The organism is Nocardioides islandensis (assembly GCF_015352455.1).
GTDB classification, from domain to species: domain Bacteria; phylum Actinomycetota; class Actinomycetes; order Propionibacteriales; family Nocardioidaceae; genus Nocardioides; species Nocardioides islandensis.
The window spans coordinates 225,060-281,341 of sequence record NZ_JADKPN010000003.1 but is presented as its reverse complement, the minus strand read 5'-3'; the positions used below and the strand labels follow the sequence as shown (position 1 = coordinate 281,341).

At 72.1% G+C, this 56,282-nt stretch carries 54 protein-coding genes and 1 pseudogene (2 of these 55 cut by a window edge); 11 read left to right on the top strand and 44 right to left on the bottom strand.

The window, feature by feature from the left end:
• Together ISU07_RS08770 and ISU07_RS08765 are read left to right on the top strand one after the other, a co-directional pair.
• Window positions 1–967, top strand: the 3' portion of a protein-coding gene (locus ISU07_RS08770; protein WP_194706384.1) for an LOG family protein. Its footprint begins 128 nt before the window's first position; only the last 967 of its 1,095 coding nucleotides appear in the window; its start codon lies off the left edge, out of view; the stop codon is at window positions 965–967.
• Window positions 968–987: 20 nt separating this feature from the next.
• Window positions 988–2,694 carry a hypothetical protein gene (locus ISU07_RS08765; protein WP_194706383.1) on the top strand — a complete coding sequence of 569 codons (1,707 nt, stop codon included), beginning with the start codon at window positions 988–990 and terminating at the stop codon, window positions 2,692–2,694.
• A 4-nt stretch (window positions 2,695–2,698) separates the two neighbouring features.
• Here the strand turns inward: ISU07_RS08765 and ISU07_RS08760 are convergent, their stop codons facing one another.
• The 13 genes from ISU07_RS08760 to rpsB form a co-directional block, all read right to left on the bottom strand.
• Entirely contained in the window at window positions 2,699–3,475 is a 777-nt protein-coding gene (locus ISU07_RS08760; RefSeq protein ID WP_194706382.1) for a GNAT family N-acetyltransferase, read from the bottom strand.
• Window positions 3,472–4,596, bottom strand: a complete 1,125-nt coding sequence (gene rlmN, locus ISU07_RS08755) for a 23S rRNA (adenine(2503)-C(2))-methyltransferase RlmN (RefSeq protein WP_194706381.1) — start codon at window positions 4,594–4,596, stop codon at window positions 3,472–3,474. Before rlmN ends, ISU07_RS08760 begins: the two co-directional genes overlap by 4 nt.
• Window positions 4,597–4,655: 59 nt before the next feature.
• Window positions 4,656–5,009, bottom strand: coding sequence for a hypothetical protein (locus tag ISU07_RS08750; protein ID WP_194706380.1), 354 nt, complete (start codon window positions 5,007–5,009; stop codon window positions 4,656–4,658).
• 16 nt (window positions 5,010–5,025) lie between these two features.
• The gene (locus ISU07_RS08745; RefSeq protein WP_194706379.1) at window positions 5,026–5,526 is read right to left on the bottom strand and encodes a hypothetical protein; all 501 of its coding nucleotides are present in this window, start codon (window positions 5,524–5,526) and stop codon (window positions 5,026–5,028) included.
• Between the two features lie 69 nt (window positions 5,527–5,595).
• Complete coding sequence (locus ISU07_RS08740; RefSeq protein ID WP_194706378.1) at window positions 5,596–5,910, bottom strand: hypothetical protein; 315 nt, start codon at window positions 5,908–5,910, stop codon at window positions 5,596–5,598.
• A gap of 70 nt (window positions 5,911–5,980) precedes the next feature.
• Entirely contained in the window at window positions 5,981–7,552 is a 1,572-nt protein-coding gene (locus ISU07_RS08735) for a radical SAM protein (RefSeq protein WP_228521510.1), read from the bottom strand.
• Window positions 7,549–8,373, bottom strand: coding sequence for a prolipoprotein diacylglyceryl transferase (locus ISU07_RS08730; protein ID WP_194706377.1), 825 nt, complete (start codon window positions 8,371–8,373; stop codon window positions 7,549–7,551). Before ISU07_RS08730 ends, ISU07_RS08735 begins: the two co-directional genes overlap by 4 nt.
• The gene (locus tag ISU07_RS08725; protein WP_194706376.1) at window positions 8,373–8,705 is read right to left on the bottom strand and encodes a hypothetical protein; all 333 of its coding nucleotides are present in this window, start codon (window positions 8,703–8,705) and stop codon (window positions 8,373–8,375) included. Before ISU07_RS08725 ends, ISU07_RS08730 begins: the two co-directional genes overlap by 1 nt.
• 23 nt (window positions 8,706–8,728) lie before the next feature.
• Window positions 8,729–9,595: a phosphatidate cytidylyltransferase gene (locus tag ISU07_RS08720; RefSeq protein WP_194706375.1), complete on the bottom strand. Its 867-nt coding sequence runs from the start codon at window positions 9,593–9,595 to the stop codon at window positions 8,729–8,731.
• 28 nt (window positions 9,596–9,623) lie between these two features.
• Window positions 9,624–10,178: a ribosome recycling factor gene (frr, locus tag ISU07_RS08715; RefSeq protein WP_323742509.1), complete on the bottom strand. Its 555-nt coding sequence runs from the start codon at window positions 10,176–10,178 to the stop codon at window positions 9,624–9,626.
• Window positions 10,179–10,226: 48 nt separating this feature from the next.
• The gene (pyrH, locus tag ISU07_RS08710; protein ID WP_194706373.1) at window positions 10,227–10,940 is read right to left on the bottom strand and encodes a UMP kinase; all 714 of its coding nucleotides are present in this window, start codon (window positions 10,938–10,940) and stop codon (window positions 10,227–10,229) included.
• A gap of 117 nt (window positions 10,941–11,057) precedes the next feature.
• Window positions 11,058–11,870, bottom strand: coding sequence for a translation elongation factor Ts (gene tsf / locus ISU07_RS08705; protein WP_194706372.1), 813 nt, complete (start codon window positions 11,868–11,870; stop codon window positions 11,058–11,060).
• Window positions 11,871–11,912: 42 nt separating this feature from the next.
• Complete coding sequence (gene rpsB, locus ISU07_RS08700) at window positions 11,913–13,028, bottom strand: 30S ribosomal protein S2 (RefSeq protein WP_194706371.1); 1,116 nt, start codon at window positions 13,026–13,028, stop codon at window positions 11,913–11,915.
• 410 nt (window positions 13,029–13,438) lie between these two features.
• On the opposite strand from rpsB, the gene ISU07_RS08695 reads away from it, so the two are divergent.
• Complete coding sequence (locus ISU07_RS08695) at window positions 13,439–14,068, top strand: M23 family metallopeptidase (RefSeq protein ID WP_194706370.1); 630 nt, start codon at window positions 13,439–13,441, stop codon at window positions 14,066–14,068.
• On the opposite strand, the gene ISU07_RS08690 is transcribed toward ISU07_RS08695, so the two are convergent.
• The 19 genes and pseudogenes from ISU07_RS08690 to rpsP form a co-directional block, all read right to left on the bottom strand.
• The gene (locus tag ISU07_RS08690; RefSeq protein ID WP_194706432.1) at window positions 14,065–14,964 is read right to left on the bottom strand and encodes a tyrosine recombinase XerC; all 900 of its coding nucleotides are present in this window, start codon (window positions 14,962–14,964) and stop codon (window positions 14,065–14,067) included. The genes ISU07_RS08695 and ISU07_RS08690 overlap by 4 nt on opposite strands.
• Window positions 14,965–15,008: 44 nt before the next feature.
• Complete coding sequence (locus ISU07_RS08685) at window positions 15,009–15,251, bottom strand: hypothetical protein (protein WP_194706369.1); 243 nt, start codon at window positions 15,249–15,251, stop codon at window positions 15,009–15,011.
• A gap of 161 nt (window positions 15,252–15,412) precedes the next feature.
• On the bottom strand, window positions 15,413–16,621 hold the full coding sequence (gene dprA, locus ISU07_RS08680) for a DNA-processing protein DprA (protein WP_194706368.1): 1,209 nt from the start codon (window positions 16,619–16,621) through the stop codon (window positions 15,413–15,415).
• Window positions 16,618–18,204, bottom strand: coding sequence for a YifB family Mg chelatase-like AAA ATPase (locus tag ISU07_RS08675; protein WP_194706367.1), 1,587 nt, complete (start codon window positions 18,202–18,204; stop codon window positions 16,618–16,620). Before ISU07_RS08675 ends, dprA begins: the two co-directional genes overlap by 4 nt.
• Entirely contained in the window at window positions 18,204–18,575 is a 372-nt protein-coding gene (locus ISU07_RS08670; RefSeq protein WP_194706366.1) for a YraN family protein, read from the bottom strand. The genes ISU07_RS08675 and ISU07_RS08670 overlap by 1 nt, the downstream gene beginning before the upstream one ends.
• Window positions 18,576–18,749: 174 nt before the next feature.
• Window positions 18,750–20,570 (bottom strand): TadE/TadG family type IV pilus assembly protein, encoded by a 1,821-nt coding sequence (locus ISU07_RS08665; RefSeq protein ID WP_194706365.1) that lies wholly within the window; start codon window positions 20,568–20,570, stop codon window positions 18,750–18,752.
• Entirely contained in the window at window positions 20,567–20,995 is a 429-nt protein-coding gene (locus ISU07_RS08660; RefSeq protein ID WP_194706364.1) for a TadE/TadG family type IV pilus assembly protein, read from the bottom strand. The genes ISU07_RS08665 and ISU07_RS08660 overlap by 4 nt, the downstream gene beginning before the upstream one ends.
• A gap of 198 nt (window positions 20,996–21,193) precedes the next feature.
• Window positions 21,194–23,260 carry a TadE/TadG family type IV pilus assembly protein gene (locus tag ISU07_RS08655; protein WP_194706363.1) on the bottom strand — a complete coding sequence of 689 codons (2,067 nt, stop codon included), beginning with the start codon at window positions 23,258–23,260 and terminating at the stop codon, window positions 21,194–21,196.
• Complete coding sequence (locus ISU07_RS08650; RefSeq protein WP_194706362.1) at window positions 23,245–23,775, bottom strand: TadE/TadG family type IV pilus assembly protein; 531 nt, start codon at window positions 23,773–23,775, stop codon at window positions 23,245–23,247. Before ISU07_RS08650 ends, ISU07_RS08655 begins: the two co-directional genes overlap by 16 nt.
• Window positions 23,776–23,943: 168 nt before the next feature.
• On the bottom strand, window positions 23,944–24,252 hold the full coding sequence (locus ISU07_RS08645) for a DUF2469 domain-containing protein (RefSeq protein WP_194706361.1): 309 nt from the start codon (window positions 24,250–24,252) through the stop codon (window positions 23,944–23,946).
• Window positions 24,249–24,971 carry a ribonuclease HII gene (locus tag ISU07_RS08640; RefSeq protein WP_194706360.1) on the bottom strand — a complete coding sequence of 241 codons (723 nt, stop codon included), beginning with the start codon at window positions 24,969–24,971 and terminating at the stop codon, window positions 24,249–24,251. The genes ISU07_RS08645 and ISU07_RS08640 overlap by 4 nt, the downstream gene beginning before the upstream one ends.
• A 6-nt stretch (window positions 24,972–24,977) precedes the next feature.
• Window positions 24,978–25,739 carry a signal peptidase I gene (gene lepB, locus ISU07_RS08635; RefSeq protein ID WP_194706359.1) on the bottom strand — a complete coding sequence of 254 codons (762 nt, stop codon included), beginning with the start codon at window positions 25,737–25,739 and terminating at the stop codon, window positions 24,978–24,980.
• Between the two features lie 34 nt (window positions 25,740–25,773).
• Window positions 25,774–26,550 carry a signal peptidase I gene (gene lepB, locus ISU07_RS08630; protein ID WP_323742504.1) on the bottom strand — a complete coding sequence of 259 codons (777 nt, stop codon included), beginning with the start codon at window positions 26,548–26,550 and terminating at the stop codon, window positions 25,774–25,776.
• 47 nt (window positions 26,551–26,597) lie between these two features.
• Window positions 26,598–26,960, bottom strand: a complete 363-nt coding sequence (gene rplS, locus ISU07_RS08625; protein ID WP_194706358.1) for a 50S ribosomal protein L19 — start codon at window positions 26,958–26,960, stop codon at window positions 26,598–26,600.
• A gap of 215 nt (window positions 26,961–27,175) precedes the next feature.
• Window positions 27,176–27,544 carry a GNAT family N-acetyltransferase gene (locus tag ISU07_RS24445; RefSeq protein ID WP_323742508.1) on the bottom strand — a complete coding sequence of 123 codons (369 nt, stop codon included), beginning with the start codon at window positions 27,542–27,544 and terminating at the stop codon, window positions 27,176–27,178.
• A gap of 102 nt (window positions 27,545–27,646) precedes the next feature.
• Window positions 27,647–28,333: pseudogene (trmD, locus tag ISU07_RS24440) on the bottom strand (tRNA (guanosine(37)-N1)-methyltransferase TrmD); the annotation flags it as partial.
• Window positions 28,334–28,336: 3 nt separating this feature from the next.
• Window positions 28,337–28,897, bottom strand: coding sequence for a ribosome maturation factor RimM (rimM, locus tag ISU07_RS08615; RefSeq protein ID WP_194706356.1), 561 nt, complete (start codon window positions 28,895–28,897; stop codon window positions 28,337–28,339).
• Between the two features lie 73 nt (window positions 28,898–28,970).
• Window positions 28,971–29,213 (bottom strand): RNA-binding protein, encoded by a 243-nt coding sequence (locus tag ISU07_RS08610; protein ID WP_194706430.1) that lies wholly within the window; start codon window positions 29,211–29,213, stop codon window positions 28,971–28,973.
• 5 nt (window positions 29,214–29,218) lie between these two features.
• Window positions 29,219–29,824, bottom strand: a complete 606-nt coding sequence (gene rpsP, locus ISU07_RS08605) for a 30S ribosomal protein S16 (protein ID WP_194706355.1) — start codon at window positions 29,822–29,824, stop codon at window positions 29,219–29,221.
• Window positions 29,825–30,097: 273 nt separating this feature from the next.
• Between rpsP and ISU07_RS08600 the strand changes: the two genes are divergently transcribed.
• Window positions 30,098–31,603: a hypothetical protein gene (locus ISU07_RS08600; protein ID WP_194706354.1), complete on the top strand. Its 1,506-nt coding sequence runs from the start codon at window positions 30,098–30,100 to the stop codon at window positions 31,601–31,603.
• Window positions 31,604–31,629: 26 nt separating this feature from the next.
• Window positions 31,630–32,253, top strand: a complete 624-nt coding sequence (locus tag ISU07_RS08595; protein WP_194706353.1) for a hypothetical protein — start codon at window positions 31,630–31,632, stop codon at window positions 32,251–32,253.
• A gap of 4 nt (window positions 32,254–32,257) precedes the next feature.
• Here the strand turns inward: ISU07_RS08595 and ISU07_RS08590 are convergent, their stop codons facing one another.
• Window positions 32,258–36,448, bottom strand: a complete 4,191-nt coding sequence (locus ISU07_RS08590) for an nSTAND1 domain-containing NTPase (protein ID WP_194706352.1) — start codon at window positions 36,446–36,448, stop codon at window positions 32,258–32,260.
• Between the two features lie 146 nt (window positions 36,449–36,594).
• On the opposite strand from ISU07_RS08590, the gene ISU07_RS08585 reads away from it, so the two are divergent.
• Complete coding sequence (locus ISU07_RS08585; RefSeq protein WP_194706351.1) at window positions 36,595–36,843, top strand: hypothetical protein; 249 nt, start codon at window positions 36,595–36,597, stop codon at window positions 36,841–36,843.
• A 4-nt stretch (window positions 36,844–36,847) separates the two neighbouring features.
• On the opposite strand, the gene ISU07_RS08580 is transcribed toward ISU07_RS08585, so the two are convergent.
• Window positions 36,848–37,924 carry an amidohydrolase family protein gene (locus tag ISU07_RS08580; protein WP_194706350.1) on the bottom strand — a complete coding sequence of 359 codons (1,077 nt, stop codon included), beginning with the start codon at window positions 37,922–37,924 and terminating at the stop codon, window positions 36,848–36,850.
• Between the two features lie 61 nt (window positions 37,925–37,985).
• On the opposite strand from ISU07_RS08580, the gene ISU07_RS08575 reads away from it, so the two are divergent.
• Window positions 37,986–38,558, top strand: coding sequence for a GtrA family protein (locus tag ISU07_RS08575; RefSeq protein ID WP_194706429.1), 573 nt, complete (start codon window positions 37,986–37,988; stop codon window positions 38,556–38,558).
• On the opposite strand, the gene ISU07_RS08570 is transcribed toward ISU07_RS08575, so the two are convergent.
• The 3 genes from ISU07_RS08570 to ffh all read right to left on the bottom strand — a co-directional run bounded on the left by ISU07_RS08570 (window position 38,545) and on the right by ffh (window position 41,464).
• On the bottom strand, window positions 38,545–39,126 hold the full coding sequence (locus ISU07_RS08570) for a DNA-3-methyladenine glycosylase family protein (RefSeq protein ID WP_194706349.1): 582 nt from the start codon (window positions 39,124–39,126) through the stop codon (window positions 38,545–38,547). The two genes, ISU07_RS08575 and ISU07_RS08570, sit on opposite strands and share 14 nt — an antisense overlap.
• 392 nt (window positions 39,127–39,518) lie before the next feature.
• On the bottom strand, window positions 39,519–39,896 hold the full coding sequence (locus tag ISU07_RS08565; protein ID WP_194706348.1) for a hypothetical protein: 378 nt from the start codon (window positions 39,894–39,896) through the stop codon (window positions 39,519–39,521).
• Window positions 39,893–41,464 carry a signal recognition particle protein gene (ffh, locus tag ISU07_RS08560; RefSeq protein WP_194706347.1) on the bottom strand — a complete coding sequence of 524 codons (1,572 nt, stop codon included), beginning with the start codon at window positions 41,462–41,464 and terminating at the stop codon, window positions 39,893–39,895. The genes ISU07_RS08565 and ffh overlap by 4 nt, the downstream gene beginning before the upstream one ends.
• A 108-nt stretch (window positions 41,465–41,572) precedes the next feature.
• Between ffh and ISU07_RS08555 the strand changes: the two genes are divergently transcribed.
• The gene (locus ISU07_RS08555; RefSeq protein WP_194706346.1) at window positions 41,573–41,887 is read left to right on the top strand and encodes a hypothetical protein; all 315 of its coding nucleotides are present in this window, start codon (window positions 41,573–41,575) and stop codon (window positions 41,885–41,887) included.
• Window positions 41,888–41,966: 79 nt separating this feature from the next.
• On the opposite strand, the gene ISU07_RS08550 is transcribed toward ISU07_RS08555, so the two are convergent.
• The 3 genes from ISU07_RS08550 to ISU07_RS08540 are packed head-to-tail and all read right to left on the bottom strand — an operon-like array spanning window position 41,967 to window position 45,867.
• Window positions 41,967–44,225, bottom strand: a complete 2,259-nt coding sequence (locus tag ISU07_RS08550) for a [protein-PII] uridylyltransferase (protein ID WP_194706345.1) — start codon at window positions 44,223–44,225, stop codon at window positions 41,967–41,969.
• A gap of 20 nt (window positions 44,226–44,245) precedes the next feature.
• Window positions 44,246–44,584 carry a P-II family nitrogen regulator gene (locus ISU07_RS08545; protein ID WP_194706344.1) on the bottom strand — a complete coding sequence of 113 codons (339 nt, stop codon included), beginning with the start codon at window positions 44,582–44,584 and terminating at the stop codon, window positions 44,246–44,248.
• Entirely contained in the window at window positions 44,581–45,867 is a 1,287-nt protein-coding gene (locus ISU07_RS08540) for an ammonium transporter (RefSeq protein ID WP_194706343.1), read from the bottom strand. The genes ISU07_RS08545 and ISU07_RS08540 overlap by 4 nt, the downstream gene beginning before the upstream one ends.
• Before the next feature lie 247 nt (window positions 45,868–46,114).
• Between ISU07_RS08540 and ISU07_RS08535 the strand changes: the two genes are divergently transcribed.
• On the top strand, window positions 46,115–47,059 hold the full coding sequence (locus ISU07_RS08535) for a rhamnan synthesis F family protein (protein ID WP_194706342.1): 945 nt from the start codon (window positions 46,115–46,117) through the stop codon (window positions 47,057–47,059).
• Window positions 47,049–50,081, top strand: coding sequence for a glycosyltransferase (locus tag ISU07_RS08530; protein WP_194706341.1), 3,033 nt, complete (start codon window positions 47,049–47,051; stop codon window positions 50,079–50,081). Before ISU07_RS08535 ends, ISU07_RS08530 begins: the two co-directional genes overlap by 11 nt.
• A gap of 77 nt (window positions 50,082–50,158) precedes the next feature.
• Here ISU07_RS08530 and ftsY read toward each other — a convergent pair whose 3' ends face one another.
• From ftsY to smc, 3 genes are read right to left on the bottom strand one after another with little or no spacing between them, the layout of a single operon-like run.
• Window positions 50,159–51,292 (bottom strand): signal recognition particle-docking protein FtsY, encoded by a 1,134-nt coding sequence (ftsY, locus tag ISU07_RS08525; RefSeq protein WP_194706340.1) that lies wholly within the window; start codon window positions 51,290–51,292, stop codon window positions 50,159–50,161.
• A 34-nt stretch (window positions 51,293–51,326) separates the two neighbouring features.
• On the bottom strand, window positions 51,327–51,623 hold the full coding sequence (locus ISU07_RS08520) for a hypothetical protein (protein ID WP_194706339.1): 297 nt from the start codon (window positions 51,621–51,623) through the stop codon (window positions 51,327–51,329).
• Window positions 51,624–51,651: 28 nt separating this feature from the next.
• Complete coding sequence (smc, locus tag ISU07_RS08515) at window positions 51,652–55,200, bottom strand: chromosome segregation protein SMC (RefSeq protein ID WP_194706338.1); 3,549 nt, start codon at window positions 55,198–55,200, stop codon at window positions 51,652–51,654.
• A 153-nt stretch (window positions 55,201–55,353) separates the two neighbouring features.
• On the opposite strand from smc, the gene ISU07_RS08510 reads away from it, so the two are divergent.
• The gene (locus tag ISU07_RS08510) at window positions 55,354–55,710 is read left to right on the top strand and encodes a VOC family protein (RefSeq protein ID WP_194706337.1); all 357 of its coding nucleotides are present in this window, start codon (window positions 55,354–55,356) and stop codon (window positions 55,708–55,710) included.
• A gap of 72 nt (window positions 55,711–55,782) precedes the next feature.
• On the opposite strand, the gene ISU07_RS08505 is transcribed toward ISU07_RS08510, so the two are convergent.
• On the bottom strand, window positions 55,783–56,282 hold the 3' end of the coding sequence (locus tag ISU07_RS08505) for an MFS transporter (protein WP_194706336.1). Its footprint extends 742 nt past the window's final position; 500 of the gene's 1,242 nt are visible here — the last part of the coding sequence; its start codon lies off the right edge, out of view — the gene reads right to left on this strand; it ends in the stop codon at window positions 55,783–55,785.

The following is a 56,282-nucleotide window of genomic DNA, read 5'->3' as shown; positions in this document are numbered from 1 at the left end:
GGCGCTGCGGGAGGTGCGGCTGGGCGGGGCGCTGTTCCTCGGCTGCCGGTTCGCGCCGGGCGAGGCCGAGCTGGCCGAGGAGCGCGGCGCGATCGTCGTGCCCGACCTGCCGAGCACGCCGTTGGAGGTGGACCGGACGCTCCTCTACCGCCCACGGGACCTCTACGACACGCCGACGTACGCCGACAGCACCGACGCCCGCACGTACGCCTGGTCCCAGACCGACCACGGTCGCGACGCCTCGCTCGCGAAGGCACTCCACGACCACGCGATCGACGAGGCGTTGACCGCCTGGGTGTCGGGTCGGCGGCTGGTCGGCGTGATGGGCGGGCACGCCCTCGAGCGCGGGTCGGCCGGCTACCACGACGCGGCCCGGCTCGGCCTGAGCCTCGGTGCCCGGCACGTGGTCGCCACCGGCGGCGGGCCGGGTGCGATGGAGGCGGCCAACCTGGGTGGGTACCTCTCGGCGCTCGGTGACCCCCATGCCCTCGACGGCGCCCTCGAGCTGCTCGCCCAGGTGCCGTCGTTCCGGCCGTCGGTGGACGCATGGGTCCGTCAGGCCTTCGCGGTCACCGATCGGTTCCCGGGCGGCGCCGACTCCCTGGGCATCCCGACCTGGTTCTACGGGCACGAGCCGCCCAACGTGGTGGCGACGACGATCGCCAAGTACGTGCGGAACGCCCAGCGCGAGGCGATCCTGCTCGAGGTCTGCCACGCCGGGATCGTGTTCCTGCCCGGTGTGGGCGGCACGGTCCAGGAGGTCTTCCAGGACGGTTGCGAGAACTACTACGCCGACGAGTCCTCGGTCGCGCCGATGGTGCTGGTCGGCCGCCGGTACTGGACCGAGGACCTGCCCGCCTGGCCCCTGTTGCAGGCGCTGGCGAGGGGCCGGCCGATGGAGGACCACGTCCACCTGGTCGAGGACGTGGACGAGGCGGCCGACCTCTTCGCCCGAACCAACGGGTGACGGTCGGCATCACACCCGGCATGAGGACCCCGCGCCGCATCGCCACCGCCGCGCTGGGGCTGCTGTGCCTCGGTGGAGGCCCCCTCCTCCCGATGACGACGGCTGGAGCCGTGCCGCCGGTCCCGGCCGACCGTGCGCAGCCGTGGCCGGCCGCCACCACCCTCGACACCAGCGTCGACATCGAGAACCCCCAGGTGCTCGCCCGCTACGCGAGCTCGGACTCGGGCTCGGCGAACCGAGCGGTCTGGGTCTCCCGGGGGCTCGGATCCAGCGCGGTGCACCTCGCGGAGGGCCCGCCGCTGAGCGCGGGCTCGGTCACGAACCTGTCCGCCGGAGTCACCCGGATCGGCGCCTTCGACACCGGCGCCGGGTTGATGAGCTGGTACGACGTGGGCCGCGGCGTGCTGCAGGTCGTCGGCATCGGCGTGTCCGGCGGTCTCGGCACCTCGTTCGGCGTGCTGTTCGGGCCGTCGCCGGTGCCGGGCACCGAGCTCATGGGCAACCCCGTCGAGCTGACCGTCGCCGACGGAGGTGAGGGGACGCGCGCCGCCGTCGTGTGGACCTATCGGCAACCTGACGGACAGTTCCGCACCTACCTGGTCCTGGTGACGGTGGACGCGATCAACGAGCGGTTCACCTTCGGTCCCCCGCAGGCGGTCCTCGGCCCCCTGCCCTCGATCGACCAGGTGCGCGCGTACTGGGTCGGCACACGGCTCCTGGTCGCCTACCGCACGACCCAGGGCGGGTCCCAGAGCCTGCGACTGCGCACCGGCACCATGACCGACGGCATCACCTGGACCGACGACCAACCGTTCTGTGAGTCCACCGTCACCCCGGCCGGACCGGGGTGTGCCGACCCGGCCTTCGCGTACTCCGGGCAGACCCAGCTGCTGTACCGCCAGGTGGGGACCGACGGCGTCCCGGCGTTGACGAGCCGCGTCCTCGCGCCCGGGCTCGGCGCCCCCACGGTGCTCGGTCCCGCGCCGGCGCCCTTCGCCGTGCACGACCGCGTCACGGAGCCCCGGCCTCGTGGCCGGGCGGTCACGACCCGTCTGGCCGTGGCCACCGCGGACGACCACGGCGTGAGGGTGTGGCGGGCTGACCAGGACGGAGTCTTCGCCCCTGCGGAGCAGGTGAGCACCGGTCCGGCCACCGGGATCGCGGTCGGAGCCCGGCGAAGCGACGACCTCGTGCTGTGGCGCCAGGGCAGCTCGGTCGTCACGACCAGGGGCCGTGGCGACCGGTGGAGCAGCCCGGTGCTGGTGTCCGGCACGGACACCGTGGTGGACGCCGGCCTGTCCCGGGCCGGCAGCCTGCCGGTGGTCTGGTACGTCGACACCGTCCCGCAGGGCGAGCGGCTGCGCACGTCGTTCATCGACGACGAGGGCCCGAACACGATCTGGTGGGGGATCCGGCGCGCCAAGCACCACCCGAGGATGTTGCGCCTGGGCTTCCACAGCGACGACCCGTCGGGGATCCGCATCTCGACCGTGCAGGTGCGCTTCGGCCCGCCGGGCGACCTGGGCCCCTGGGGCGTCTTCGACCGTCGTACCCACAAGGGACCGCTCCAGATCGACCGGACCCTGACCCTGAGGGGACGGCCGGGGATCCGCTACTGCGCGCGGGCCCGGGCCGTCGACACGCTGGGGAACGTCGGGCCGTGGGGCCGGAAGTCCAGCGACGACGGCGCCTACTTCACGAAGGACTGCATCACGGTGCGGCCGTGAGGACTCAGAGCGGCACGAGGTACGAACGTTCCTGGCCGTAGACCTCGAAGCCGGCGCGACGCAGGATCGGCCCGGACGTCTGGATCCGGCCCTTGACCAGGGCCATGGTGGCGCCGCGCTCCAGCCCGCGCCGCAGCCGGGCGTCCAGCACGGCGCGGTAGGCGCCGCGGCTGCGGGCGTCCTCACGCACCGCGCCACCCCACAGCCGGGCCACTCCGTCGACGAGCGACAGCCCGCCACAGCCGACGGCTACGCCGTCGAGGTAGGCGACGACCGACCCGCTGCCGGCGACCGCGTCCTGCTGCGCGCGCTCGACCTCGGCGAGGAGCTCGTCCTCGGGCGGCATCGAGTCGCCGAAGACCTCGGCGGCCACCAGGAGGTTGTCGCGCATCGTGTCCAGGTCGGTGGCCCACCGCAGCTCGAGGGACCCCGGTACGCCGAGGTCCGGCGCGCCCGGCGCCAGGTCCAGGGCGAAGACGTCGAGCGTCTCGTCCAGCACGCCGCCGCGCTGCTGGAACACGTCGTGCAGCGACGGGTCGTTGTGCAGCTTGACCCAGCAGTTGACCTCCGGGAGCCCGAACTCCCGGGCGTGCCCGAGCACCTCGTCGACCACGACGTCGACCGGCCGTACGGGGTCGAGGCGCATCAGCTCCAGGCCGATGCCGAACCACTCGGGCATGCGGAGCAGGAGGTACTCGTCGGTCTCGACCTTGGTGGCGTTGGGCGGCACCCAGTTCCAGGCCCTGCTGGCCGCTGCGACCACGTCGTCCGGGACGGTCACGACTCGGTGGCCGCCAGCTGACCGCACGCGCCGTCGATCTCGCGGCCGCGCGTGTCACGGACGGTGGTCGGGATGCCGTGCGACTCGAGGCGACGGACGAACTCGCGCTCGTCGGCCGGGTCGGACGCGGTCCACTTCGAGCCGGGCGTCGGGTTCAGCGGGATCAGGTTGACGTGCACCCATCCCCAGTCGCCGTACCCGTTCAGCACCTCGGCCAACAGGTCGGCGCGCCAGCCCTGGTCGTTGATGCCGCGCATCATGGCGTACTCGATGGACACCCGGCGCTTGGTCACCCGCGCGTAGTTCCACGCGGCCTCGACGGTCTCGGCGACGGAGAACCGGGTGTTGATCGGCACCAGCTCGTTGCGCAGCTCGTCGTCGGGCGCGTGCAGGCTCAGCGCCAGCGTGACCGGGATGCCCTCGTCGGTGAGCTGGTTGATCCGCGGCACGAGCCCCACGGTGGAGACCGTGACGCCGCGCGCGGACATGCCGAGCCCGGCCGGAGAAGGGTCGGTCAGACGGCGTACGGCGCCGATGACGGCCTTGTAGTTGGCGAGCGGCTCCCCCATCCCCATGAAGACCACGTTGGAGACACGGCCGGGTCCGCCCGGCACCTCGTCGCGGGCCAGCGAACGGGCGCCCGCCACGACCTGCTCGACGATCTCGGCGGTGGACATGTTGCGCTGGAGGCCGCCCTGGCCGGTGGCGCAGAACGGGCAGGCCATCCCGCACCCCGCCTGGCTGGAGACGCAGATGGTGACCCGGTCGGGGTAGCGCATCAGCACCGACTCGACGAGGGCGCCGTCGAAGAGCTTCCACAACGTCTTGCGGGTCGTGCCGCGGTCGGCCTCGAGCGTCCGCAGCGGGGTCATCAGGTCCGGCAGGAGTGCCGACACGAGCTCGTCGCGCTGGCCGGCCGGCAGGTCGGTCATCTCGGACGGGTCGTCGACCAGCCGGGCGAAGTAGTGGGTGGAGAGCTGCTTGGCGCGGAAGCCGGGCAGCCCCATCTCCTCCAGCAGCGCCCTGCGGCCACCCTCGTCGAGGTCGGCGAGGTGCCGCGGCGGCTTGGCGCGGCCGCGCGGCTCGCTCATCACGAGGGGGAGGGTGGGGCGGTCGTTCATCGCTCCGAGTATCCCGGCTGGGGCAGCCCTTGCCCTAACCGCCGGGCCCTCACTCCCGGTCACTGGTCGCGCTGCACCATGAACCAGATCACCAGGCCGGCCACGCCGAGCACCACGACCGCGGTGATCGCCATCCCGGCCAGCATGTAGCCCCCGAACCGACGCGTGCGGTGGGAGGCGACCAGCCCGAAGGGGACGGCCAGCGACACCAGCACCAACGGGAACAGGTCGTTGGTCGTGTCGTCGTCGACGACCAGGTGCAGCAGGCCGACGAAGGCCGCCGGCACCAGCACGACGTACAGCAGCCCGGAGAAGAACCCGGCCAACGCGGTGAACGTCGGGTGGCTGCGGTGCCAGAAGTCCGGCGGCCGCTCCTGGGCCTCCACGGGCGGGTCCTGCAGGCCGGCGTTCATCGTCCGGGTCCTCTCGTCAGACGCCGCTGAGCATGGACGAGCACAGGCTGGACAGGCCGATCGAGGAGATCGCCGTGCCGATCAGCAGCCCGACCGCCCACGGGCGGGTGGTCCTCCAGATGAGCAACGGCATCGGCACGACGATCGGCGCCAGTGCGGCGAAGAGCAGGAAGGACGTCTCGTCGCCCGCACCTACGAAGGAGATCGCGGCCACGAACCACAGCACGAACCCGCCGAACAGCCCCATCACCGCGCCCAGCACGATCTTGGCCGTCGCGGACATGCCGCCGGAGTCGATGGGCTGGTACGGGTAGCTCTGCCTCGCGCCGTACGGGTTCGGCGGCGGGGGCGGCTGTCCCGGCTGTCCCGGTTGACCGTAGGGCGGTGGGTACGACGGGTACGACGGGTACGCCGGCGGTGGTGGCGGTGCTGGTGGTGGGGGACCCGGCGGCTGCCACGGCCCGCCCGCCTGCTCGCCGGTCGAGTCGTCGGGTGGCTCGTCGGGTGGCTGGGTCATGGGTCATGGGGTCCTCCCGGGGGGCGGGGTTGCCTCCAGGCTAGACGCCCTCACCCCCCGGCGTGGGCATCACCACGCGAACCAGTAGCTCCCGCTGGTCACCGCCCACACCACGCCGGCGAGGCCCAGGAGCGCGAGCAGGCCGAGGTACGCCAGCACGTTGCGGGTGTCCCCGAGCAGGCACTTCGAGCGCAGCAGACCGGCGCGACGCGCCTTCAGGTACCCCGTGACGCCGAGGACGGCGAAGAACGTCAGCGCGAGCGGGCCGAGCACCCAGCCGAGCAGGGCGACGGTGGCGAAGATGCAGAGTCGGAGCGGGTCGTACGGCCCTGGCTGCCCAGGGGCCGGTCCGCGGTCGGGCTCGACCAGGCGGGGGTCGCTCATCTCTTGGGGTCCCCGCGGAAGTGCGGGCGGGAGGAGCGAAGCGGGGGGAGCCCGCAGTTCCGTGGGGTATTCATGCCGAGGTCTCCACGAGAGGGAGTCCCGTGGCCGTCGAGATGCGGCTGTCGCCCAGGGGACGCCAGGCCTGGACGGCGCAGAACGGCGCGCACTGGTGGTCGCCGGTCTCGCCGTTCACGGTCGCCACGTGCACGCAGCACTGGGTGAGCCGCTCCTCGATCATCGTGTTCATGTCCATGAACGGCTTGACCGTCACGCGCAGCACCCGCTCCCCCAGCATCGCCCGCAGCTTCTTGCGCTGACCGGGGAGCGACCCGGTCGCCAGCGCCGTGAGGGTGCCGATGCCGATGTCGCAGCTGGTGCAGATGTCGCGCCAGATCGACGCCATCGACGGGTGCGAGAGGCTCGACTGCTCGGACAGCAGGTCGAGCAGGGACTGCTTGACGACGTCCTTCATCGCCGACGGGATGACGTCGTCGGCGATCCGGTTGGCCAGCAGGTCCGGCTCGAGGTCCAGCCACTGCTTGAGCCGGTCGTGGCCGATGAGCGTGGTCAGCGACTGCCAGGTGCCGGAGTCGTCGCGCAGCAGGTAGCCGACCGAGCAGCAGTGCGGGTGCGAGCACGGCAGCGCGGTGAGGTCCTCCCACGTCACCTGGCCGGACGTCTGCTGCTCCAGCCGCGCCAGCACCCCGGTGTGGGTGAGCCGGTCCAGCGGGTCGATGGCGCCGGTCCGACCGCTGCCGAACACCGGCTGGATGGTCACCCCGCCGACGTACGGCGTGGTCAGCGCGCGCTTCACCACGTGGCCGATCTCGTCGTCGTTCACGCCGAGGGCCGCGGTCATGGTGAGAGTGGTGAAGATGCCGCTGGCCGACAGCCGCTCGATCGCGCGGTCCTTGAACCGGCGGATGTCCGCGCCGCGGTGGTACGCCGAGGCCCCGGCCGACTCCCCGTCGTACTGGAGGTACACCTCGACGCGCTCGCGGTGCCGGGTCAGGAGGTCGAGCAGGTCGTCGTCCTGGGCGATGCGCAGCCCGTTGGTGTTCACCAGCACGCGCACGATCGGCCGCTCGGCGACGGCGTCGAGCAGCTCGGCGAGGTACGGGTAGAGGGTCGGCTCCCCGCCGGACAGCATCAGCACGTCGATGCGGGCGTTCTCGCGGGAGAGGCGGGTGTCGACCGACGCCAGCACCTCCTCGAGAGGCGCGACCGACGCCCGGGCGGGCGAGGACTCGGCGAAGCAGGTCGGGCACTTGAGGTTGCAGTGGTCGAGCAGGTCCTCGAGCAGGATGCAGGTGTGCTGGGTCTGCATCTCGGGCAGGCCGTCGGCGTACGCCGCGGGCACGGGCTTGAAGTTGCCGCGGACGTCGGGCTCGTGCCGCTTGGTCGGCGCCGTCCACTGCTCGAGGTAGCGCAGGATCTCCGGCGACTCGTCGTACAGCGTGCGCACCAGCCCGTGCGTCGCGCAGCCGCGTTCGAGCCAGATCCGGTCGTCGCGCTCGACCAGCCAGCCCGAGAGCCGCTGGACCTCCTCCAGCGGGCGGTCCGGGCGCTCCTCGTGGCAGACCGGGCAGAACGCGTTGACGTAGCGGTGGATCCGGTCGCCGCGCAGGGGCATCCCGCTCATGCGACCAGCTCGTCGGCGGTCGGGCCGGTCGGGACCATGGCGTCACGATAGGCGCCCCGCTTCACCTGCCAGGCGATGCGCGCGAGGACGAGCGGGATGGTGGCCAGCAGGAACAGCTGCGGGCGGGTGAGCCCCTCCCAGGCGACGTCGTTGCCGCGCACGAACTCGACGAGGAAGCGGAAGACGGCGTACGCCGCGACGTACCAGACGAACGACTCCCCCGGCGGCAGGCTGCGGTGCCGCAGCCACCACCAGATCACCGCGAACGCCGCCAGGTGGAAGGCGATCTCGTAGACGAACGACGGGTGCAGGGGGACGCCGGCCGGCGAGCCGGTCCGCGCGGCCGCGCCCGCGTCGAGGGTGATGCCCCAGCCGTGTCCGGTCGGGGTGCCCGGCTGCTCGGTGAGCAGGCAGCCGATGCGGCCGACCGCCATCCCGAGGGCGACGGCCGGTGCGAAGAGGTCCCCGGTCCGGGCGCGGTAGCCCGTGACCCGCTTGGCGACGTGCACGCCCAGCCAGGCACCGACCAGGCCGCCGAGGATGGACCGGTTGCCGTAGAGCCACTGCTCGGCGAACGACGCGTTCTGCCGCAGGTCGACGTGCTGGAGCCAGGTGCCCAGCCGCATGAAGATCGCCCCGCCCACGAGAGCGCCCATCACGACGTACAGGATCCGCTCGTCGGTCTGCCCCCTCCGGCGCGCTTCGTGGACGAAGACCAGTCCGGCGGCCAGCACGCCGACGAGCACGAAGAAGCCGTGGGTGCCGACGGGCAGGTCGGCGCCCCACGGATGGTGCAGGAGGTCGCCGAGGGTGGGGTACATCAGGCTCCGAGAGCCGGCAGGGCGACGATGCCGCTGCAGAGACCCGCCAGGATCAGGGTGCCGATCGCCAGGCCCATCACGAAGCCGGCCGCGGCCTGACGGGTACGCCGCAGCACCAGCAGCAGGATCGCCAGCGGCAGCGGCACCACGAAGAGCACGAAGACCAGCCAGTCCGGAACACGCCCGGACTGGTTCTCCTGGCTCAGGGCGACCACGAAGACGATGGACAGCCAGACGAAGGTGGCCACCAGGCCGAGGACGATGCCGAGAGCGACGAGGCCGCCGCGGATCTGGCGCGGCTCGTCAGGACCGCCGCCGTACGGGTTGCTCACGCCGACAGGGTGCCAGAAATCCGTCAGAAGACGGCGTAGTGGAGCAGCAACCAGATGGGCGCGATCGTGGCGAGCAGCGAGTCGAGGCGGTCCATCAGGCCGCCGTGGCCCGGGACGACCTGGCTCATGTCCTTGATGCCGAGGTCGCGCTTGATGACGGACTCGCACAGGTCGCCCAGGGTGGCCATCACGACGGTGATGAGACCGAGCGCGACGCCGACCCACCAGTCGCCGTCGAGCATCCAGACGACGAGGCCCACCCCGACACCGACGCAGAAGACCGCCGAGCCGGCGAACCCCTCCCAGGACTTCTTGGGAGAGATGACCGGGGCCATCGGGTGGCGGCCGAAGAGGACGCCCGCGATGTACCCGCCGATGTCGGAGGCGATCGTCACCAGGATGAACACCACGATGCCCTTGACGCCGTCGTCCCAGCGCTCGAAGTCCCAGGAGCCGCCCTCGGCCAGGAGCAGGGCCACGAAGGAGCCGAGGAACGGGACGTAGACGAGCACGAAGACGCTCGCGGAGGCGTTCTGGACGTACCCCGGTACGCCGCGGCGCAGCAGCCACAGCATCGTCACCAGCGCGGTGACCGCGGTGGCGGTGACGAGCGCGGGCGCGCCGAAGAAGTAGGCGACGACGACCATCACCACGCCGCCGAGCATCAGGGGCTGCTCGGGGATGTCGATCTGCTTGGCCTGCAGACCCCGGTGCAGCTCCCAGATCGCGACCACGACGGCGGCGGCCACGATCAGCATGAACGCGGGCTTCCAGAACGCCAGCGACAGCGCGATCGCCGCGAGCAGCACGACGGCCGACGCCACGGCGGCCCGAAGGTCGCGACCGGCGCGGCCGTGGTCCTTCTGCGCCGGGATGTCGGCCTCGGTCATGGGATCCGCGTCATGAGGTGTGGTCGCCTCAGACCTCGAGGAGCTCAGCTTCCTTGTGCTTGAGCAGGTCGTCGATCTTGTCGGTGTGGATCTTGGTCATCCCGTCGAGCCGCTTCTCGGCCCCGGTGACGTCGTCCTTGCCGACCTCGCCGTCCTTCTCCAGCTTCTCCAGGCTCTGCTTGGCGTGCCGGCGCAGGTTGCGGATGGCCACGCGACCGTCCTCGGCCTTGGTACGAGCGACCTTGATGTACTCCTTGCGGCGCTCCTCGGTCAGCTCGGGGAACACGCAGCGCAGCACCTTGCCGTCGTTCGCGGGGTTCACGCCGAGGTCGGAGTCGCGGATCGCCCGCTCGATGTTGCCGATGGCGCCCATGTCGTACGGCGCGACCAGGATGATCCGCGCCTCGGGCGCGGTGAAGCCGGCGAGCTGCTGGATCGGCGTGGGCGTGCCGTAGTAGTCGACCATGATCTTGCTGAACATGTTGGGGTTGGCCCGGCCCGCGCGGATCGCGGCGAACTCCTCGCGCGTCGACTCGACCGACTTGTCCATCTTGCCGTCGGCCTCGTTGAGGATGTCGTTGATCACCGGGAGCTCCTTGTTGTCTTGGGGAACGTGTGCGCGAGGCGTTCTTCAGCCGGCGCTCACGAGCGTGCCAATCTTCTCACCCTGGGCGGCACGGAGGATGTTGCCCTCGGGCTCGAGGCCCATCACGATCATGGTCAGCTTGTTCTCCGCCGCCAGCGTGAATGCCGTCTGGTCGACCACCCGGAGGTCGCGGCTGATCGCCTCGTCGTAGGTGAGCGTCTCGAACTTGGTGGCGGTCGGGTCCTTCTTCGGGTCGGCGGAGTAGACGCCGTCGACGCCGTTCTTGGTGAAGAGCACGGCGTCGCAGTGGGTCTCCAGGGCCCGCTGGACGGCGACCGTGTCGGTGGTGAAGAACGGCAGCCCCATGCCGGCGCCGAAGATCACGACGCGGCCCTTTTCCAGGTGCCGGATCGCGCGCAGCGGGATGTAGGGCTCGGCGATCTGGCCCATGGTGATCGCGGTCTGCACGCGGGTGACGACGCCGCGCTGCTCGAGAAACTCCTGGAGCGCCAGGCAGTTCATCACGATGCCCAACATGCCCATGTAGTCGGCGCGCACGCCGTCCATGCCGCGCTGGCGCAGCTCGGAGCCGCGGAAGAAGTTGCCGCCGCCGATGACGACGGCGATCTGGAAGCCGGCCGCCGAGACGGAGGCGATCTCCCGAGCAATCCGCGAGACGACGTCGGGGTCCACCCCGAGCCTGCCGCCGCCGAACTCCTCACCCGAGAGCTTGAGCAGGACGCGCTGGTACTGGGTCACGCGGAGGCGTTCCTTCCGGTAGATAGCAAAGGGGCCGGTCGCGATGCTCGTGGCTGAGTCATCGCAACCGGCCTCCTCTGATGTCAGGCAGGAACCTACCTGCTCGGGCCCGAACGCTTAAGCCCCGACCTCGAAACGCGCGAACCGGGTCAGGGTCGTGCCGGACTCGTCGAGCACCGCCTTGACGGTCTTCTTGTTCTCGGTCACCGACGGCTGCTCCAGCAGGACGACGTCCTTGAAGAACCCGTTGAGGCGGCCCTCGGTGATCTTGGCGATCGCCTGCTCGGGCTTGCCCTCCTCGCGGGAGGTCGCCTCGGCGATCTCCCGCTCCTTCGCCACGACGTCGGCCGGGACCTCGTCGCGGGTGAGGTACTGCGGGCGCATGGCCGCGACCTGCTTGGCGGCGTCGCGAGCCGCGTCGGCGTCGCCGGCGTACTCGACGAGGACCCCGATGGCGGGCGGCAGGTCGGCCGCGCGCTTGTGCAGGTAGGCGACGACGGGACCGTCGAAGTAGACGTACTGGCCCAGCTCGATCTTCTCGCCGATGGAGATGGCCAGGCCCTCGACGAGCTCGCCGACGGTCTGGTCGCCGAGGCTGAGGGCCTTGAGTGCCTCCACGTCGGCCGGGGCGGCCTCGGCGGCGGCGTCGGCGATCCGCTGGGCGGCGGCGACGAAGTCCTCGCCCTTGGCGACGAAGTCGGTCTCGCACTTGAGCTCGACCAGCACGCCGGGGGCGTGCGCGACGAGGCCGGCGGAGGCCTCGCGCTCGGCGCCGCGCTTGGCGGCCTTGGCGGCGCCCCTGGTGCGCAGGATGTCGACGGCGGCGTCGAAGTCGCCGTCGGCCTCCTCGAGGGCCTTCTTGCAGTCCATCATGCCGGCGCCGGTGGACTCGCGGAGCCGCTTGACGTCGGCGGCGGTGAAGCTAGCCATGGATGTGTTCCCCGGCCTTTCTCGCAGTCGGTGGGTGGTGGGTCAGGCCTTGGCCTCGTCGGCGGGCTCGTCGGCGGGCGCCTCGTCGGCGGCCGGCTCCTCCGCGGCGGGGGCCTCGTCGGCGGGCGCCTCGTCGGCGGCCGGCTCCTCCGCGGCGGGGGCCTCGTCGGCGGGCGCCTCCGTGGCGGCCGGCTCCTCCGCGGCGGGGGCCTCGTCGGCGGGCGCCTCGGTGGCGGGTGCCTCCTCGGTGACCTCGGCGGCGGGCTCCTCGGTCGCCTCGGCCGCGGCCTCGACGGCCTCGGTCGCCTCGGCGGCGGCGCCGGTGGACTCCTCGGCCGGGGCCTCGGAGGTCTCGTCGCCCCCGGTGGCGGTCACGGCGGCCTGCTCGGCGTCGCCGCCCAGCAGCTCGCGCTCCCACTCGGCCAGCGGCTCCTCGGCGCCGGCCTCGGCGCCCTCGGTCTTCACGCCCGAGCGGGCGATGAGGCCCTCGGCGACGGCGTCGGCGATCACGCGGGTCAGCAGGCCGACCGCGCGGATGGCGTCGTCGTTGCCCGGGATCGGGAAGTCGACCTCGTCGGGGTCGCAGTTGGAGTCGAGGATGCCGACGATCGGGATGCGCAGCTTGCGCGCCTCCTCGACGGCCAGGTGCTCCTTGTTGGTGTCGACGATCCAGACGGCGGCCGGCGTACGCGTCATCTCACGGATGCCACCGAGCGACTTGTCGAGCTTGTCGCGCTCGCGGCGCATCTGGAGGAGCTCCTTCTTCGTGCGACCCGAGCCGGCGACGTTGTCGAAGTCGATCTCGTCGAGCTCCTTGAGGCGGTTGATCCGCTGGTGCACGGTCTGGAAGTTGGTGAGCATGCCGCCCAGCCAGCGCTGGTTGACGTAGGGCATCCCGACGCGCATCGCCTGCTCGGCGATCGCCTCCTGGGCCTGCTTCTTGGTGCCCACGAACATGATCGTGCCGCCGCGCGCGACGGTCTCCTTGATGAAGGCGTAGGAGCGGTCGATGTAGGCCAGCGACTGCTGCAGGTCGATGATGTAGATGCCGTTGCGCTCGGTCATGATGAAGCGCTTCATCTTCGGGTTCCAGCGACGGGTCTGGTGACCGAAGTGGACGCCGCTCTCGAGGAGCTGGCGCATGGTGACGACTGCCATCTGATTTCTCCTGTAGGTGGAGGGCGTTCCCGTCTGCCCGACCTTGAGGCAGGACGGGCCGGGTGCACGCTCTCCGGTTGTCTCTCAGTTGTCGCGGCCGGCGGGTGCCGGTCGCCCTGACGCCTGCGCGAGCTCCGACCCGACCGTTGCCGGCCAGGACCGAGGAGGCTCGCCCACGGGCGGTCGGTGCCCCAGAAGTCAGAGCGCCGTCGTGGTCTGCGGACGTGCGAAGTCAGCTCCCGGAGGAGCCGCAGGGGTCAGCCTACGCCGCAGGTGCACACCCGGCCAATCGAGCGAGCCCGGCCCGGGGTGCCCGGTTGCCGTCCACAGCCCGGGTTCCCGCACCCCTTCTCCACCGCTCGCCGTTCCCGACCACCTCGGTGTCCGAGGTACGTCGGATCCTCGCAGGCATGACCTGGTCCCGCAGACTCGCCGCGGCGCTGCTCGCACCGCTCCTCGTGGCGGCGCTCGTGGGCCTGCCGACGACCCCCGCGGCAGCCGACGGCACCGACCCGGTCGGGGTCTGGCCGCTGCAGCCCGACCCGGAGGTTCTCCGGGGCTTCGACCCTCCCGACGTGGTCTGGGGCTCGGGTCACCGCGGGGTCGACCTGCTGGGCTCGCCCGGCCAGCCGGTGCACGCAGCGCTCGCCGGGACCATCACGTTCGCCGGGGTCCTGGCCGGGCGCGGGGTGGTCGTGGTCGACCACGGCGCCACGAGGACGACCTACGAGCCCGTTGCGGCCTCGGTCGCCGTCGGGGACGCCGTGGCGCAAGGTGGGGTGATCGGCTCGCTGGCGACCGCCGGCTCCCACTGCCTGCCGCGGTCGTGCCTGCACTGGGGGTGGAAGGAGGGCGAGACCTACCTCGACCCGCTGCGGCTCGTCGGGGCCGGCCCGGTGCGGCTCCTGCCGCTGTGGCGCGACGAGCCGGTGCCACTGGTCGCCAGGCCCTTCGTCGCTCGCCCGGCCGCATCGGCGTACGCCACGCTCCTGGCCACCTGGTTCTCGCGCGTGTGGTGGCTGCCGCGGGCGCCTCCCTAGGCGCGGGGGTGCGCCTGCTGGTAGGCCCGTCGGAGCCGGTCCGTCGTGACGTGCGTGTAGAGCTGGGTGGTCGCCAGCGAGGCGTGACCGAGCAGCTCCTGCACGGCCCGCAGGTCGGCGCCACCCTCGAGCAGGTGGGTGGCGGCTGTGTGCCGCAGTCCGTGCGGGCCGATGTCCGGCGCACCGGGCACCTCCGCGATCCGCCGGTGCACGAGGGTACGCACGGCCCGCTGGTCGATCCGGCGACCGCGGGCGCCGAGGAAGAGGGCGCCACCGGCGCCGTCGGTCATGAGGGCGGCCCGACCCTCCGTCACCCAGCGGTCCAGCGCTCGCGCCGCCGGGTGCCCGAACGGGACGCTGCGCTCCTTGCGGCCCTTGCCGAAGACCCGCACCAGGTTGCGCTCGCGGTCGACGTCGTCGAGGTCCAGGGCCACCAGCTCGCCGACACGGATGCCGGTGGCGTACAACAGCTCGAGCATCGCGGCGTCCCGCAGCCCGAGCGGGCTGCCGTCGTCGGCGGCGTCGGCGGCGTTGCGGACCAGCTGGTCGGCCTCGTCGGCGCGCAGCACGGGGGGCAGCGTGCGCAGCTGCTTGGGCGATCCCAGGCTGGCGCCGTGGTCGGCGGACGCCCGGCCGGTGCGGGCCAGCCACGCGGTGAAGACCCGCGCGGCGGTGGCCCGGCGAGCCAGGGTCGTGCGCGATCGGCCGGTCACCTGCTGGTTGGCCAGCCAGCTGCGCAGGGTGCGCAGGTCGACGTCCCCGGGGTCGTCACGGCCGAGCCTCGCGGCGTGGCCGAGGAGGCTGCTGACGTCGCCGAGGTACGCCCGGACGGTGTGCGCGCTCAGGTCGCGCTCGACCGCGAGGTGTCGTTCGAACGCGGCAAGTGCCGCGGTCATGGGCTCGGACAGGTGCTCGTCCGAGGCTTCGGAGCGAGTCCGGCTCACCCAGCCGAGGGTAGTGCGCGGCGGCCGCTGATCGGCGCAACCACGGGCTCCACGCCGCCGCCGTCGAGGTGGCGCTGGATGACCCGGTCGACCTGCCGGTCGATGCCCCACGCCCGCTCGAACTGGGCGACGGTCATGGTCGCCAGCTGCTCGCGGACCAGGTGGAGCAGGTCGTCGGCGTGCTCGCGCGTGCCGGCGTCGACGTTGACGACGAAGGCGCCGTTCGAGCGGCGGATCACGGCAAGGGTGCCGACGCTGGAGTGGCTTCGGCGGATCCGGGTAACGGCAGAGCGGACGTTGCCCAAGGCGCGCGAGATCCGTCCATGACGGCGCCCGAAGGAGGCAGGGGTGACCACGGTGGCTGCGTACTCAGACCGTGCTCGGGGGGAGAGCGATGAGGTCATGGTCCCATCGTAGGAATTTCTGCTGTCTGCGCAGGCGAAACGCCCGCATTGGTCGCCCTGAGTCGCCAGCCGTGGGCCACCTGTTCGACGAAACCCAGGCGCTCGAGACGGCTGAGTGTCGCCTGCGTGTCGATCAGGTGGATGCCGGCGGTGCGGGCGACGGACTCGACGCCGGCGGCCTGGCGCCGCGGGACCGCCTCCAGCACCTGGCGGACACGCTCGGGAAGCCGGTCCCGGTCGGTGGTCGCCCCACGGGGTCGTGTCACCAGGTGCTCCCCACTGGCCCCGACCATCTCCAGCACCTCGTCGGCGGTCGTGACGAGCGTCGCGGCGCCTGTCCTGACCAGGTGGTGCACCCCCTCGGACTGCGCCACCGACACCGGCCCGGGCACGCCCATCAGGGGGCGGTGCAGCCGGGAGGCCCAGCCGGCGGAGTTCAACGCGCCGCTGCGCACGGCCGCCTCGACCACGACGGTGCCCCGGGTCAGTGCGGCGATCAGCCGGTTGCGGGTGAGGAACCGGACGCGCGTGGGCGACCGGCCCGGCGCGAGCTCGGACACCACGGCGCCGTGCCGGCCGAGGTGGTCGAGCAGGGGCTTGTGGGCGGTCGGGTACGCCCTGTCGACCCCGCAGGCGAGCACCGCGACGGTGCGGCCACCCGCCGCCAGGGCACCGCGGTGCGCGGCCTGGTCGACGCCGAAGGCGGCGCCCGAGACGACGGCGTAGCCGGCGTGCGCGACCCCGGCCGCGAGGTCGGCCGCGACCGAGGTGCCGTAGGTCGTGGCGGACCTCGAGCCCACGAACGCCACCGACCGCTCGAGCTCGTCGAGGCGGATCGGCCCCTTGACCCATAGTCCGAGGGGTGGCCCGCCGCGCTCGTGGAGCGTCTCGGCCGCCATCAGGTCGTCCAGCCGCGAGGGCCACTCGTCGCCTCCCGGGACCACGAAGCGGATGCCCAGGCGCTCGGCACGGGACAGGTCACGCGCCGGGTCGACGGACGCGAGGCGGACGGCCACATCCCGCCGCATCCGCTGCTCGGCCGCGTCGAGACCGGCCGGGCGGTCGGGGTCGGGCGCCTCGAGCAGGTGGTCACGCAGGGCAGGGGCCCCGAGCTGGGCGACCAGTGAGGCCATCCGCGGGTCACCCGGCTCGCCGAGGGACGCCAGCGCCACGCGGGCCAGCCGATCGGCCTCGGACGCGGTCATCCGGCCCTCCGGCGCAGGCTGGCGTCGAGCAGCGGCTCGCCCGACCGCAGGCGGAGCGCGCAGTCGAGCTGGGTGAATCCGGGCTGGGACACCTCGTCGAGGTCGGCGAGCGTCCAGGCGAGCCGGTGCACGCGAGTGGCTCCGCGACGCGTCAGCCGTCCCTTGCGGACGTCCTCGTCGGTCCGTTGCTGGAGCTCGGGAGCCAGCGGCCACTCGCGCTGGAGCACGGGACCAGGAGCCTGCGAGTTGAGTCGCCAGCTGCGGCCCGCGTAGCGCACCGCCTGCCGCTCGCGAGCGGCGGCGACCCGGGCCCGGACCACCTCCGAGGACTCGCGGACCGCGAACAGGTCGTTGCGCTCGTCGGGAGAGACGGGCTCGACGTATCTCGTGATGTCGACGCGGTCGGTGATCGGCCCGGTGATCTTGCGGCGGTAGGACCGGCGGGCCGACTCGAGGCAGTCGCACCGGTTGAGCCGGGCATGCGCGTGGAAGTTGCCGCACGGGCACGGGTTGCAGGCCATCACCACCAGGCCGCGGGCGGGGAACGTCGCGCTCTCCTCGCCCCGGGTGATCGTCACCTCGCCGCTCTCGAGCGGCTGGCGCAGCGCCTCGATCACGTCGGAGTGGAACAGCGGGAACTCGTCGAGGAAGAGCACGCCGTTGTGGGCGCGGCTGACGTCTCCGGGACGCACCCGGCCGGTGCCGCCGCCGAGGATGCCGACCCGGCTCGCGTCGTGGTGCGGGGCGAAGAACGGTGGTCGCACGATCAGGTCGTCGCCCGGAGCCAGGGCGCCCGCCAGCGAGTGGATCGCCGTCAGCTCCAGCGACTCCTCCGCCGTCAGGTCGGGCAGCACGCCGGGCAGCCTCTCGGCCAGGGTCGTCTTGCCGGCGCCCTTGGGCCCGACCAGCATCAGGTGGTGGCCGCCCGCGGCGGCCACCTCCACCGCGAGCTTGGCGTCGGCCATGCCGTCGACGTCGGCGAGGTCGAGCTCGTCGAGGCGCGACTCCCCGCGCCAGGCGAGCAGGCTCCCGGTCGCCGGACCCGCCACGGGCGGCGCCTCGGGCACCTCCTCGGCGTTGATGAGGGCGACCACCTGGGCCAGCGACCGCAGGCCGTAGACGGACACACCCGGCACCATGGACGCCTCGCGCACCTGGGGCTCGGGCACGAACACCTGCGTGAGGCCGTGGTGGGAGGCGGCCAGCACCATCGGCAGCACCCCGGGCACCGAGCGCAGGCCACCGGCGAGCGTGAGCTCCCCGATGAACAGCGCGCGGCTCAGGTCGCCGACGACCTTGCCCTGGGCGGCGAGCACGGCGACGGCCATAGCCAGGTCGAAGTGGGTGCCGCGCTTGGCCAGGTCGGCCGGTGACAGCAGGATCGTGATGCGCTTGCTGGCCGGCCACTGGAGGCCGCTGTTGATGATCGCCATCCGGCAGCGCTCGCGCGCCTCGTTGATGGCCACGTCGGCGCGGCCCACGACGGTGGTCGCCACGACCCCGCTGGAGACGTCGGCCTGCACCTCGATGAGGTGGCCGGTGACGCCCTGGAGCCAGGTGGTGTACGTCGTCGCGACCGGCATCAGCCGATCCCCCGCACGTGCTCGACGACGGACGGCCCCTTGGGCGGCCGGATGACGGCGACGAGATCCACCCGTACCTCCCGCGGTGCGGCCACGTGGGCGCCCAGCCACTCGTCGGCCACCCGGCGCAGGCGGGCGACCTTCGCGTCGTCCACGGCCTCGTGCGGGAGCCCGCAGGCGTCGGTCGTCCGCGTCTTCACCTCGCACACCACCAGCACGTCGCCGTCGCGCAGCAGCAGGTCGATCTCGCCCGACGACGAGCGCCAGTTGCGCTCGAGCAGCACCATCCCCGCGTCGGTGAGCTCGCGCGCGGCGAGCGTCTCGCCGTACCTGCCCAGTCCCTGCTTGGTCCGGTCGGTCCCGTCGTCCATGGCTGTCCTCCTCTCGACGCAGCCTGCGCGAGAGGACCGACGACGAGGCGCCGGAGCCGCGACGACTGGGGAGAAGGGGTGCGGGAAGACCGTGTGCGGACGGAAAGTGGGCCCCGGGAGAGTCACTCCCGTCAGGTCATCCGGTCAGGCTCGGCGCCGACGCGAACGGCCGACTCAGTTGACGAGAAGTGGGATCTTCTGGCCGGAACCCGTGTAGTTGACGGTTCCGTTCTTGACCGGCGGGTTGGGCAGCGCGTCCGCGTCGAGGAAGATGACCTGGACCGACTTCACCCCGTTGTTGTCCGTGGTGATGCCGTTGATCGAGTTCCCGCTCGTGTAGAGCGGTCCGTCTCCCTTGATGGCCGACGGTGGCTGGTCGGTGATGAAGCAGGGTCGGAAGTCGATGATCTGGTACTTGTTGCTGCCGCCCGGCGCCGGCTGGATCTTGAGAACGGGGACGTAACCGAACCGCGGCGAGTCGTAGATCGACGCGGAGATGAGCGGCGGCCCCGGATAGTTCTCGTCGATGACATCGGCGATCTGGGTCGAGTTGTCGGTGAAGAAGCACGTCAGCACGTCGTTGTTGATCGTCTGGGTGTACTGCACCGTCGTCGCCTCGGCGGTGTATCCGTTCGCGCACTTGGTCAAGTTCCGCGGCTTCAACAGGTACTGGTTGCCCGCCACCGCGGACGATCCCTTGCCGAGGAAGCCACCGGTCGCGACCTTCGCCGACATGCCGGTGTCGGTGTCGACACAGTTCGTGCCGTCCGTCGGCCAGAGCACCGTCGTCGTCTGGGCGGATGAGCAGGTGCCGTCCGCCGGACCGCCCGGTGGATAGATCGCCAGCGTGTTGGTGAGTCCGAGGGCGACGTTGGCGGCACCGACGTCGTCCCACCCGCTGTACGGCGCGTGCGAGAGGAGCAGGGTGCCGAAGTTGCCCGTCGACGAACCCTGCCCGCACAGCAGCGGCGGCGTGCCGATCGTCAGCTTCGGCGCGTTCAGGGTCGGGTTGGGGCCGTTGCCGATGTACACGGCCGACCACTGGTTGTTCTTCTTCACGCGGATGTACCAGAACTGCTGGACACCGGTGACGCCGCGGGTCGCGTCAGGGAGGTCGTTGAAGTGGATCTGGGTGCCGGCGGCGTTGATCGTGAACGGCGTGCTGGTCGCGTTGGCGCTGACCGGGACCGGTCCGGGCACCGCGTTGCCGGACTCGAAGAAGCCGACGTCGGTCACGCCCGTGAAGTTGGTGCCGGCGATGTCGATCGGCTGCAACGTGCCCGTAGCGGTGCCGGCGGGGTAGGCGTTCGGCGTCACCGACGTCAGCGTGGCGTTGTTCTGGTTGGCCGGGGACGGTTCGGTGCCGGCGTACAGGTTGATGAGGGTGGCCGACTGCCCGTTGTTCGGCTGCTGGAGGGTCTGCGGCCCGTAGTCACAGCCGTCGAAGGCGTAGAAGGGAAGGGTCGAGAACTTCGGCGAGCGGATCTCGACGGTCGACACGCCGTTCACGTCGGTGCCGCTGAAGCCGAAGACGTTGGCGAGACCGAAGTCGACGTGGTCCGGAGGAGAGACGAGAGACAGCTGGTTCTTGTTCGCCGTGAGCGACCACGAGCCCGTGGTGTTCTTCTTGGGGACCCCGTAGAAGACCTCGCCGTTCGACGTCACCTTGCAGTCGGTCAGCTGGGCCGCCGTGATGTTCGTTCCCAGCTGCTTGGTCAAGTACGTCGCGACGTCCTTGACGGCCTGGTCCCCAGCGCTGGCCCTGGGTCCGGTGTACTCGGCCGTGGCGCACGCTCCCCCGCTGGTGGCGGGAAGGTTCTTGCCGGCGACGCCGGCGCCCGCGAGTGTGGCCAGGTCCGAGTCCTTCTGGCGATCACGCTTGTGGGCGTAGGTGTTGCCCAGGTCCACGGCCAGGGCCGACACGATCAGCAGCATGGTCGCCATGAGCGCCGTGACGACGGCGATGGCACCGGCCTCGTCGCGTCCGCGCTTCACGAGCAACCTCCGGTGATCGCTGTGATGTCTTCAATCCGTGCCGTCGCCGAGCGCGTGACGTTGCCGCTGTTCGGGACGGGGATGAAGGGGAAGTGCAGGTTGACGGTCGGGAAGGTCGCCGTCAGCATCACAGTGCCGCCGATCTCACCCGGCGACGAAGCGGGCGTCGTGCCGTCGTCCTTCGTGTAGGACTGCGTCACGGTCACTCCCGAGGCAGTCTTGGCCGACGTCGCCGAGCCGAGGCGCTTGTAGACCAGGGTCTGGGCTGTGCCCGCGCCCTGGCAGTCCCCGACACTCATCCGCCGCACGACCTCACCGACTGCGTTGGCGCCGGACTGCATGGCGAAGAAGTACAAGCCGTACTGGATCACCCCGAACACCAGGATCAGGAAGATCGGCATGACGAGGGCGAACTCCACCACCACGGCGGCACGCTCGTTCCGACGTCGTGATCTGATGAGTCGCGCTACCACGTTTCCTCCGAGCCCCGACGGCCGTGGCGCCCCAGGGGACAGGGACGCGGTGGTCGAATGCTAGGTCGAGTGTGCAGTAGGCGCCCGTGGTTCGGGAAAAGTAAACGACTCTCTGTCTAGACCGATCTACGCAGGCTCAGCGCGCTGCTCCTAACGGATCAGGCCGACCAGGTCGAGGTCGGGGAGGGTGACGGCGGAGTTGGGGTCCACCTTCATGGTGATCTGGGTGCCACCGTTGAGCTCGATGCTGGTGACGATGTACTGGGCGTTGGTGAGGTTCATGCCGGCGCCACCGCTGATCTTGAAGGGGTCGGCGTTCGGCACCATGAACACGCCGCGCACGTTGAAGATGCCACCTCCGTTCATGTTGTAGGTCTGGCTCGTGTTGGTCGCGCTCTCGCTCCAGAGCGCCAGGTCCTCCGGGCCGTTCGGGTCGGCCCATGCCGTCACGGCAGCGGGGAGCGATGTGTTCGTCGTGGTGTCGAGGGTCTGGTCGAGCGAGTTCGGAGCCGTCCAGTCGATGTCGCCGCCGGTCTGGGTGAACTGGCCGGTGCCGAGCGTCCCGGCGCACGGGGTGGTGGTGGGAGCGTTGCCGGAGGTCGCGGGGACACACCCGTCGCTCTGACCGCCCAGCATGAACGCCGTGGTGCGGCACAGACGCAACATGCCGCCGTTCGACTCCGCGATCGAGCCCGTCCGGATGAACAGGGTGCCCTTGGTGAGCCCCGCGTTGACCGCGGTGCTGCACAGGGTCCCGGACATGTTGGCCGCGGAGTTGTTCATCTCGAACGACGCACCGTTGCCGATGGCCAGCGCGTTCGTCTTGTTGCCCTGGTTGCCGATGTACACCTTCGTCGCATTGGGCATCTTCAACGTCCCGGAGGGGTTGACCGTGCCGTTGAAGTACACCGCGTTGGCGTTGATGGTGATGCCGGAGGCCTGGAACCCGTTGTTGGCGGTGCAGTTCACGTAGAGCGTGTCTGCGGACGTGATGGACGCGACCTGGGCTGCGGTGGGAGTGCAGTTGTTGAGCGTCTTGTTGAAGCCGGCCGGCGCTGCCGGTGCCGAGAAGATCGGTGCCGCCGCGGTGATGGCTGCCTTGACGCCGGTGAAGTAGCGGTCGTCGATGAGCTTGCGGGTGATCAGTGGACGGGCGCTGACCTCGTTGCGGGTGCCACCCGAGGTCAGGGCGGTGCTGCCGTACACGTAGTCGAGCTGGTCGCGCACGACACCCTGGTTGGCCCCTGTGGCCGCGGCGTACGACGTGACCAGGCCGGGCTTGGTCGGGTCGGGCGCCGTCGGGTTGCTGACCAGCGGCGCGGCGTAGGCGACGATGCCGCTGTCCTGGGCGCCGATGAAGATGTTGCTGTTGCTGCCGCCGGTGCAACCGGTGCCGTCGCTGTCGGCGTGGATGCTTCCGGCTTGCGCCAGCCCGGTGGAGGTGATGGCGCCGAGGACGTGGATGAAGGTGCCCGACCCGCTTCCGCTGTTGCCTGTCCGGAGAGCGGGGCAGCCGGTCCGCTTGAGCAGCAACATGGCTGGTGCACTGCTGCCCGGCACGGTCTTGACCCGACCGACGCTGCGCACGACCGTGCTGAGGCGCGACGACGTCGCGAGGCTGCCCAGCCCGGGCTTCCGGCTCTGCCCGATCGTCACGGCGAGCGTGTCGCAGTAGCGCTTGGTGGTGTCCGTGGTGTCCGAGGAGGACGCGGCGAGGCTGTCCTCGGGGAGTGCGGGAGCCGTGGCGAAGCTGAACCCGCTCTGGATCGTCACGTCCATGCTGAGGTCCCCGGTCGACCCGGCCCAGTGCCACTTGGCCCACGTCGACTTGTCGGCCGGCTTGCACGACTTCAGGGTGAGGGCGGTGCTCGAGCACCCGTTGCCTGTCGCGGCGTTGTTCCCGTCCTTCCAACCGGTGGCCTCGTTGATGCCCACGAAGCGCGGGTCGTTCGCCTTCAGGTAGCGCACGGCAGCACAGACACCGACGTACGAGTGCGGGATGCCGTCGTCCTTGTTGAGTCCGTGCAGCCCGGCCAGCGTCGCGGAGTCCGCGGCCGAACGGTCGACCTGACGGTCCAGGCGCACCAGGCCGAAGTCCATGACCATCGCCGTGACCACGCAGATGGCCGTGAGCGTGAAAGCGATCATGATCGCCACGGCGCCGCGCTCGTCCCGACGCCGCTCCGGACGCTGCCGCACCGTCACTTTGCGGTGCATCGGGTGTCCAGGGTGCGCCCGTAGAAGGACACGGAGTCGGCGTGGAGGGTCATGTTGAGGTCGGGGAAGACCCCGAGACGGATGACCCCCGGCTTCGACATCCAGACCACCACGGCACAGCTGCCGGTGGTCATGGTCGGGAGAGCCGGCTGGGTCCCGCAGGCGGTCCCGGAGTCGGAGGCGATCACCGTGCCGTTGGCCTGGACGAGCTTGGCGCACACCTGGTTGTCGGTGGGGCTCGTGCCGGCGGCGTTGAAGTACACCTGCTGCACGCGGGTCTGGACCGAGGCGCCCCACGTGGCCAGGGCGCCGTCGGCGGCCGCGCCGTACCTGGCGCCCTCACGGGCGGCGTTGGTCGTCGCCACATGGTCGGAGAACGTCAGCCCCGCCGAGATCGTGCCGAAGAGAAGCACGATCAGGAGCGGCGCGACCAACGCGAACTCGACGGCGGACGCACCGCGTTCGGTGCGCCGTCGTCGCGACGGAGACGGCGACGGGGTCGATGGCGTGCTCACGAGGCCTCCGGGGGAAAGGCCGCGACCGCTGGGGGGTGGGTCGCGCACGAGAAGCGTAGGGAGCCGGCATCAGCCTTTCGGTCAGTTCGCCCAACCTGGGGCGACTACGTCTAGACGGACGGAAGAAGGATGCGAACCCGCGTCAACAAGTGCACGCGACAGCCGTCGTCACCCCTTCGGTGGGTCGATCTCCGACGGGCTGAGCTCCTCGACGTTCACGTCCTTGAACGTCAGCACCTTGACGTTCTTGGCAAACCTGGCGGGGCGGTACATGTCCCACACCCACGCGTCGCTCATCGAGACCTCGAAGAAGACGTCGCCGGACTCGGTCCGAGCCTTCACGTCGACCTGGTTGCAGAGGTAGAAGCGGCGGTCGGTCTCCACGACGTACTTGAAGATGCCGACGACGTCGCGGTACTCGCGGTAGAGCGTGAGCTCCATCTCGGTCTCGTACTTCTCGAGATCCTCGGCGCTCATGCTGACTCCCCTCGTCGCGCGTCCACTCCGACGTTAGTGCTTCCGACAAGATCCTCCAGAGGCGGCTCCAGACCGGCCGCGCGCCGGACGTTCACGAACCGCATGCGGTGCACCGGCGAGGGGCCGTGCTCGGAGAGCGCGGCCGCGTGCGCGTCGGTGACGTACCCCTTGTGGGTGCGGAAGTCGTACTCCGGCCACTGCTCGTGCATCTCGCACATGATCCGGTCACGGGTGACCTTGGCCAGCACCGAGCCGGCGGCGATGCAGGCCGCCACCCGGTCGCCCTTCCACACGGCAAGGCCCGGCACGCCCAGTCCGTCGACCGGGAAGCCGTCGGTCAGGACGTACTCCGGCGGCACGTCGAGCAGCGCCACGGCCCGGCGCAGCGCCTCGACGTTCGCCACGTGCATGCCGAGCCGGTCGCACTCCTCGGAGTCGATGACGACGACGGACCACGCCAGCGCCCGCCGGAGGATCTGGGCGTAGCAGCGCTCGCGCGCCTTCTCGGTCAGCAGCTTGGAGTCGGCCAGGCCCGGGATCCGGCCGCCCTGCGAGTCGCGCAGGATCGCGGCTCCGGCGACCAGCGGGCCGGCGCAGGCGCCACGGCCGGCCTCGTCGGCGCCGGCGATGTGCACGATGCCGGTACGCCGCAGCGCGCGCTCGTAGCCGTAGAGGCCGGCGTCGCTGCGCACGGTCAGGCCGCGGGGCAGGTCACTCATGGGCGCTCATGGGGCGGCGTCGGGGACGTCCGCGAAGGTCGAGGGCCGGTGCAGCCAGTGGAAGTGGGAGCGCGGCCAGAGCAGCACGAACACCTTGCCGACCACCAGGTCGACCGGCACGAACTCCGCCCCGGGCACGCAGTCGGTCACCGTCTTGTCGCACATGTGCACCGTGGAGTCGGCGGAGTGGGCGCGGTTGTCGCCCATCACGAAGATGTGCCCCGCCGGCACCGGACCGGCCGTCCAGCCGGTCTCGCAGGGCTTCATCGGTCCGTAGCAGTCCTGGCCGCCGTCCACGCGGGCGTACGACTTCTCGTTCAAGGCGACGCCGTTGACCTCGAGCCGACCCCGGTCGTCGCAGCAGTGGATCACGTCGCCGGACACGCCGATGACGCGCTTCACCAGGTGTCCGCCCGAGGGGTACAGCCCGATCTTGGCCATCAGCTTGGTCACCGTGTTCGGCGGTCCGACGGCCTCGGAGCCGCTGAGCCAGCCGCCCGGGTCCTTGAACACCACCACGTCGCCACGCTGCGGGGTGCCGCCGAACCAGTACGACACCTTCTGCACCAGGATCCGGTCGTTGCGCACCAGACCCGGCTCCATCGACTCCGACGGGATGTAGAACGCCTGGACCAGCAGGGCCTTGATGAGGATGGCCAGACCGAGCGCGACAGCCAGGAGAAAGATGGTCTCCTGCCAGAGCGGGAGGTGCTTCTTCGGTGACTCCTGCTCGGTCTGCACGGAGGCGTCGGAGCGCTCGGAGGTCACCGAGAGAGCCTAACCACTGACCCCGAGAACCGGCTCAGCGACGCGTCGTCGTGGGGACGGGGTCCGGGACCCCGGCGAAGTCGTCGGGACGGTGCAGCCAGCGGAAGTGGTCATGGGGCCAGAGCACCACCAGCACCTTGCCGACGACCAGGTCGACCGGGACGTACGCCTCGTCGTTGGTCCTGCCGTTCGCCTTGCGCAAGTGGTACGACGAGTCGGCGGAGTCGTTCCGGTTGTCGCCCATCACGAAGATCGTGCCCGCCGGCACCGGGCCGGCCGTCCAGCTGCACCCGGGGACCATCGGCCCGAAGCAGGCCGCGCCGCCCTTGCGGGCGTACGTCTTCTCGTCCAGCGCGACGCCGTTGACCTCGAGGCGGCCCCGGTCGTCGCAGCAGTGGATGGTGTCGCCGGCGACGCCGATCACCCGTTTCACCAGATGACCGCCGGACGGGTACAGCCCCACCTTGGCCATCAGCTTGGTGACCGGGTTGGCCGGGCCGACCAGGTCCTCCTCCGGCAGCCAGCCGCCGGGGTCCTTGAACACCACGACGTCGCCACGCTGGGGGGTGCCGCCGAACCAGTACGACACCTTCTGCACCAGGATCCGGTCGTTGCGCACCAGACCCGGCTCCATCGACTCCGACGGGATGTAGAACGCCTGGACCAGCAGCGCCTTGATCAGGACGGCCAGCCCGAGGGCCAGCACCAGGAGCAGCAGGCTCTCGAGCCACATCGGCAGCTGCCGACGACGCTCGGGCTCGTCCAGCCGGACGGAGCCGCCCGTGCCCGGGCCGACGTCTTCGGTCGTCACGGACAGGCCGCGGGGAACGGGTGGGGGTACCGAGGGCGACGCGGCCCTCAGGCCTCGCGCCGCTCCTTGATCTTCGCGGCCTTCCCGCGCAGGTTGCGCAGGTAGTAGAGCTTGGCGCGTCGGACGTCACCACGGGTGACGACCTCGATCTTCTCGAAGATCGGCGAGTGGAGCGGGAACGTGCGCTCGACACCGACGCCGAAGGAGACCTTGCGGACGGTGAAGGTGCGGCCCACACCGGAGCCGTGCACCCGGATCACCACGCCCTGGAAGATCTGGACACGGGCGCGGGAGCCCTCGACGACCTTGACGTGCACCTTGACGGTGTCACCGGCGCGGAAGGCGGGGAGGTCGTCGCGCTTGCTGGCATTGCCGAGCTCGGCGACGGCAGAGAAGTTCTTGACGCTCATGTCTCTCCTCACGGGTGCCACAGGTCAACCGCGGATCGATGCGGGGATGTGCAGTTGGGGATCGGTCCAGTCATCGTGGCCAGCGGCGTCAGCGCCCCCTGTGGCAGGTGCCCGACGCAGGTTCCCCGGCTTTGCTGTCCGGTTCGCCCTTCGGCCGACTGGGCCGACGGGCAAGTCTGCCAGACGTCATCCGGGGGCCGAAATCCGAGCGAGACCTAGCGCTTCTTCACCATCGACACCACGCCCGGCTCCGGCGTCCCGGTGAGCCGGTACCCCGCCTTCTTGTACATCCGCTGGTTGCGCGTGCTCCCGGCACCGGTGAACAGGGCGTACGACGTCACCTCGGCCGGCGCCGCCTCCTCGACCGCGCGGAGCAGCACCCGGCCCAGCCCGCCGCCCTGGAGGTCGGGTGCGACCATCAGCCGACCGACGTGCCACACCCCGCCCCGTGCCGCGCCACGCACGGCACCGACCAGACGGCCGTGCGACCGGGCCACCAGGACCGTGTCCCGGGCCATCCAGCCGCGCACGTCGTCCGGCGACTCCTCGAGGGCCGGGATGCGCACCCCCGGGTTGGCCTCCATCTCCTGGAGCCAGCACGCGCGTTGCAGGGTGTACAGCTCCCCCGCGTCCGCGGGCTCGGCACGGTGCAGCAGCACATCGTCGGTCAGCACCGCCGGCGACAGCAGGTCGGGCCGCCGCGTGGCGGTGCGGCGTACGGACTGCTCGTGCCGCCACCGTGCGATCGCACCGTGGTCACCGCTGAGCAGCACGGGAGGAACGTCCAGGCCGCGCCAGGATGCCGGCTTGGTGTACACCGGCGCCTCGAGCAGACCGTCCTCGTGCGACTCCTCGACCAGCGACCCGGCGTTCCCCATGAACCCGGGAACCAGCCGGACGACCGCCTCGCAGATGGCCAGCGCGGCGACCTCGCCACCGTTCAGCACGTAGTCGCCCACGGAGACCTCGCGCACCTCGAACCGGCCGGCGACGTGCTCGGCGTAGTACTCGGGCACCCGCTGGTCGATCCCCTCGTACCTCCCGCACGCGACCACCAGGTGCGAGCGGGCCGCCAGCTCCCGGGCCATCGCCTGCGTGAACCGCTCCCCCGCCGGCGTCGGCACCAGCAGGGTCGCGCCCTCGGCGCCCACGTCGACGCTGTCCAGCGCCTCACCCCAGGGCTCGGGCTTCATCACCATCCCGGCGCCGCCGCCGTACGGCGTGTCGTCGACCGTGCGGTGCCGGTCGCGCGTCCAGTCCCGCAGGTCGTGGACGCGTACGTCGAGCAGGCCCGAGTCGCGCGCCTTGCCGGCCAGCGAGAGGTCGAGGGCGTCGAAGTACGCCGGGAAGATGGAGAACAGGTCGATCCGCACGTCTCACGCGTCCCCGTCGGCGAAGGGGGCGACCAGCCCGGGGCGGTCGGCGACCACCACCCGGCCGGCGGCGACGTCGACCTCCGGGACCAGCGCGGCCACGAAAGGCACCAGGGTCGGGCGGCCGTCGGTGGCCCGGACCTCGAGCAGGTCCTGGGCGCCGTGCACGAGCCCGGTCACCTCGCCGATGACGGCGCCGTCGAGGTCCTCCACGCGCAGCCCGACCAGCTGGTGGTCGTAGAACTCGTCGGGGTCCGCCGGCGACTCCGATGCGTCGAGGTGGGCCAGCAGGAGCGTGCCGCGGGCGCCCTCCGCGGCGGTGCGGTCGGGCAGCTCGGCGAACTTCACCAGCAGCGTCGTCCCGTGCCAGCGCAGGGAGTCGATCGCCAGGCTGGTCAGGCCGCTGGCGGAGCCGCGGGGCGGCTCGGCCGCCAGGGTGGTCCCGGCGACGAAGCGGCGCTCCGGCTCGTCGGTGCGCACCTCGACGGTGACCTCGCCCCGGAGCCCGTGCGGCTTGCCGATCCGGCCGACGACGACCTCGACGCTGTCATCATCACGGGCCACGCGGGTGAGTCTAGGAATGACGACCGGCGCCACCCCATCGAGGGGTGACGCCCGGTCCGGGTCGATCAGGGTGTCAGCGACCGCGGTCGACGTCGACGAAGTCGATCCGCGCTCCGCCGCGGCCCGCGAGGGCCCCGATCACGGTGCGGAACGCCGTCGCCGTGCGGCCGTTGCGGCCGATCACCTTGCCGAGGTCGTCGGGGTGCACGCGCACCTCGAGGATCGAGCCCCGGCGCAGCTGCTTGTCACGGACCGTGACGTCGTCGGGGTTGTCGACGACGCCGCGGACCAGGTGCTCCAGTGCCTCGGCGAGCATCATGCTCAGGCCTCGTCGCCGGACTTGGCCTCGGCGTCGGCCTCGGCGGTCTCAGCGGTCTCGGCGGCGTCGGCGGCACCCTCAGGGGTCTCCTCGGCGGGCACCGGAGCCGGGGCCTCCTCAGCCGGAGCCTCGGCAGCCGGGGCCTCCTCGGCGGGAGCCTCGGCAGCCGGAGCCTCGGCAGCCGGGGTCTCCTCGGCGGCGGGCGCCTCCTCGGCCTTCTTCTCGGCCTTCTTGCGGGCGGTGGTCGCGCCGGCCTTGGGCTCGCTCGCGGCGTCCTTGAGGGCCTCGTTGAAGATCTCGAGCTTGTCGCGCTTGGGCTCCTTGACCTTCAGGGTGCCCTCGGTGCCCGGCAGGCCCTTGAACTTCTGCCAGTCACCGGTGATCTTGAGGATCTGCTCGACGGCCTCGCTCGGCTGCGCGCCGACGCCCAGCCAGTACTGCGCCCGGTCGGTGACGACGTCGATGTACGACGGGTCCTCCTTGGGGTGGTACTTGCCGATCTCCTCGATCACCTTGCCGTCGCGCTTCTTGCGGGAGTCGACGACGACGATGCGGTACTGCGGCACCCGGATCTTGCCCAGGCGCTTCAAACGGATCTTGACGGCCACGTCTGTGGTGTCTCCTCGAAAGTGGTGGTGGTGAGGACTCCGCGGCCAGGTGGGGAACCGGGTGAGAGTCCTCGGGGCGCCGTACACGGGTCGGATGAGAGGGTCCAGCCCGCCACGGAACTCAGCGCGTCATTCTGCCAGAGGCCGGTCCGCGCGGCTCAATCGGCGGACAGGGACGGGCGTCCTGGTCCCATCGGGTGGAATCTTCGTCCGATCGGTCAGTTCCGCGACGTTCTGCCTCCGCTCGCTCGGTCCGGATTTTACCCTCCGAACGTGACGAAGAGCCGTACGGAGTCGGCCCCTGATGCCTGGCTGGTCGAGCTGACCCGCATGGCGTCCGGGCGCGCCTCCCTGGCGGCACGATGCCGCGCTCGCGCAGCGGCGCGACCGTGGACGATCGTCGTCCTCGCGCTCGGGGTGCTCCTGGCGAGCTCCACCACGGTCCTCCTGATCGGTTCTCGCGCGCGTGGGGTCGACCATCCCGATCAGTGGGACCAGCGTGTCGCTCCGTTCGTCGAGCTGGTCGAGAAGGAGCGGGGACTGCGCTTCGCCCACCCGGTGTACGTCGACTTCCTCCCACCCGAGCGTTTCCTCTCGAGCTCCGCGCCGGCCGATCTCGACCTGGACGGTCAGGACCACGCCACGATCGAGGACACGGCTCGTCTGCTCCACGCTCTCGGCGTCGTGGGCAGCGTGCTCGATCTCGAGAACGACTCCGGACGGCTCCGCGGGACCCCGGTGCCGCTCGGGTACTACTCCCCGTCCACGCAACGCGTCGGACTCCGGGGCACCGAGCTCACGCCCGCGCTGCAGGCGGCGTTGGTCCATGAGCTGACCCACGCCCTCCAGGACCAGCACGTCGACATCACGAGCCGGCTCGCCGATCTCGAGGGTGACCCCGCCAAGCAGTCGGCCTTCCGGGCGCTGCTCGAGGGGGACGCCGACCGCGTGGAAGCGGTGTGGCGCGCGACGCTCGACGATGCCGCGCAGCAGCTGCTCGAGGCCGACGCGGCGCGTCTCCAGCCTCCGGCGGACAGGTCGTCGGCGGTACCCTCCGCGCTCAGGACGCTGGTCGGGGCTCCCGACAGGCTCGGCGCACTCCTGGTCGACGTCGTGCGCGCCGCCCACGGCGAACGTGGCATCGACGACATGTTCCTCACCCCGCCGAGCACCCAGGAGCACCTGCTCGATCCGTGGAGCCTGGTGCAGGACCACCAGGGCTCGCTCGCCGTGGCAGCTCCCTTGGTCCGGGCCGGGGACGAACGCTTCCAGGAGGGCACGTTCGGAGCCGTCTCGTGGCTCGTTCTGCTGGCGTCGCGGGTGGCTCCCGAGGATGCCCTCGCCGCCGCCCGGGGTTGGGGCGGTGACGCGTACGTCGCCTTCCGGCGCGACGGCACGGACTGCGCGCGCATCAGCTACGCCGCGGACACCCCCGCGGACCGCACCCGGATGCGTGCCACCCTTCGGCTCTGGGTCGAGCGCGGCCCTCGCGCGTCGGCGCACGTCGAGAGGCGCGGTCAGCAGCTCGTGCTCGAGTCCTGCGCACCGAAGAGGGCGACCGAGGTCGGCGCTGATCGCTCGCACGCGGCGATGGACCTGGCCGTGCTCCACACCGAGGTCTCGTTGGCACTGGTGCGGAAGGGCTTCGACCCGGAGACCGCGAGGTGTGGCAGCGACCGTCTGCTCGAGCTGACGGCCGATCGTCGCGACGCCACGCTGTCGCACGCACGTGTCCTGAGGCGCGTGGTGCACCCGTGCCTCCCGGACGGGACTGACTGACGGCAGCGTCGTCCATGATTCGTCGCATGGATCCCACGGAGGTGCCACCCGGGCAGCCGTACGCCCAGCCACCGCCCGGGTGGCCCTACGGCGACCCACCAGCGCCGCCGAAGCCGGCCAGGTCCGCGGAGGAGAAGCCGCGCCGGATCCCTCGCAAGGCCTGGTACCTGTTCGGGACCGGGCTCATCGTGCTCGGCTTCGTGCTGATGCTCGTGTTCATCGGGGTCGCGGTGACCCAGGGTCTGCGGGTCTTCTCCGACTCCGTCGACATCCGGGTGCCGGGATCCAGCCAGGTCGACCTGCCTCCGGGCACGGAGCGGATGATCTGGGCCCGGCCCGGTGACAGCCGCGGCTGCTCGACCACCGACACCAGCGGCACCGAGCTGCCGATCGACACCGACGTCAGCGTGAGCGTGAGCATGAACGGCGACGAGTGGGTCGGCGTCGGGAAGTTCCCCACGGGCAACGGGCACGTCGTCGTTGAGTGCGACGGCTCCGAGGGCGAGCTGCGCATCGCGCGCGTCTTCGGCGCCTGGAGCTTCGTCGGCTCGATCCTCGGGGCCGTCTTCTCACCGTTCGTGTTCGGGTTCGCCGGGGCGGGCGTGCTGGCGGTCACCGGCGCGCGGCACTACCGCGAGACCCGTCGATGACATGTCAGGACGTCTGGTCGACCTGGTCTGCGGCGGTCGGGTAGCCGGGACAGACCGGCTCGTCGTACGCCTCCACATCGCCGAAGAACGTCTTCCACTCCTCGTAGGTGGGGTTCCGCGCTGCCAGCGCGCACAGTGCCTCGACCATGCCGTCCGGAGTCACGTCCCAGAGCACGACGCCCGCGGGGGTGTTGATGAGCAGGGCCCGGCCGTCGGGGCGTAACCAACCGCCCCGCACCCCATCCGGGGGCTGCGTGGGGATCGGATCTCCGAGGCGGGCCCGGGAGGACCAGTCGACGAGGTAGAGGTCCTGGTCGGTGGACGTGGCCAGCACCCGCGACCGATCGCGGCTGACCTGCACTCCGACCACGGCTGTCTTCGCCCGGGCGAGCAGGATGCCGTCGGTGAAGATCTCGGGCCCGACCACGATCCGCCCGTCGTCGTCACCGGAGAGGACGTTGCCGTCGGAGGTGAGCAGGACGCTGGCGTTCCGCTCGAGTCCGCGGGAGACCTCCGCGCCGTTCAGCGCGTCGAACTCCCTGGTCTCCCACTCGCGCAGGAACCCCTGGAGGCCCTGGGAGTGGTAGGTCACCAGCACCCGCCGGTCGTCCGCGGCAACGCGCGCGTCCTCCACGCCGGGCAGCTCGATGACCGGACCCGCCACGTCGTCGGCGCCGATCTCGAAGCGGGTGACGAAGGTCGTGTCGCCGCGTCGGCTGACTGCCCACGCGTACCTCCCCTCGCCGCCCCCGGGGTACGCCGCGGAGGCACCCGGGACCGGTATCCCCATCACCCGTCGACTCGGTATCTGCACGAGGACCGGCTTCCGGCCGAGCACCGCCACCGTGTCCGGCGACACCCAGCCGGCCCGCCCCGGGGGTAGCCGGAGCACGCGTCGGCCCTGGTCGTCGTGGATCGCGGTGGAGCCGTCTGCCGCCCGGGCCAGCCACCACCGGCCGGTCGGGTCGTAGCCGCCGACCGCGGCCGCGCCGGGCACGAGCAGCCGGGCACCGAGACCGGGGCCGTCGAGGTTCCACCGGGCGTACGACGCCCCGATGTGTTGGAACTCCACGAGTATCTGAGAGCCGTCCGAGGCGCTGTGCACTGCCGTGGCCCCCAAGGGCCCGAACTGTGAGTCGAGCGTCTGTCCCAGCAGACCCGTCCTGGGGTCGCGCTCCTCCACCAGGCTGCCGGTGGTGCAGAAAAGCCGTCCCGGCCGGAACGCGACGGTCAGAAGGACGCACCCGTGCGAGCCCGGCTGACCCGCCGTGCTCCACAGCCGACGTCCTGAGAGCCGGTCGAGGGCCAGCTGTCCCCGCGTGCCCGCCACGGCGATGGTCCGCCCGGCGACGAGAATGCGTACGTCGGCCGTCCTCGCCGGCACCGGCAGCAACCGTAGGAGACCGAGCGTGCGTGCCGACACCTCGCGCAAGGGACCGGTCCGAGCGCCCAGGAGGAGCCGGTCCGGGCCTGAGTACGCCACTGCGGTGACGCCCATCCGGTCCTGGGCCACCAGCCGGCCGGACGCGGTCTCCCAGGTGCGAACGTCCCACCGGCCCTCGCCCCCCACGGCCGTGACGAGTGACCCGTCCGGGCTGACGGCGACGTCGCTCGCCGTGAAGTCAGTCTCGATCGCACGCCGGTGGGCGCGGAGCGGCTGGAGGTCGTAGACAGCGATCACCGGGCAGCTGGGCGGGCAGGCTGTGCTGATCGAAGGTGTCACCAGCTGGACCGCGCGCCTGCCGTCGGCGCTGACGCGGAGCACGGACGGCACCTCGACGGCCGGGAGGTACCTGCGGACGGGACCCGTCGTTCGCCCGGTGACGGGGTCCATCAGGCCGACCGAGGTGCCCGAGGCCACCAGGAACCGGTCCTGCCCCGGCACCTCGGCGGCGGCCATGAAGGCGCCGAAGGGGTTCGCCCGGTAGCCGAGAAAGCCTGACCCGAAAGGCAGGTTGCTCAGCAACGCGGACTCGCTCAGCACGTCGGGCTGCTCCTGCCAGGCCCGCACGGCCAGCAGCCCCGCCACCGGTCGGTCGGAGGCACGCAAGGCCACGGAGCGCGCCACCATCGACTCGTGCTCGGCCGTGCGGGCGGCGGCGGTGGCGGCGTCGCGGCCGCGGGCCGCGGCGCCACCTCTGTCCACGGCGACCTGCCAGGCGACCCCGGCCAGGACGAGCAGCGCGAGGGCGGCGGCGACCAGGACCCGGAGCCGGCGGTTCTGGGCCCGCTGCCGTCCGGCCTCCTGGGCCAGGCGGCGCACGTCCGCGTCGGCGGCGGCCCGCGAGGCGTCCACGAAGCTCCGCTCGGTGTCCCCGAGGGGCTCCTGACCGCGCTCGAGCCAGTCGAGCGCGGCCGTCAGCCGGGCGCCGCGGTAGAGCTCGGACTCGGACCGGTCGAGCGCCTCCCATCCCGCCGCGGCGACCGCGAGGTGGCGTCGGATCTGCTGTCCCGCTCGGTCCTCGTCGAGCCAGGAGCGCAGCCGCGGCCACGCCCGTACCAGCGCCTCGTGCGCGAGGTCGTACCCCTGGGCGTGCGAGGTGACCAGCCGCCCTCGGACCAGGAGGTCGAGCATCCGGCGGCGCGCGTCGCCCAGACCGGTGGCGACGTCGGCGGCGAGCGGCGTGCGGAACGGTTCGCCCGTCTCCGACAGGGAGACCAGGTGCAGCATCAGCCAGCGCACGTCGGCCTGCTCCTCGGGCGAGACGCCCTCGTAGAGACGCTCGGCGGAGGCGGCGACGGCGTCCCGGATCCCGCCGGCCGCGCGGTAGCCGTCGACGGTCAGGAGCGTGTCCTCCCGACGGCGCCAGGTCTCGGCGAGTGCGTGCGAGAGCAGCGGCAGCGCACCCGGCTGGCCCTCGGCGTCGCGCACGAGCAGGTCCACCAGGCCGGGCTCCAGCCGCAGGCCCGCCGACCGGGCCGGACCCTCGACGACCTCGCGTACGCCGGCACCGTCCAGCGGCGCGACCAGGTGCAGGCCACGCTCAACCAGCCGCGCGAGCTCGGGCTCGGCCGCGAGGGCGGCGACGTGGTCGCCCCGCACGGCGACGACGACGGGAGCCGACTCGCGCGCGTAGCGGGACAGCTGCCGCAGCCAGGCGAGCGCCTCCTGCGGGTCACCCAGCGTGAAGGCCTCCTCGAGCTGGTCGACGACGAGCACCGGGTGGCCCGGCCACGGCTGCCGCGCCGCAGCCATCGCGGCGGCCCCGTCCCGACCCGGCGTGAAGACCGCCACCGGCCTGCCCGCCCGGCGCAGCCGGGGCACCAGCCCGGCGCGCACCAGCGAGGACTTGCCGGATCCGGAGGGGCCGCTGACCACGAGGATCGGTGCCTCGTCGAGCCGGGCCAGGCACGCCACGACGTCGGCGTCGCGGCCGAAGAAGGTGTCGCCGTCACCCTCGAGGTAGGGCTCGAGGCCCTTCCACGGACAGGCCTGCCCAGCGATGCGGACCTCGTGGTCGGCGGCCAGGCTGGGGTCCTGGGCCAGGATCCGCGACTCGAGGGTGACCAGCTCGGAGCCGGGGTCCAGGCCGAGCTCCTGACCGAGCGCCCGACGCGCGGCACGGATCGAGGCCAGGGCGTCGGCCTGACGTCCGCCGCGGTACTGCGCCAGGGCCAGCAGCGCCCAGCGCCGCTCGCGGAACGGCTGCTGCCCGGTCAGCACGGTCCCGTCCGCGGCCACGCCGAGGTGGTCGCCGGCGTCCAGCCGTGCCTGCAGCAGGTCCTCCTCGGCCGACAGCCGCAGCTGACCGAGACGCACGGCCTCCAGGCGGCCCGGCAGCCACTCCTCGAGACTGTCGAACGCCGGGCCCCGCCACAGGGCGAGCGCCTCCCGCAACAGTGGGACCGCCCGCTCCGGCGACCGGCGCGCCAGGTGCTCCTCGGCACGGGTCACCAGGTCCTCGAACTGCTGCCGGTCCAGGTCGAGCCGGTCGGCCGCCAGCCGGTACCCGCCGGCCACGGTCTCGATGGCGTCGACGCCCAGCGCCTGCCGGAGCCGGCTCACGCACCCCTGGACGACCTTCGGCCAGGAGGGCGGCGGCTGCTCTCCCCACAGCGCCTCGGCCAGGATCTCGGCGTCCACCCGCTCCCCCGGGCGCAGCGCGAGCGCCGAGACGACGACCCGGTCACGGGGCCCGAGCGCCTTGCCGCTGTCGTCGACCTCGAGCGGACCGAGCACGCGGAGGCGGCGCACCTCGTGATTGTCAGCCGGTGGCGAAACCCGGTCAACGGCGCTGATACCGGGCTGATACCTCCTCGGCGGGGCTCCGATACCGGTGGTGCGCAGTCTCGGTGACGAGCCCGACATCCGGGTTCGACCACCACCGAAGGGACACTCCGATGACCAGCAAGACCCGCACCAACCTCCGCACCACCGTCCTCACCACCGTCGCCGCGGCTGCCCTGTCCGGGCTGGTGCTGACCGGCGGCGGAGCCGAGGCCCAGAACCAGTTCCCGACGATGCGCGGCAACGGCTACACGACGCTGGACCACCCGGCGCTGCCCTGCCACCTCTCCGTGGAGGCCGTCGCGAACTGGGGGGAGACGAGCGCGCACCTGCCGCTCGCCTGCACCTACGGCCCCAAGTGAGGGATCAGGCGACGACGGCGCCTCGCAGCACCACCCGTCGCGGCGAGAGCAGGGCCGTCAGGTCCGCACGGGGGTCCCGGTCGTACACCACGAGGTCGGCCGGGGCCCCCTCGTCGAGCGTCGCGTTCCAGCCCAGCCACTCGCGGGCCCGCCACGAGGCGGCACCGAGGGCGTACTCCGGCGGCATGCCGAGCTCGGCCATCGCGAGCACCTCGCCGGCGAGGTTGCCGTGGCGGCTGACGCCGCCGCCGTCGGACCCGGCGTACAGCGGGATGCCCGCGTCGTACGCCGCCATGATCGTGGCGCGACGTCGGGCGTGCAGGTCGGTGATGGTGGCGGCGTACGCCGGGAAGCGGGCCTGGCCGGCCTCGGCGTACTCGGGGAACTTGTCCAGCTGCATCACCGTCGGCACCAGGGCGGTCCCGCGGGCGGCCATCGCGTCGATGAGCGACCCGTCGAGGCCGGTGCCGTGCTCGATGCAGTCGATGCCCGCGTCGATCAGGCCCGGAAGTACGTCGTGGCCGAAGCAGTGCGCCGTCACCCGGGCACCCTCGGCGTGCGCGGCGGCGATCGCCTCGGCGAACGCGTCGGCCGGGAACGACGGCGCGAGGTCGCCCTCGTCGCGGGAGATCCAGTCCCCGACCAGCTTGATCCAGCCGTCGCCTGCCCGGGCCTCATGAGCCGCGGCGGCGGCCAGCTCGCCGGGCTCGACCTCGTCGGCGTAGTTGCGGATGTACCGCTTCGTGCGGGCGATGTGCCGGCCGCACCGGATCAGCCGCGGCAGGTCGTCGCGGTCGTGGATCCAGCGGGTGTCGGCGGCCGAGCCGGCGTCCCGGATGAGCAGCGCGCCGGCATCACGGTCCTGGACCGCCTGCGCCTCGGCCTCGTCGTCGGGGATCGCGCCGTGGTCGTCCAGGCCGATGTGGCAGTGGGCGTCCACCAGCCCCGGGACGATCCACCCCTCCGCCACGGTCTCCGCGCCGGCCTGAGGCTCGAGAGTCACCCGGCCGTCGACGACGTACAGGTCGCGGGCCTCGCCGTCGGGGAGCACCGGGCCGCGGAAGAGCTGGCTCGTCGGCATGGATGTGAACGTATCCCCTCGGTGCCCCTGGACGCCGGGCTAGCCTCGTGGAGTGAGCCTGATGACCCGGCTGGGCGAGAGCGTGCTGGTGCGGCACCGCCGCAACCTCATCCTGCTCGCGCGCTTCGGTGCCGTCGGCATCTCCGGCGTGGTCGTCAACATGATCGCGCTGATCGTGGCCAACAAGCTCGGGCCGGCGCACGACCAGGCCATCGTGGGGCTGCCGTTCAGCGAGTTCAACATCCGCTGGTACCACGTGTTCTCGACCTTCGCCTTCCTCGTGGCGAACCTGTGGAACTTCCAGCTCAACCGCACCTGGGCCTTCCAGACCTCGCGGCACGCCGCCTGGTGGAAGGAGTACTGGCCCTTCCTCGTCGTCGGCGCCCTGGGCCAGGCGGTCGGCCTCGTCGTGCTGACCGCGCTGATGCACCCCGGCTCGCCGATCTCGCTGCCGACGTCGGTCTTCGACGACTCGTCCGGGTTCCGCACCCGCCTCTACTGGGCGCAGCTGATCGTGATCGCCCTGGTCACGCCGGTGTCGTTCGTGCTGAACAAGGTCTGGACCTTCAACGCCGTCCGCGACCTGCACCGCCAGGAGCGGGAGGAGCGGGCCCGGCAGCTCATCGGGCGCTAGACGCCCTGATCGCGACCGACGCCCACGTGCGCCACGGTCGCCAGGCCTCGGCGACCTCGGCGAAGCCCGCGGCGTCCAGCCGGCGGCCGAGCAGCCGGCCGGTCTCGGCGACCACCCGCGGCTCGGTGGTCGGGAGGACGTCGGTCTGACCGAGCGCCCGCACGCTCACGAGCTGGCTGTAGAACGGCCCGATCCCCGGCAGCCCCTGCAGGTCCCGCTCGACCTCGGCCGCGTCCCGGGCGCGCAGGGTGGCGGTGTCCAGCTCCCCCGCGACGGCCCGCTCGGCCACCGCGTGCGACCGCTCGATCTTCACCTCGGGGATCCCGGGGAACGCGTCGACCTCGAGCAGCCGCGCGGGCGTCGGCACCGCCGGCAGCTCCTCCCCTGCCACCGTCAGGACGCGACCGTGCGCGCGGGACAGCTCGGCACGTACCTCCGCCATCTGCTTCATGGGCCGGCGGGCCGACAGCACCGCCCAGAGCAGCGCCTCGTACGCCGACTGGAAGAGCACCGGCCGGAGCCCGGGCCGCGCCGCCTGAGCCGTCGCCAGCAAGGGGTCGCCGTCCACCAGCGCGTCGTACGACGTCGCGTCGACGTCGACCGACAGGATCCGGGGCCGCCTGGGCGGCCGCCGCGTCGACCCGGTCGGTGCCGGCGACGGTCATCTCCAGCACCTCCGCGGCCGGCTGCGTGACGGCGACGCCGGCGTGCTCGTCGTACCCGTCGAGGACGAACGCCAGCCGCATCACGTCGCCGGCGCTCGCCTGGGTGTACCCGAAGCCGAACCCGATCGCCTCCCGCAGGGAGAACCGCCCCCGGACCTTCCACTCCACCGTCTCCATGACGCCGGACGCTAGGGGGCGGCGCCGACACTGCTTGTAACGCGGTGTTAGACCGTCTTCCCACGTGTTCTAACGCGTGGGAAGACGGTCTAACACCGCGTTACAAGCGGCTCGAGCGTCAGGCGGGCGTGAGCTGCTCGAGCAGCCAGGCGGGGCCGACGACCTGGGCGCCGAGACCCTCCAGGCGCGCCTCCAGCATCCGGTCGGCGGTGACGGCCGTGACGTCGTGGCCGGCCTTGCGGAGGATGGTGACCTCGGTGACGATCGCGTCGTCACCCTGGCCCGAGGCGTGGGTGACACGCACGTGGGCGTCGCGCCCGCGACGTACGCCGCCACGCGCCCCGCCCTCGAGCACGAGCACGACCTCGTCGTGCGACAGGTCGGCGACCATCAGGCGCTCGTGGAGGCGGCGCGTGGCCGCACCGCGGTCCTTCCACCAACCGTCCGGCTGCGAGCCGACGACGTTGGCCGAGTCGATGACGAGGACGCTGCTCACTTGAGGTACTTCGAGAAGTCCTTCGGCAGCTCGAGGGCCGCAGCGGCCTTCTCGTAGTCGATCTCCTCCCCGCCTGGGTTGCCGAACGGGTTGGTGCCGTTTCCTGTCGATGCCGCCTTCTCCTGACGGGCCTTCTCCTCGGCGGCCGCCTTGGCCGGGTTGCCCGAGACGCGACGGCCCTTGGCCGGCTTGGCCTTGCCCTTGTTCTTGCGGCCGCCCACGGCGGCCATGCCGGGCATCCCCGGCATCCCCGGGAGCCCGCCGCCCTTGGCGAACGACATCATCATCTTGCGGGCCTCGAAGAACCGGTCGACGAGGTTGTTGACGTCGGAGACCTGGCGGCCGGAGCCCTTGGCGATGCGGGCCCGCCGCGAGCCGTCGATCATCTTGGGGTTGTCGCGCTCGGCCGGCGTCATCGACCGGATGATCGCCTGGATGCGGTCGATCTCGCGCTCGTCGAAGTTCTCGAGCTGCTCGCGGAACTGGCCCATCCCGGGCAGCATCCCCATGATCTTCTGCATCGAGCCGAGCTTGCGGACCTGCTGCATCTGCTCGAGGAAGTCGTCCAGGGTGAAGTCCCCACCCTGGCCCGAGAGCTTCTGCGCGGCCTTGAGCGCCTGCTCCTGGTCGAACGCCTTCTCGGCCTGCTCGATCAGGGTCATGACGTCGCCCATGTCGAGGATGCGCGAGGCCATCCGGTCGGGGTGGAAGACGTCGAAGTCGGTGACCTTCTCGCCGGCGGAGGCGAACATGACCGGCTTGCCGGTGATCGACGCGATCGACAGCGCGGCACCGCCTCGGGCGTCGCCGTCGAGCTTGGTGAGCACGACGCCGTCGTACCCGACCCCGTCCAGGAACGCCTGGGCCGTCGTGACGGCGTCCTGGCCGATCATCGCGTCGACGACGAACAGGATCTCGTCGGGCTGGACCGCGTCGCGGATGGACGCGGCCCGGGCCATCATCTCGGCGTCCACGCCGAGCCGGCCGGCCGTGTCGACGATGACCACGTCGTGGAGCTTGCGCTTGGCCTCCTCGATCGACTGGCGGGCGACCTCGACCGGGTCACCGACGCCGTTGCCGGGCTGGGGGGCGAAGACGGGTACGCCGGCGCGCTCGCCGTTCACCTGGAGCTGGGTCACGGCGTTGGGGCGCTGGAGGTCGGCGGCCACGAGCATGGGCGTCTTGCCCTGCTCCTTGAGCCAGTGGGCCAGCTTGGCGGCCAGGGTCGTCTTGCCGGCGCCCTGGAGGCCGGCGAGCATGATGACGGTCGGGCCCGACTTGGCGTACCGCAGCCGCCGGGTCTCCCCGCCGAGGATGTTGACGAGCTCCTCGTTGACGATCTTGACGATCTGCTGGGCGGGGTTCAGCGCGCCGCTGACCTCCTCGCCGCGCGCCCGCTCCTTGACGGCGGCCACGAAGTCCTTGACGACCGGCAGCGCGACGTCGGCCTCGAGCAGCGCGATGCGGATCTCGCGCGCGGTGGCGTCGATGTCGGCCTCGGAGAGCCGGCCCTTGCCGCGGAGGTTCTTGAAGGCATCGGCGAGGCGGTCGGAGAGCGTGGCGAACAAAGAATGGTCCTCTGGTTCGTAGCAGGGTGTCGTTGCGTGGGGCAGCAGCCTCCCAAGGCTATGTCATAGGCCCTTGAGTAGCGGCCTTCCCGCGGTCACGCTGGGGCGGTGCAGGAGCTGCTGACGGTGTGCGGCATCGCGGTGGCGATGGTCCTGGTGACGGCGTACGTCATCGTCCGCTTCCAGCGCTCCCTCGACCGTCCGGGCGGCCGCGACGGTCTCGGCGGCATCGGGGACGCCTTCGGCAACTTCATCGACGTCTTCGACCCCGCCCAGGCCAAGGCCCAACGCGACCTCAAGGCCGAGGAGCACAAGGGCCCGGTCGCCCCCACCCCCGACGACGAGGACGACCCGGTCCGCCTGGTCAACGGCCCCGACGGCTCGCCCCGCGCGGTACGGATCAGGCGGTCGCGGTCGGGCTGAGGGTGCCGGAAATGGCGCGATCGCGGCCGAATTGCAGGTTTCGGGGCCGGAAATCTGCTGTACGGCCGCGATCGCGCGATTACAGCACCCCCGCCCCACCGCCCGCCCCCGCGGACGTGAGGGCGTCGCGGACGGCGTGGGCGGCGTCGGAGGCGCGGTGGTCGGAGAGGGGGCCGGCGCCGGACTCCTGGACGTAGAAGACGTCGACGGCCTGGGGGCCGAGGGTGTCGACGTGGGCGGAGCGGACCGAGACGTCCTCGGCGGCCAGGGCGGCGCAGACGACGTACAGCACGCCGATCCGGTCCGCGGCCCGTACCTCGATCACGGTGGCGTGCGAGGAGGCCTCGGGCCGTACGACGACGGTCGGGGCCAGCCCGTCGCCGATCCCGCGCCGCAGCCGCGGGCCGGGGTCGACCCGGCCGGAGACGATCGCGTCGAACCGCTGCCGCAGCACCGCGGCGTCGAGGTGCTCCTCGGCGACGTCCCAGACCGAGACGCCCACGTCGCCCTGGTTCCAGGCCCGCGCCGCGCGTACCGCGGCGCGCTGCATCGCGAACAGCGCCGCCACGTCGGCCAGCAGCCCGACCCGGTCCGGGGCCATCACGGTCACCCGGGCCCCGTCGTCGCCGGGCTCGACGCCGATGCCGAACCCACCCTTCCGCACCACCTTCGGGACCTCGAGCTCGGTGGCGACCGGAGCCACGGGAGGTACGTCGGACGGCGCATCAGCACCCCCCAGCACCGACGACGCACGGCGGGTCACCGCGTCCACCAGGCCTGCGCGCCACGCCGACCACGCCTTGGGTGCCGTCGCGCGGGCGTCGGCCTCCGAGAGGGCACGCAGCAGCGACAGCGCCTCCGAGCTGCCGACCTGGGACGCCACGAGGGCCGCCGTCGCCGGGTCGTCCGGGTCGCGGGTCGTCGCGACGTCGGCGAGCAGCAGGTGGCGGCGTACGAGCGTCCCCACCAGTGACACCCCCGCCGCGTCGAAGCCCATCCGCAGCGCGACGGCCCGCGCGATCGGCTCCCCGGCGACGCTGTGCTCGGTCAGCTCGCCCTTGCCGATGTCGTGCAGCAGCGCCGCGACCATCAGCACGTCGGGCCGGGCCACGAGCCGGATCAGCGCGGACGCCTCGATGCAGGTCTCGACGACGTGCCGGTCGACGGTGAACCGGTGGATCACCGACGCGTGCGGCAGCAGCCGGATCCGCTCCCACTCGGGCAGCAGGCCCTCGAGCGCCCCGGTCTCCTCCAGCGTCTCCCACACCGCGCGGAGCCCGCGCCCGGACGCGAGCAGCCGCACGAACAGCTGCCGCGCGGCGTCCGGCCAGGGGTCCGGCAGGGCGGCGCCCTCACGTACCAGCCGCGCCGCGGTGGCCGGTGACAGCTCGACGTCGCGCTCGGCGGCCAGGGCCGCGGCGCGCAGCAGGAGCAGCGGGTCGCGGGCCGGGTCGGCGTCGGCGGAGAGCACCACCTCCCCCGCCGACAGGGCGACACCGGGAGCGAGCGTCTCCAGGGCAGGCCGGCGCGGGCCGGTCGTGGAGACGGGCCTGGCCAGGACCGCATCGGTACGCCGCCAGGTCAGGCGCGTCAGGTGGGCGATGCGCCGACCGAGCTCGCGCAGGTACCGCTGCACCTCCCCCGCGTCGGCCAGCCCCAGCCCCGGGGCCAGCTCGGTCCACGTGTCCGGCCCGACCCGGTCGGTAGGCCGGCCGGCCACCTCGTGCAGCACGTCGCGGGCGTCCAGCAGCGCGAGCCTGCTGCGCTCCAGGTCGACGTGCGGCACGTCGACCAGCCAGGTCGCGACCAGCGCCTTGAGCACGGTCGCGTCGCGCAGGCCGCCCTCGGCCTCCTTGATGTCCGGCACCGAGACGTGCGCCAGCTCGCCCATCAGCTCGTGCCGGGCGTCGACCATCCGCCGCAGCTCGGGCAGCCGGTCGCGGGCGGTACGCCGCCACCTGGTGAGGATCTGCGTGCGCAGCCGCAGCGTCAGCCCGGGGTCGCCGGCGACGTGCCTGAGGTCGAGCAGGCCGAGCGCGACCCGCAGGTCCTGGTCGGCCATGTCCATCAGGCCGCTGGCGGTGCGCACCGAGTGGTCGAGGCGGCTGCCGGAGTCCCACAGCGGGTACCAGACCCGCTCGGCGCCGTCACCGAGGTCGACGCCGTCGTCCCCCACCAACGCGACGTCGAGATCGGAGTACGGCGCCAGCTCGGCCCGTCCGTACCCGCCGACCGCCACCATCGCGCAGCCGGACTCCGGGAGACCGGCCGCGACGAAGGCCGCCGCGCACTGGGCGTCGGCGGCCTCCGTCCTGGCCTGGCGGTCGCGAGCGGCCACCGCTGGAAACTACCGGCCCACTACAGGGCTGCCTGGTCGCGGTCCCCGGTGCGGACCCGGACCACCGTCTCGACCGGGCTGACCCAGACCTTGCCGTCGCCGATCCGGCCGGTCTGCGCGGTCTTGACGATGATGCCCAGGACGTCGTCCGCGTCGCCGTCGTCGACGACGATCTCGATGCGGATCTTGGGCACCAGCGCGATGTCGTACTCGGCGCCGCGGTAGACCTCGGTGTGGCCCTTCTGCCGGCCGTAGCCGCTGACCTCGCTGACGGTCATGCCGGTCACGCCGAAGGTCTCCAGCGCCTCCCGGACGTCGTCCCACTTGTGCGGTTTGACCACCGCGGTGATGAGCTTCATGCGTTGGCCCCTTCGGTCTGGATGCTCTTGCTGAGGACGGACGAGGAGGAGCCGGTGAGGCTGCCCCCGAGCCCGGCGTGGAGGTTGTATGCGGTCTCGCCGTGCTGGTCGCTGTCGATGCCCTCGACCTCGGCCTCGGCGTCGACGCGCCACCCGATCGTGTACTTGATCGCGAAGCCGATGATCGCGGTGAACACACCGCTCCACAGGATCGCGATGCCGGCGGCGCCGGCCTGGACGCCGAGCGAGTGCAGCCCGCCGCCGTAGAACAGGCCGTCCACGCCACCCGGAGCCGCGGACGAGGACAGCAGGCCGATGAGGAGCGTGCCGACCAGGCCGCCGACCAGGTGCACGCCGACCACGTCGAGCGAGTCGTCGAGGCCGAACCGGAACTTGAGGCCGACCGCCCAGGCGCACAGCGCGCCGGCGACGGCACCGATGACGATCGCACCGACCGTGTCGACCGCGCCGCAGGACGGCGTAATTGCCACTAGGCCGGCCACGATGCCGGACGCCGCGCCCAGCGAGGTCGCCTTGCCGTGGAGCACGCGCTCCATCGCCATCCAGGCGAGCATCGCGGCCATCGTCGCGATGGTCGTGTTGAGGAACGTGACCCCGGTCTCGGACATGAACTGGGCCGTGTCCTTCTCACCACCGTCGCCGGCCGCGAACACGATCGAGCCGACGTTGAAGCCGTACCAGCCGAACCAGAGCAGTCCGGCGCCGATCATCGTCAGCGTCAGGTTGTGCGGCTTCATCTGCTCCTTGGGCCAGCCGACCCGCTTGCCGATGATGAGCGCCAGCACGCCGCCGGCCACACCGGCGTTGATGTGCACCACCGTGCCGCCGGCGTAGTCCTGCGCGGCGAGGTGCTCGGCGATGAACCCGCCGCCCCACACCATGTGGGCGATCGGGAAGTAGCTGAGGGTCACCCACAGCGGCAGGAAGACGACCCAGGCGGACATCTTCACGCGGTCCGCGATGGCGCCGCTGATCAGCGCCGCGGTGATGACCGCGAACGTCAGCTGGAAGCAGACCGCGATGTAGCTGGTCCAGTCGACGTCCTTGAGACCGAACAGGGTGAACGGGTTGGCGAAGAACGTGCCGTCGCCGCCGAACGACATCGACCAGCCCCACAGCACGTAGACGATGCCGACGACGCCCATCGCGACGTACGACATCATCATCATGTTGAGCACCGACTTGGAGCGGCTCATCCCGCCGTAGAAGAGAGCCAGCGCGGGAGTGGTCATCATCAGGACGAGGGCTGTCGCCACGATCATCCAGGCGTAGTAGCCGTCCAATGGAACCTCCAGGAAAGCGGGTTGTCGGGGCCGGTCGCGCCGTCGACCCCCTTGTCGCGCACGCACCGCCCGGTTGCCCAGAAGCCTCACGAGGGGAGGTTTCGACGTGCACCGCGCCAGGTTTCGGTCAGGAAAAGAAGTGCCGCTCCCGTGTTACATCGGTGTGAACGGGTCAGGGCCCGGTCCCGACGCCCCGTTTCGATAACCTGACCCCGGTGAGCCACCGATGACGCGACGACTGGCCGTGATGGCCCACTACGACCACCGAGGTGGCCTCGGACCCCACGTCCGCCGCCAGGTCGAGTCCGTCGCCGCCGCCGTCGACCGGTTGCTCGTCGTCTCCGCCGCCGATCTCACCGACGACTCCCGCGCCTGGCTGCGCCGGCACGCCGAGCTCACCGAGCGGCCCAACTACGGCTACGACTTCACCAGCTACCAGGTCGGGCTGCACCGCGCCGGCGACCTGTCGGCGTACGACGAGGTCGTCATCTGCAACGACACCTACGTGCCGGTGAAGCCGTACGACGAGATCTTCGCCGCCATGTCCGGCCAGGCCGTGGACTTCTGGGGCCTCACCCGGACCGAGCGGGTCGCCCCTCACGTGCAGAGCTTCTTCGTCGCCTTCCGCCCCTGGGTGGTCGGGTCCGAGACGTTCCGCCGGTTCTGGACCGGGCTCGACCCGTTGTCGACGCGGCGGCAGGTGATCATGCAGCACGAGGTCGGCCTGAGCGGCGGCCTGCACTGCGCGGGCTTCCGCTCCGGCTCCTACTTCCAGGAGACCGATGCGGACCGCCGGCTGGCCCGGCGACGGGTGCGCTGGTGGGCGATGCACCGGCTGGGCGCCGAACGCACCCGCGAGGGCGTCGAGAAGCGCCGCGAGTGGGCGCGCGAGCCGTGGAACCCCTCGGCGGCGCTGGCCGACCGGGCGCTGGACGGCGGGCGGCTGCCGTACGTCAAGCTCGACACCCTCCGCTTCGACCCCTACGGCCTCGGCGCCGACAAGCTGCTCACCTACTGCGAGCAACAGCTGCCGGAGGCGTTCGCGGGAGTGCGCCAGTTCATGGCCGACACCGCCGTCTTCTACCCGCCCCGGCCCACCGAGAAGCTGCGTCCGACGCCGCCCACCCTGATGCCGCTGCGCCGCCAGGTGGAGTACCGCCGTGGCCGCTGACCGCAACGCCCGGGCGACCGTGCTCGCCTCCGGCCTCCTCGACCGCGACTGGGTGGGCGCCCAGCTCGGCGTGGTCTTCGCCTCCGACGAGGACGCCGCCGACCGGTACCTCGAGGGGGCGGGCGACTGCTCGCCGCACCCGTTGTTCGAGGGGGCCTGGTACGCCGCGTCGAAGGCGCGCAGCGAACGTGGCGGCGACCCGCTCCTGGACTACCTCCGCGACAGCCGCGCCGGCCTGCGCACCTCACCGCACCCGCTCGTCGACGTCGACCGGATCGTGGCCCAGCACCGCGCGGCGGGCGAGGACGCCTACGGCCCGCTCGCGTGGTGGGTCCGGCACGCCGACGAGTCGACGCAGGTGCCGGTGCCCGAGGGTGTCCCGGCCGTGACGTGGGGCCGGCTGCGTGCCGACGCCCTGGACGCCGCCGCGAAACGTGCCGAGACCGCCGACGTGCGCCTGGTGTCGCGGCGTACCCGCCACCGGCCGCAGCCCGGACCGGTGCCGCCGCTCCCGCGGGTCGACGGCACCGACCCGCTGGTGACCGTCGTGCTCGCCGTCCGCGACGACGGCCCGCGGCTGCGGAAGGCCGTCGACGCCGTGCAGGCGCAGACGTTCGGCGCCTGGGAGCTGGTCATCGTCGACGACGGGTCGGCCGACGACACCGCGGCCGTGCTGACGGGCGTGTCGGCGTTCGAGCCGCGCGTCGTCACCGTCACGGTCCCGCGCGGCAAGGAAGGCAGCCTGGCCCGGGCCCGCAACGCCGGGCTCGACAAGGCGCGCGGGAGGTACGTCGCGTTCGCCGACACCGCACACACCTGGAGCCCCCACTTCCTGAGCGTCATGCTCGGCAGCCTCGAGGCCGACGGCGCCGGCCTCGCGCACGCCGCCATGCGGGTCAAGGCGGCCGACGGTGAGTGGTACATCGCGGTCGAGGGCGGTCGCGACCACCTGCTCGCCCTCGACCACGTCGACCTGGCGTCGCTGGTCGCCCGGCGCGACCTCGTCGCATCGGTCGGCGGGTTCGACGAGTCGCTCGGTGGCGCCGAGTCGCTCGACCTGCTGCTCAAGCTGTCGGCGGAGGCGCCGCTGCGACTGGTCCCGCACGTGCTGCTCGACCGCGACGAGGATGCCCGCGCCGACGACGGCCGCTGGAGCGCGAAGGTGCTCGAGCGGCACCTCGTCGACTGGGAGACCGCGCAGCACCAGCCCCGGGAGGCGCGGCGCACCAGCATCGTGCTCCTCGCCGGCGCCGACCTCGACCGGACGGTGCGCTGGGTGACGCGCACCATGGCCCGCGCCCGGGAGGCCGCGGACATCGAGCTCGTCGTGGTCGGGACCCGGCTCCCCCGCGCCGTCGAGCTGCCCCTGGCGATGCTGCTGTCGACGTACCGGAACGCGACCCTCCTCTCCCCGCTCGCCCGCATCGGAGCGGCCGTCGCCGCGAACCTCGGCATCGCGACCACGACCGGCGAGACCGTCGTGCTGGCGCGCACCACGGCCAACCCGCCGCGCGACGGCTTCCACTCGCTCTCGCACGTCCTCGTCGACGAGGAGGTGGCGATCGCCCAGCCGCTGGTCGTCGACCGGCCGGGACTGATCGTCAGCGCGGGTGCGGTGTTCGGCCGCGGGCGCCCGCACCCCGAGCCGTTCCTCGCCGGACACCCGGTCCGGGACGCGCAGGCCCTGACGTACCCCGTGGTGCCGGCGCCGCTCTCCCCCGTCATCGCGGTCCGGGCGTCGGCACTCGTCCGGCTGGGCGGGTACGACGTGCGCGCGGGCGACGCGATGCCCGAGGTCGACCTGGGGCTGCGTGCCGCCGAGCAGGGGCTGGGCTGCACGGTGGTGGTCACCCAGAACCCGCTGGTGCTCAAGGCCGGTCAGCTGCCACGCCTCGACAGCGCCGCCGACGGCGTGCTGGCCCTCCAAGCCCTCAGGGCGACGTCGCCCGCGGGCTCCGAGGACGCGTGGGGCCGGGCCGGCTTCGAGGTGGTCGGCCGCCGCTGGGAGGACCGCACGGCCGTCCCCGGCACCGAGGTCGACCCGCTGGTCTTCCCGGCACTGACCCCGCGCACGGTCGTGCGGCCGCTGCGGGCCACCGTCACCGAGGGCCCGCCGGCGCTGCGGTGGGCGCTGGACATCGCGGCCCCGTCCGGTCGTCGCGGCCAGCGCTGGGGCGACATGCACTTCGCCCGCTCGATGGCCGAGGCGCTGGAGCGGCTCGGCCAGCGGGTCACCATCGACACCCGCGACCTGCGGCACCGCGACACCCGCGACCTCGACGACGTCGTGCTCGTGCTGCGCGGGCTCGACCGCGTCGTACCGCGTCCGGGCCGCGTCAACCTGGCCTGGGTGATCAGCCACCCCGACCTCGTCGACGGGGCCGAGCTGGCGTCGTACGACCGGGTGTACGCCGCGAGCTCGACCTGGGCGTCCGCGACCACCGCGGCCACCGGGGTACCGGTCGTGCCGCTGCTCCAGTGCACCGACCCGAGGAACTTCAACCCCGAACGCGCCGCGCCGGACACCGGACCTGCGGTGCTGTTCGTCGGCAACTCCCGCGACGTCTACCGCAAGTCGGTGCGTTCGGCGCTGGCCGTCGGCGCGGACGTCGTTGTGCACGGGTCGGACTGGGAGCGGTTCCTTGCGCCCAACCTGATCGCCTCCAAGGTGGTCGCCAACGAGGACCTCGGCGCGCTCTACGCCTCGGCCGGCGTGGTCCTCAACGACCACTGGGACGACATGCGCCGCGACGGGTTCCTCGCCAACCGGCTCTTCGACGTGACCGCCTGCGCCGCCCGGCTGGTCACCGACGAGATCGACGGGCTCGCCGAGGTGTTCGGCGACGTGGTCCGCACCTTCCACGACGAGCAGGAGATGGGTCCGCTGCTCGCCGACCCGGCCGCGGCGTTCCCGTCGTACGAGGTACGCCGAGAGCTCGCCGAGATCGTGATGCGCGAGCACTCCTTCGACCACCGCGCCGAGGTGCTGCTCGACGACGCGGCCCGGCTGTTGGGACGCTGACGATCGATCGGTAAGTGGCGTTTGGGACCAAACGCCGCTTTGGGAGCGCTCTCACACGGCGTTTGTGACCAATGGCTTCAGCCGAGCAGCGCGTCCACGAACGCACCCGGGTCGAACGGCGCCAGGTCGTCGGCACCCTCGCCGAGACCGACGAGCTTGACCGGGACGCCGAGCTCGCGCTGGACCGCGATCACGATGCCGCCCTTGGCGGAGCCGTCGAGCTTGGTGAGGACGATGCCGGTGACGTCCACGACCTCCGCGAAGACCCGGGCCTGGCTCATGCCGTTCTGCCCCGTGGTGGCGTCGAGCACGAGAAGCACCTCGGTGACCGGGGCGACCTTCTCGATGACGCGCTTGACCTTGCCGAGCTCGTCCATCAGGCCGGCCTTGTTCTGGAGGCGCCCGGCGGTGTCCACGATGACGGTGTCGACGCCACGGTCGGCGCCCTCCCTCACCGCGTCGAACGCGACGCTCGCGGGGTCGCCGCCCTCGGCGCCGCGGACCACCTCGACGCCGACCCGCTCGCCCCAGGTGGCCAGCTGGTCGACGGCGGCCGCCCGGAACGTGTCGGCCGCCCCGAGCACGACCGTCTTGTCCTCGGCGACCAGGATCCGCGCGAGCTTGCCGACCGTCGTGGTCTTGCCGGTGCCGTTCACGCCGACGACCAGCACGACACCCGGGTGCCCGTCGGCGCCGGTGATCTGCAGCCGCCGGTCCATGGTCGGGTCGACCAGCTTCACGAGCTCCTCGCGCAGCACGGTCTTCGCGTCACCGGCCTGGGACCCGTCGACGCGCAACCGGGTGCGCAGGCCCTCGACGAGCTCCTGGGTGGGCGCCACGCCGACGTCGGCGGTCAGGAGGGTGTCCTCGATGGCCTCCCACGTGTCCTCGTCGAGCCGGTCGCGGGACAGCAGGTTGAGCAGGCCGCGGCCGAACCCGCCCTGCGCGCCGGCCAGCCGCTGACGCAACCGCACCAACCGGGACGCCGTCGTCTCGGGCTTCTCGACCGTCGGGGCCGGCGGTTCCTCGACGAGCAGGTCGTCCGCGACCGGGACGTCGGCGGGCTGCTCGTGAGGAGCGATGACGTCCGTACGCCGCGTGGGCGCGGGCACCTCGGAGGGCCTGCGCCGACGGCCGCTCGTCACCAGGCCGGCGACGATGCCGATCGCCACGACGGCGATGCCGATGATCAGGTAGAGCCAGTCACCCATGGCGACCATCCAACCAGCAGCGGTGCGGACCGCCTCAGGCGCGGTGGGACCCTCCGCGCTCGCCCGGCAGGGGCCCGAGGCCCGGCTCACCCGGCTGCGCGGGGCTGGTGGCGATCGGCGACTCGGCGGCCTCGTCGGCCGGGTCGTCGGGCGGCACCACGTCGCCGGGCTCGGGCTCGACGGTGGGCAGCGACTGCGCGCCCTTGTGCATCAGCCGCCCCAGCCAGGGAGCACCGGGGATGTCCTCGCCGCGGTGCGGGAAGGCGACGTACACGACCACCACTCCGGCCAGCAGCACGATCACCACCATGGCCACGACGATCTGGGTCATGCCGTCCACCTTGGCACAGTCAGGCCCGTCATCCCGCCTCGGCCTCGCGGAGCCGCTGGGAGATGACGGCCGAGACGCCGTCGCCGCGCATGGTGACGCCGTACAGCGCGTCGCCGACCTCCATGGTCCGCTTCTGGTGGGTGATGACCAGGAGCTGGGAGTTCTCGCGCAGCTCCTCGTAGATCTCCAGCAGCCGGCCCAGGTTGGTGTCGTCGAGGGCGGCCTCGACCTCGTCGAGGATGTAGAACGGTGACGGCCGCGCCTTGAACAGGGCGACCAGGAACGCCACGGCGACCAGCGACCGCTCGCCACCGGAGAGCAGCGACAGCCGCTTGACCTTCTTGCCGGCGGGCCGGGCCTCGACCTCGATGCCGGTGTTGAGCATGTCGTCGGGGTCGGTGAGCACCAGCCGACCCTCACCGCCGGGGAACAGCCGCGTGAACGTCGAGTCGAAGGCCGCCGACACGTCGGCGTACGCCTCGGTGAACACCTGTTCCACCCGCGCGTCGACCTCGCGGACGATGTCGAGGAGGTCCTTGCGGGTCTTCTTGAGGTCCTCGAGCTGCTCGGTGAGGAACTTGTGCCGCTCCTCCATCGCGGTGAACTCCTCCAGCGCCAGCGGGTTCACCCGGCCCAGCATGGCCAGCGACCGCTCGGCGGTACGGAGGCGCTTCTGCTGCTCCTCGCGGACGTACGGCGTCGGGTCGGGGAAACTCCCGTCCTCGTCCGGGGTCGTGGCCGGGACGAGGTTCTCCGGGCCGTACTCGCCGACCAGACCCTCGAGGTCCAGCCCGAGCTCCTCGATCGCGCGCTCGGCCAGCTGCTCGATGCGCATCTTCTGCTGGGTGCGCGCCATCTCGTCGCGGTGCACCGAGCTCACCAGCTCGTCGTGCTCGGCGGCCAGGGTGCGGAGGGTCGACCGGACCGAGAGCAGCTCCTGCTCGCGCTCCTGGCGCGCCGCCTCGACCGCGGCCCGCTCCTCCGCGGCGCGGTGCACCGAGACCTCCAGCTTGCCGAGGACGACAGCGACCGCGGTGCCGACCGCCTCGGCGGCCCGGCCCTCGCGGACCAGCCGCTCGCGACGCTCCGCCGCGCGGGCGCGGGAGTCGCGCTCGGCCCGGGCCGCGGAGAGCAGGGAGTCGGCCCGCCCCTGCAGCGCGCGGGCCCGCTCCTCGGAGGTGCGCAGAGCCAGCCGCGACTCCATCTCCTTGGCACGGGAGGCGCGGGCCGCCTCGGCCAGCCGCTCGCGCTCGCTGGTGTCCGGCTCCTCGTCGGGCGCCGCCTCGGCGGCGGTCAGCCGCTGCTCGAGGTCGGCCAGCCCGGCCAGGTCCTGGTCGCGTGCGGTCTCCGCGCCGACGATGGCCGCGTCGAGCCGCTCGGCCTCGGCCCGCGCACCCCGCGCCTGCGAGCCGTGCTGGCCGAGCTGCTCGGCCACCGCCGCCAGGGTCGCGTCGGACTCGTGCAGCCGCGCGAGCGCGACGTCGACCCGCTGCTTGGCGTCGAGTCGCTCGCTCTCCAGCCGCGCGATGTCGAAGCCGAGGCGCTCGCTGACCCGGGTCGCCTCGGCCAGCTGGGACGACGCCTCGTCGACGGCGGCCTGGATCTCGAGCAGGCTCGGCTGGGACGAGGAACCGCCCGCGGCGGCGTACGCGCCGAGCACGTCGCCCTCGCGCGTCACCGCCGTGACGTCGGGAAGGTCGGCGACCAGAGCACGGGCCGTCGGCAGGTCGTCGACCACGGCGACCTTGTGCAGCAGCCGCACCAGCGAGCCGCGCAGGTCGTCGGGGCACTCGACGGCGTCGAGGGCGTACGTCGCGTGGCCGGGCAGGCCGGGCCACTGCTCGTCCGGGGTGGTCGAGCCCCCCAGCACCAGCCCGGCGCGGCCCAGGTCGTGGGTCTTGAGGTGGCCGATCGCGGAGATCGCCGCGTCGGGATCCGTCACCGCCACCGCGTCGGCAGCCGAGCCGAGGGCCGCGGCGACCGCGGTCTCGTAGCCCGGTCGCACCGACAGGAGCGCCGCCACCGAGCCCATCAGCCCGGAGACATGCTCGGTCGCCGCGAGCAGCGCGCCCGCGCCGTCGCGCCGGTTGAGCCCCATCTCGAGGGCCTCCCGGCGGGCTGCCAGCGCGGACCGCTCGCGGTCGGCGAGCTGGACCTCGTCGCGGGCCTTCTCCAGCCGGGCGCTGATGTCGTCGTACAACGCAGACGCCGCCTCGTGCTCGGCGTCCAGGCCCTCCTCGCCGGCGTCCAGACCCGCGACCTTGGTCTCCAGCGCGGTGAAGTCGCGCTGGGCGCGGTCGGCCCGGGTCACGGCCTCCTGGCGGGCGTCGCGGAGCCGTCCGATCTCGTCGTCGGCCGCCGCGGCACGGGTGCGCAGCGCGTTGACCTGGCCGTGCAGGCGGGCCAGCCCCTCGCGGCGGTCGGCCGCGGCGCGGACCAGGCCCGCCACGCGACGCTCCTCCTCGGTCGCGGCCTCCTCGGCGGTACGCCGCGCGGTCACCGAGTCCTCGAGCGCCGTGCGGTGCGTCTCCACCTCGGCGGCGATGGCCTGCTCCTGCTGACGTACCTGGGCGGCCTCGGCCTCGAGCGCCTCCGGGTCGCGCCCGGACTCGGCCGGCTCGGTGTCGGCGGACGCGGCGTTGCGCAGCCGCTCGGCGGCCAGCGACTGGGTGCCACGCAGCCGCTCGCGCAGCCCGGACAGCGAGAACCACGTGTCCTGCGCCCGGGAGAGCGCCGGCAGGTCCTCGCGCAGCGAGGTCTCCAGCGCGGTCTCGCGCTCCCGCGACTCGGCGAGGAGGCGCTCGACCTCCTTCTGCCGCTCGACCAGGATCGTCTCGTCGGCCATCTCCTGCTCGAGCGCCGTCCGCGCGGTGACCAGGTCGTCGGCCATCAGTCGCGCTCGCGCGTCGCGCACGTCGGCCTGCACCGTCGCGGCCTGGCGGGCGACCTCGGCCTGGCGGCCGAGCGGCTTGAGCTGGCGGCGGATCTCGGTGAGCAGGTCGTTGAGGCGGGTTAGGTTGCCGTCGGTGGCGTCCAGCTTGCGGAGCGCCTTCTCCTTGCGCTTGCGGTGCTTGAGGACGCCGGCCGCCTCCTCGATGAACCCACGGCGGTCCTCGGGCGTCGCGTGCAGGATCGTGTCGAGCTGGCCCTGCCCGACGATGACGTGCATCTCCCGGCCGATGCCGGAGTCGCTCAGCAGCTCCTGCACGTCCAGCAGCCGGCACGAGGTGCCGTTGATGGCGTACTCCGAGCCACCCGAGCGGAACATCGTGCGGCTGATCGTCACCTCGGCGTACTCGATCGGGAGCGCCCCGTCGGAGTTGTCGATCGTCAGCAGCACCTCGGCGCGGCCCAGCGGCGGGCGGCCGGACGTGCCGGCGAAGATGACGTCCTCCATCTTGCCGCCGCGCAGCGACTTCGCGCCCTGCTCGCCCATCACCCAGGCGAGGGCGTCGACGACGTTCGACTTGCCGGAGCCGTTCGGCCCGACGATGCAGGTGATGCCCGGCTCGAGCTGCAGCGTGGTCGAGGACGCGAAGGACTTGAACCCCTTCAGGGTCAGGCTCTTCAGGTACAACGGAGCTCCTCACGCCGGTGTGTCCGGACATGCGTCGGCCGAGCAAGTCGGTCTGGTGTGCGCGGGGAAGCAGCCCGCCCAGCCTAATCGCCCGGGGCCCCTGGCCCCGAAACCCGCCTGCGTGTGTCGGCCTGCCCGCCGTACGGTCGGTGGATGGCTGTCACGAGCTGGATCAAGAGCATCACCGTCGACTGCGACGACGCCCTGCCCGTCGCCACGTTCTGGGCCGCGGCGCTGGGCGGCGAGCTCGACGAGGACTCCACGTCAGACAAGGCGTACGTCGAGGCGCCCGGTTGGGGCGGCGTGAACCTGTGGTTCCAGCGCGTCACCGAGCCCAAGACGGCCAAGAACCGCCTCCACCTCGACCTCCGCGCCCCGGGCACCGTCCCCGACGAGGTCGCCCGCCTCGAGTCCCTCGGCGCCACCGTCCAGGCCGTCCACGGCACCGACGAGAGCGCCCTCACCGTGATGCTCGACCCCGGCGGCAACGAGTTCTGCGTCGAGCTGTGACTGCGTCGTTCCGGGATAGTCCGGTGTGTTTGGGTCGCGAAACGCCGGAGGCGACGACCCAAACACACCGGACTACCCCGCCACGGGCGCCTCGTCGGTGTGCGCGATGTGACGTAGCTGGCCCCAGATGAGGACGACGAAGAGGGCGGAGCCGGCGAAGGCGAACCAGAACGGGCCCGTCACGCCCCACTGACGGGCGACCAGGCCACCCACACCGGAGCCGATCACCAGGCCGCCGTACGTGCCGATCAGGTTCACCGAGCCCACCCGGCCCTGCAGGCGCGACGGGACCGCTCGCTGGCGGACGGTGATCGAGGTCGTGCCCCACACGAACGCGTGCGCGCCGAACACGAAGAAGATGGCCATCGCCACCCAGGGGACGGTCGTGAGCGCCAGCGCCAGGTGCGTCAGCGTCTCGATGACCAGCCCGATGCGCATGAGGTTGCCCAGGGTGACGTGGCGGGTGATCCAGCCGTACGCCAGCGTCCCGGCCAGCCCCCCGGCGGCCCCGCAGGTGGTCAGCAGCCCGAAGCCGACCTCGCCGAGGCCGAGGCGGCGCAGGGCGTACAGCA

Bases quoted from the DNA above. Each gene is read 5' to 3' on its own strand.
- ISU07_RS08765 (WP_194706383.1), top strand. From the start codon at position 988: ATGAGGACCCCGCGCCGCATCGCCACCGCCGCGCTGGGGCTGCTGTGC.
- rlmN (WP_194706381.1), bottom strand. From the start codon at position 4,596: ATGAACGACCGCCCCACCCTCCCCCTCGTGATGAGCGAGCCGCGCGGC.
- ISU07_RS08750 (WP_194706380.1), bottom strand. From the start codon at position 5,009: ATGAACGCCGGCCTGCAGGACCCGCCCGTGGAGGCCCAGGAGCGGCCG.
- ISU07_RS08745 (WP_194706379.1), bottom strand. From the start codon at position 5,526: ATGACCCAGCCACCCGACGAGCCACCCGACGACTCGACCGGCGAGCAG.
- ISU07_RS08740 (WP_194706378.1), bottom strand. From the start codon at position 5,910: ATGAGCGACCCCCGCCTGGTCGAGCCCGACCGCGGACCGGCCCCTGGG.
- ISU07_RS08735 (WP_228521510.1), bottom strand. From the start codon at position 7,552: ATGAGCGGGATGCCCCTGCGCGGCGACCGGATCCACCGCTACGTCAAC.
- ISU07_RS08730 (WP_194706377.1), bottom strand. From the start codon at position 8,373: ATGTACCCCACCCTCGGCGACCTCCTGCACCATCCGTGGGGCGCCGAC.
- ISU07_RS08720 (WP_194706375.1), bottom strand. From the start codon at position 9,595: ATGACCGAGGCCGACATCCCGGCGCAGAAGGACCACGGCCGCGCCGGT.
- tsf (WP_194706372.1), bottom strand. From the start codon at position 11,870: ATGGCTAGCTTCACCGCCGCCGACGTCAAGCGGCTCCGCGAGTCCACC.
- rpsB (WP_194706371.1), bottom strand. From the start codon at position 13,028: ATGGCAGTCGTCACCATGCGCCAGCTCCTCGAGAGCGGCGTCCACTTC.
- ISU07_RS08695 (WP_194706370.1), top strand. From the start codon at position 13,439: ATGACCTGGTCCCGCAGACTCGCCGCGGCGCTGCTCGCACCGCTCCTC.
- ISU07_RS08690 (WP_194706432.1), bottom strand. From the start codon at position 14,964: ATGACCGCGGCACTTGCCGCGTTCGAACGACACCTCGCGGTCGAGCGC.
- dprA (WP_194706368.1), bottom strand. From the start codon at position 16,621: ATGACCGCGTCCGAGGCCGATCGGCTGGCCCGCGTGGCGCTGGCGTCC.
- ISU07_RS08675 (WP_194706367.1), bottom strand. From the start codon at position 18,204: ATGCCGGTCGCGACGACGTACACCACCTGGCTCCAGGGCGTCACCGGC.
- ISU07_RS08670 (WP_194706366.1), bottom strand. From the start codon at position 18,575: ATGGACGACGGGACCGACCGGACCAAGCAGGGACTGGGCAGGTACGGC.
- ISU07_RS08655 (WP_194706363.1), bottom strand. From the start codon at position 23,260: ATGCACCGCAAAGTGACGGTGCGGCAGCGTCCGGAGCGGCGTCGGGAC.
- ISU07_RS08645 (WP_194706361.1), bottom strand. From the start codon at position 24,252: ATGAGCGCCGAGGATCTCGAGAAGTACGAGACCGAGATGGAGCTCACG.
- ISU07_RS08640 (WP_194706360.1), bottom strand. From the start codon at position 24,971: ATGAGTGACCTGCCCCGCGGCCTGACCGTGCGCAGCGACGCCGGCCTC.
- rplS (WP_194706358.1), bottom strand. From the start codon at position 26,960: ATGAGCGTCAAGAACTTCTCTGCCGTCGCCGAGCTCGGCAATGCCAGC.
- ISU07_RS24445 (WP_323742508.1), bottom strand. From the start codon at position 27,544: ATGGAGGCCAACCCGGGGGTGCGCATCCCGGCCCTCGAGGAGTCGCCG.
- ISU07_RS08610 (WP_194706430.1), bottom strand. From the start codon at position 29,213: ATGCTCGCCGAGGCACTGGAGCACCTGGTCCGCGGCGTCGTCGACAAC.
- ISU07_RS08595 (WP_194706353.1), top strand. From the start codon at position 31,630: ATGGATCCCACGGAGGTGCCACCCGGGCAGCCGTACGCCCAGCCACCG.
- ISU07_RS08585 (WP_194706351.1), top strand. From the start codon at position 36,595: ATGACCAGCAAGACCCGCACCAACCTCCGCACCACCGTCCTCACCACC.
- ISU07_RS08580 (WP_194706350.1), bottom strand. From the start codon at position 37,924: ATGCCGACGAGCCAGCTCTTCCGCGGCCCGGTGCTCCCCGACGGCGAG.
- ISU07_RS08575 (WP_194706429.1), top strand. From the start codon at position 37,986: ATGACCCGGCTGGGCGAGAGCGTGCTGGTGCGGCACCGCCGCAACCTC.
- ISU07_RS08545 (WP_194706344.1), bottom strand. From the start codon at position 44,584: ATGAAGCTCATCACCGCGGTGGTCAAACCGCACAAGTGGGACGACGTC.
- ISU07_RS08540 (WP_194706343.1), bottom strand. From the start codon at position 45,867: ATGATCGTGGCGACAGCCCTCGTCCTGATGATGACCACTCCCGCGCTG.
- ISU07_RS08535 (WP_194706342.1), top strand. From the start codon at position 46,115: ATGACGCGACGACTGGCCGTGATGGCCCACTACGACCACCGAGGTGGC.
- ftsY (WP_194706340.1), bottom strand. From the start codon at position 51,292: ATGGGTGACTGGCTCTACCTGATCATCGGCATCGCCGTCGTGGCGATC.
- ISU07_RS08520 (WP_194706339.1), bottom strand. From the start codon at position 51,623: ATGACCCAGATCGTCGTGGCCATGGTGGTGATCGTGCTGCTGGCCGGA.
- ISU07_RS08510 (WP_194706337.1), top strand. From the start codon at position 55,354: ATGGCTGTCACGAGCTGGATCAAGAGCATCACCGTCGACTGCGACGAC.